Below are 57,671 nucleotides of genomic sequence, written 5' to 3' on the forward strand. Positions count from 1 at the left end.
AATATATCAGGGTATCTCTTATCAAAGTCCGTAACGATAAACACAGGCTCTGATGCATCCAGATTTTTCTGTAAAAATCCCTTGATGGTTTCTGAACTCTTATCTTCAAAAAGTTCATCTGCTATCGTTCTTTGAGTTTTTGCATCCAGTAAAGTTAAACGGTATTTCTGACATCTTCCTTCTTTTGGATGTTGTTCGTCATAGTGCACCATATGTATATTTTCTGAAAATGGAACAGTTTTCTGTTCCATTTCTTCGTAGAATGCTCTTAAAATAGTGCTTTTTGATCTYGGATAGATGAAGTCCATTATATCAGAAATTCCATCGTATGAAACGTTATGGTATCTGAGTAACTGGAAGAAATCATTGAATGAATTAAAAAGTAAAGTCTTCAGATCTTCCCAAAAACTATGATCTTCTTCGTGTGTATTACCACAATTTGAGCATTTATATCGACCAATGTTGATTTCTCCAAGACCTTCTTTAGTATGAGGATTATAGCCATTATGAACCATTGGAGTACTACAAATTGAACAGACTGGAGGAATTTTTCTACGAAAAATTCCTCGTGTGGTATATTCATAATCGTTTCCAAAACAACCAAAAACGTCTAAGAGAGCAGGGAGCTCCGAAAAGTTATTAAGAGTAAGGTTTATAGTTACCATTGTTTTTGCCGTAACATCATTACATAATTATAGAATTATAATTTTGTGTAGTGATGTTACACTTACTTTTATCACTAGATTTTGGGACTGAGTCTAATTTATGGATTTTTAATTGTCTAAACGCCTTGTCGTGTGAACTTCTTTGCCTGAACTTCTTTGTCTGAACTTCTTTGTCTGAACTTTTTGTTGTCCACCTAGTTGCCTGAAATTTAAGTTGCCTGAAATTTAAGTTGCCTGAACTTTTAACTGCCTGAACTTTTAATTGCTTGAACTTTTAATTGCTTGAACTTTTAATTGCTTGAACTTTTAATTGCTTGAGCTATTAAGTTTACATACTTGATTTTAGACTTTGACACTATAAGCCTGCCTTCACGAACAAAAATTGAGAATTTGCTGGCATAAGAATGCTGGAAGAACTTCTTCTTGAAGCCTGGAAATGTTTATCGCATAAAAATTCCCTGTATCTAAAGAACGCTTTTAGATTAGCTTCCCTAAGAGAGAACATATAGAAAATTTCAGATCGGCTCTCTAAGAAGAACTTGAACAGAGGTTAACCTATGGTATCAGGAAAGGTCTCCAGGAAAATTGCCGCAAAAGAAGAACTACTTCTTATTCTCCCGAAAATAGACCGAGTTTTGGAGTCGGAACCAGCCGTGCTTCGAATTGGCGCCGAGCCTATAATGGTTATTGGAGATATTCACGGGGACCTTCAGGCCCTTGAATTCATAATAGAAAAAAGGCAAGAAATGAACTGTAAGAACATTCTTTTTCTTGGAGATTATGTGGATAGAGGACCTCAAGGTGTCGAAGTACTTACAAAGGTTTTTAGACTGAAGCTTGAAGAGCCTGAACACATATTCTTACTCAGGGGAAATCACGAAACTGTGGATATGAACCTCTACTACGGTTTTTTTGAGGAAATCGGTTTTGATCAGGGTTTTCTTTTAAGGGCCAGCCAGACATATGATAAAATGCCGATAGCAGCTGTACTTTCGGAGCATACATTTTGCGTACACGGCGGGATTAACGGAACCGGCAGCATTGATAGCATCAGGAAGGAAGAAGCCTTTGCTTTTTCTTATCTCTGGAACGATCCTTCAAAACGTCCCGGAATCACCGCTTCGACCCGGGGTTCGACTGTAAAAGAATTCGGGCCAGATATTGTTGATGGTTTTTTACAGACAAATAACCTGAAAAGGATTATAAGAGGCCACACAGCCCTTGAAAATGGGTACAAATGGTGGTTTGATGAGAAATTGCTCTCCCTTTTTTCCTGCCCTGACTATGTTGGACTGGGGAATGCGGCGGCTTTTGCGTTATTTGAAAAAGAAGAGATTAAACTTTTTGTCTTTGGAAAGCAGTATGAATGAAAGGAAGCTTACCAAAAAAAAGCTTACCAAAAAAAGCTTACCAAAAAAAAGCTTACCAAAAAACTCTACTGTAATTTGTTTTGAATATGTCAGCCCATATTCAAAGGATTAATAAAAAGTAAAAAAGAAAATGCCGGGTTGGATGTTATTTTGATCAGAATAAGTTAGGGAAAGATCAGACAAAATTCCAGACATTTTTTTAGTCCAGAATAATCCAGGTTTCGGTCATTTTGCTTCCGATATCCGGATCGAGCTGCATGGCCTTCGTATATTCCTTTTTGGCTTCGTCAAAGCGCCCCATCTTTCTCATAAGAAGGCCATAACTATAGTGAATCGGGGGATAATAGGGATTCAGGACAAGAGCCTGTTCATACTGGTTCTTAGCTTCGTCAAGGCGCCCGATCTCCGAAAGAAGGTTTCCATAACTGTAATGTCCTTCGGCACTCTCGGGGTCCAGACTGAGCGCTTTCTTGTATTCCATTTCAGCTTCGTATCTTCTCCCGAAGCGGGCCAGAAGATTTGCATAATTGGAATGGACTTTTGCATCGTTCTGGTCAAGGGCAAGAGCTTCCATGTATTGTGCTTCGGCTTCTGAAACCCTGCCTTCTCTTGCAAGGAGATTTCCGTATTTAAAAAGAGTTCTCCTGTGTCTCGGGTTAAGAGAAAGAGCTTGTCTGTATTCAACTTCGGCTTCTGAAGAACGCCCCAGAAAAGAAAGTAAAACTCCAAAATTGTGGTGGAGGCTTGGGTCTTCAGGGTCCAGTTCTATTGCAAGCCTGTATTCCTTTTCCGCGCCCCTGAGCCTTCCCAGCTCAAAGAGCATGTTTGCATACCCTCCTCTGGCAGGGACATAGTCAGGATCTGTCGTAAGCGCTCTTGAGTAGCACTCTTCAGCTTCCCTTACATACCCGTACTCGGTCAGGAGGTAAGCATATCCTGTATTTGCTTTTACATGTTCTGGAGAAGCTTCAAGTACAATTTTATATTCCTTCTCAGCCGCTTCTGTCCTTCCAAGTTCTAAAAGAAGTTCGGCATAGGCACACCTTACATCTCCATTTTCTGGATTTTCTTTTAGAGCCTCCAGATAGCTTGCTTCAGCCTCAAGGGAAAATCCCAGAATTTGCGCCGCAGTGCCCAGCGCAAAACAGGCTTCTTCACGGAGCTTTCCGGAAGCCTTTATGAAGCAGGCTTTTGCGAAAACATATTCTTCCATAACCATTTTCTGCTGCTTACAGGCATTCGAAAGGTCAAGCAAATCATAGGGGGAAAACGATTTTTCTTCCGCAAGATCCAGGGCAAAATCAATCGCAGAACACAGATTCTTCTGATCGGATCCTATAGTCCCAATTACTTTATATACAAAGTCATCAATTGCATCGAAGTCCATATATCCGGCACCTCAGAAAAACAAACACTTTTTAGGGGGATAGGCGAAACTATCTTTGTAACATCCGGAGTATATTTTACGTTTTATAGAATATATTAGTGCGCTAGTATTGCGTACAATCTTTAGTATAATATTATTTCATTAAATAGTGCGTTAGATCACGAACATAATATTATAGCAATCGTATAACAGCCTATCCCTTTTTATCGCTAAATAAAATAGTTGCTCTCTTAAAGCAACAGTGCTTTCCTGACAAAGAGAACTTTGCATGATAGAAATAGACCTGTTAAGGCAGGGAATACATGAAAAATAAATGGAAATATATAAAAATATAATAATTATTGTTTGGAATTGAAAAGAAAGTTCCAGTAGAAAAACTGAAAGGGAATGGAAGTAAATCGACTTTAAAAGAGAATAATTGAGAAATCAGGAAAATAGAATCTCAGAACGAAAAAAGCAGGAAAATGTAACATCAAAAAGGCAGGCCAAAGTTTAAAAGCATATTTTAACTATTACTAACATGTATTAAACGTTAATAAGTACTTAATCAGCAATAAAGATATAAATTTAAAATCCTGAAAATGATTAGCATGTTTTTTAAACTCTTCTCTATTTTCCTAATCATCCCCGTTATTGAGCTTTATCTGCTCATCAAGATCGGGGGAATGATCGGAGCCTTAAACACCGTGCTTATTATTCTGACAACCGCAAGCCTGGGCGCTTACCTTGCAAAATCCCAAGGTCTTCGCGTGCTTCGCGAGATCCAGGAATCAACAAGCAGAGGATATATGCCCGGAAACGAGCTCCTGCATGGGTTCTTTGTGTTAGTTGGAAGCTTTGCCCTTATAACTCCGGGTTTTCTGACCGATATAATAGGGCTCTCCATGCTCATACCGCAGATAAGAGGAATCTATGTGGAAATGGCAAAAGGGGTTATAAGAAAAAAGATACAGAACGGTCAGTGGCAGATGAGGATGTACACGGATTTCCGATGATCCCGGATACGTCATTTAAAATATCGGGAAAAATTGATTATAGTGTAATATTTTGCCCTGAAACCGGAATTTTTACTTAGAATTTTTACTTAATATCTGCACCCGAAAATGAAATTTTGCCTGTTTGAAATCTGCCATTTGCCATTCAAGTTATAAGCCCAAAGACATAAAGCAGCATGGGAACCAGGAAAACTGTAATTAAACCTGCGATTCCTATTGCAAGCCCGCTCATTGCCCCTTCGGTTTCTCCAAGTTCTATTGCCCTTGTTGTTCCAAGCGCATGGGATGCGGTGCCGATTGCGACACCAACTGCAACTTTATCTTTTATTCGGAAGCAGCGGCAGATAAACGGGCCCAAAATAGCACCTATAATTCCGGTAAATACGATTGCAGCTACTGTTATTGCAGGCAGGCCACCTATCTGTTTTGAGATTTCAATTCCTATAGGAGTAGTTACGGACTTGGGAGCAAGAGATCTGCTTATGGTATCGTCAAGCCCTAACAGGTTGGAAAGAGCAAGAATACTTGAGATCCCGGCTATGCAGCCTGCAATTATTCCTGCAAGAATAGGAAGTGCATTACTTTTCAATAGCTGGATCTTTTTATAGAGAGGTACTGCAAGAACCACAGTTGCAGGCCCCAGGAAGAAAGAAATATAATTTCCTCCAAGGTTGTAAGTCTCATAATTGATTCCAAAGAAGAGCAGGAAAACCATTACAAGTACAGAAGCCACAAGCAGAGGGTTAAGAATCGAAAGCTGGGTCTTTTTATATAATAGTGTGCCTACCTGGAAAGCTACTAAAGAGAGTAAGATCCCAAACAGAGGCATATTGACAAACTCATTCAAAAAATCGGTCTGCAATTTCAGATCACCTCCTCTCTTCTATTCTCACGGGCATGCACACTTTTTGTATTCCTTCCAGAGTCGTTATTATTAGCTTTATTGCCTATATTTTCTATTTGACAGGCCCTTTTTACCGGCTTTCTCCTGAAAAACCTTTGAACAAGTTCCACAGTAAGCCCTGTTACAGCCAGTATTATAAAGGTAGAAATAAGGGAAACTGCAAGAATATCAGTCATTTTTCCTTCAAGCAAGGCAAAACAGGTTATTAAGCTGGCACCTGCGGGAAGAAAGAAAAAAGCCATGTTCTCCAGTAAAAAATCACTTACTTTGTCTATCATATTGAGTTTAATTACACCTGTATACAGGCTAAAGAAAAGAATGAGCATTCCCAGGACATTGCCCGGAATTGGCAATCCTAAAGCTTTCTGTATCAGGTCGCCAAGGAAATAAATGATAAGAATAATTGAAAATTGTTTTAACAAGGTCGTTTTTCCCTCCCTGATCGAAATAGGACTACAAAATTCCTATATATAATTTTTTTGTCTAAAAAACCTTGTGTTTTCTGTCTCAACAAAATCTTGTGTTTTTTGTCTTCAGGTCGTCCAGCGTTATATGGTTTATATTGCCTGATTAAATATTCAATGACAAACACTTGCGTTTTTGTGCAAGGAACGCAAGTCAGCTTCAGTTGCACTGAGGATCGGAGCAAAAGGACCTAAAAACTACTTTACGTACATCTTGAGAATAATATCAACTAAACCACAAATGAAATTCTTCGAATAACAGGCACAAAGAAATGAAAGGACTTGAAAGAATTTTCATACTAATAATTTTCATGCTAATAATTTTCATGCTAAAATAAAGGACAAACTAACGGTTACAAATAGTAAAAAAGAAAAAGATCCAAATGAAAAAATAATATATTGAATATTATTGGACATTATTGGATATCATAAAATATAATTGAATATCATTGAACATTAACGTAGGAATGTGATCTAAATAAACGGACTGGAATACAATATTTCTAACCAGATGGTACTATTCTGAGTTAACAAACACCTGCTTCATCAGATTTCTCAGTGCATAAATGGTTGTGGAAACCTCTCAAAGCGAAATATATAAATAATATTATCGCTTTAGGAGTGTTCGCGATGAGGTGGGTAAAACGACCACATCCGATTGTATGAGCCGCTTTAACTCAGTTGGTAGAGTGTCTGGCTGTTAACCAGAATGTCGTAGGTTCGAGCCCTGCAAGCGGCGTAAATTTTTGCATTTCTTATTTCTTACACTATTCTTCCTAGAATAGATACAACATATGCAAAAACTTTATTATTTAAGCCATACTATAAGCTACTAATAGCGTCATAGAATCAATAAGGGCCTGTAGCTCAGTCAGGTTAGAGCGCTCGGCTCATAACCGAGCGGTCACCGGTTCAAATCCGGTCAGGCCCATAAACTATATATCCAAAGAATCTCTTGTATAAGAAGGTTCGAGAGTAAACTAATAACTTTCCTATCAAAAAGCCGCTTTAACTCAGTTGGTAGAGTGTCTGGCTGTTAACCAGAATGTCGTAGGTTCGAGCCCTGCAAGCGGCGTAAGACTCTTATGTTTTTAATTAAATTCAAATTATTATTCTCTCTGGCTGTTTTTGCTTTTTATCCATTGAAGTTAAAAATTTTTTTCTAAACTCGGCTTTAGATTTTATCTTATCTTCGCCTGCCTATTAATTAAATTTTAAATTTTCTGAGTCCAGTTCATAGTCAAATTCTTTTTTATAAATCACTTTGTGGAGTCCACATTTTCAGCAGAATATTAATAAATTCGACTCCTGAATAGACATGCGCCAATACTGAGCGGAAAAATTATAAATTTCCTGAGAGGGATAAGGTAGTAAGAAGAATTAGAGATAATACATAAATACACTTTAACAGTATTACTACCATCCAACTAATTACGATTCAATAAAACTGAGGTTTATACAATGGTTTCGATTAATAAAGAGGATGTAACCGTACCTCTGGATGTCCCTAAAGCAATGCGTGAAAATTACGTGAACAATTATATGGAGATGACCCGGGGAACCGGTAGATTAATGCTTTTTGCAGGCGACCAGAAAGTAGAGCATCTGAACGATGATTTTTATGGAGAAGGAGTCCCTGTGGATGATGCTGATCCCGAACACCTTTTCAGGATAGCGTCCCAGGCAAAAATCGGAGTTTTTGCAACCCAGCTCGGACTTATTGCCCGCTACGGCATGGACTATAGGGACTTGCCATATCTTGTAAAGGTAAACTCCAAGACCAATCTCGTTGAGACTGCACAGGCTGATCCTTTTAGCAACCTCTGGTATGACATTGACCAGGTCGTTGAGTTTAAGGAAAACAGTGGGCTCAACATCCTTGGCGTAGGATATACAATCTATCTTGGCAGCGAATTCGAAGCTGATATGCTTGTTCAGGCCGCTCAGGTAATTTACGATGCCCACCAGCATGGACTGTTATCCGTGCTCTGGATCTACCCACGCGGTGAAGCTGTAAAAGATGAAAAAGACCCACACCTTATTGCAGGAGCAACAGGAGTCGGAGCCTGCCTTGGTACGGACTTTGTAAAGGTCAATTACCCGAAAAAGGAAGGGGCAAAGTCTGCCGAGGTCTTTAAGGAAGCTATCAAAGCTGCAGGGCGCACTAAGGTCGTTTGCGCAGGCGGTTCCAGTGACGAAGCTGAAGCTTTCCTGAAAAAGCTCTATGACCAGATTCATGTTTCCGGAGCACAGGGAAATGCAACCGGAAGAAACATTCACCAGAAGCCTCTTGATGAAGCTGTCCGCATGTGTAATGCTGTCTATGCAATAACGGTTGAAGATGCAAGCGTCGCAGATGCCCTTAATATCTATAAGGGCAAATAATAATATCTGTAGAAGCCTGCAGAATATCAATACGAATTCTTAAGGCTGCATTGATTAATAGGTTGGGCATTAAAGGTCGTGAAAATATGCAAATTCCGGACCATAAAACAAAGATCGTCTGCACCATAGGCCCTGCTTCCTCTTCCGAGGAAATGATCAGGAAACTTGTGCTTGCTGGAATGAACGTGGCGAGGATCAATTTTTCCCACGGGAGTTTCGAAAGCCATGGCGAAGTAATCCGGAGAGTCCGCAAGGTTGCAGAGGAACTTGACAGGACAGTTGCGATTCTCGCCGACCTGCCAGGCCCTAAGATCCGTATAGGCAAACTGGAAAAAGAACCTATCGTGCTCCATAAAGGAAACCCTGTGACCCTTACGGTTGACGAGACTGCCGGAAATGATACACGCATTCCTGTAAGCTACAAGCAGCTTCCAGAAAGTGTGGCTCCAGGGAACCTTATTTACTTAAGCGACGGGTTTATCCAGCTTCGCTGCCTGGAAATTTCGGGAAAAGATGTGCGTTGTGAGGTCCTTATAGGGGGTCCACTCTATTCTCATAAAGGGCTAAATCTACCAGGGGCAAAGATCTTAGTTGATCCTATAACGGGAAGGGATCTGGAAATTCTTGATTTTGCCCTTCGCGAGGGGATCGACACTTTCAGCATTTCTTTTATAGAAAGTGCGGAAGATATTCGTAAGGTCCGGGATTTTGCTGCAGCTAAAGAAAAGTCTGTATATATTGTTGCTAAAATCGAACGCAGGCAGGCTGTTGAGAATATCCAGGAAATTCTAAAAGAAACCGATGCTCTCATGATTGCCAGAGGAGATCTTGGGGTCGAAATTCCTATCCAGGAAGTTCCTTCAGTCCAGAAGGAACTTATCTATAGCGCAAAACTTCTTGGAATTCCGGTAATTACAGCCACTCAAATGCTGGCCTCAATGACTGATAATATAAGGCCTACCCGCGCAGAAGCAACCGATGTTGCCAATGCAATCCTTGATGGCACGGATGCGGTCATGCTTTCGGAAGAGACGGCAGTTGGGAATTATCCTGTGGAAGCTGTTGAAATGATGGCAAAAATTGCAAAAACCACAGAAGACTGGCGTTCCAGGACAAAATGGGGACTTGACACTATTCTCAAGGGCATAACAGCAAGAGAGATGTCAGTGGATGAGGTAATAACCCTCCAGGTGCATGAAGCCCTGCAAAAACTGCCGGTTGCAGCCGTAATGACCCCAACCCGAAGCGGAGCAACACCCCGCAGGATCTCACGTTTTAAGCCTGATACCTGGATCCTTGCTTTCAGCCGCGTCCCGAGAACCTGCGGCTTCCTCTCTTTATCCTATGGTGTTTATCCCGTTGCTGTAAAAGAAAATATTGAAAGCTGGGAAAAAGAGACTACTGAGAAAGCCAAAGAACTTGGATTTGTTAAAAGCAGAGACATTGTTGTTTTCACCCAGGGTCCGTCTTCAGGAAAACCCGGAGGCACAAATATGCTTAAAATCCTCACCCTTGAGTGAAAAAGTCGGCATATCCATTCGTGGTAAGCAACCCCAGTTTAAACCCAATTCCAGATCTTAGATTCAGTACTCGGTTTTATGAGAAAAATATCAGGAAAAGTTCTTATCTTAACAAATCTCAAACAAGTATGTTTAAGTCGATATGTTTAGATATCAAGTACGTGATTTTTACTGTCAGAATGTTCAAGCCGATATGTTTAGATATCAGGTGCATGATTTCTATGGTCAAATGTTTAAGACAATATGTTTAGATATCAGGTGCATGATTTCTATGGTCAAATGTTTAAGACAATATGTTTAGATATCATATGCATGATTTCTACTGTCCGAAAAATTAACTTTATGTAATGAGGTTTCATTGATGAAACAAAAGGACCCAGTAACAAAAAACCAGAGATATCTGGCTGTTTTTTTGGCATTAACAATGCTTTTGTCAGCCGGTGCGATCTTCTTTTCAGGTAACTCAAATAAAGATAAGAGTGATAATGCTTCTTCTTCCGGAAATCTGGAGGAAAATAATACGATCGCTTTTTCTCAAATTCCTGGCAGACAGGTCCACCATGAATTCAACTCCATTGCCGACGGGTTAAACATGTCCCCTGAAGGGGTAGTAAGCGCTTCATACGTAGACCTTCAGAGAACGACAGGAACTCCATTTGAACAGTTCTTTGGGAATCAAACAATTATGTATTCTCTATATGGGGCAGACGTAACCAAACGCTATGGGGCACGTTATGCTGATGGTAATGGGTTCGAACTCCACCAGATTCCGGAGCGTAAAATGATAATGCCCTGGGGAGCAGTCCAGTACGATAACTACAGTCTCCTTGCAAGGACAAATAATACCTATGACATTTGGAATGTAGCCGGAAGCCCTGTGATCCTTGGTTCTCGCCAGAGCGTGCAAGATGTGATTGACGTGCTGCAAGGAAACGCAACTGCTTCAACCGAATACAATAGCCTCCTGAGCCAGGCGAATACTGAAGGAAGCCTCTACCAGGAATTGACCGTAAAGACGAATAATTCTACTCTTCCGGCCGATCAACGCTACATGGATATCAAAAAACTGGATGACGGCAGTTACAGTCAGACGTTCCTTTACCTTAATCCCGAATCCAACTTCACTGATGAGATTAAGGCTCTGCAGGCAAACTCCACCGAACGCGGAGTAACCTACAACGTAACTACCTCAGGAAACATTACCAAAATGATGATTACTTCCGACTTTAGAAGCTTACTTAACGAAACAGAAATGCTTTCACAGTAAGCTCCTAAATTTTTTCTTTTTTAAATGTCCTTATATTCAAATGTTTTTAATTTGTTAGCATTTTGCATTTTCAATACTATTTTCCGGTGCCTTACCCCGTTTATGTTTAGATATTTCATCCTTAATGTTTCGGTTTGACATCCTTCTTTTATATCATGTTTACTATTTTTATTCCAGATTTTTATTTAATTTTCTTTTTGCTACTTCGGCTAAAAGAAGAATCATCTATTTCTACCTCCAGACCAATCTTCTAAATAGGGAGTGATATTATTGGGCTTTCTAGACAGCTTATTCAAAAAGAAAATTGAGGGCAAGACCGCAGAGGAATGGTACAGGCTTGCGACTAGCGAAACAGATCCCGAAAAAAAGATTGAGTATTTCGATAAGGTTCTGAAGCTGAAACCTGATTTTGCAGGAGTCTGGAACCTCAGAGGACTTGAATATGTAATTCTCGGAAGATACGAAGAAGCTATTGCCTCTTTTGATAAAGCCCTTGAGATACGGCCTGTCTACCCGGAAGCAAAGTACAATAAAGAAGATGCAGAAACCGAATTAAGAAAGAGGAGGATGCCCGAAGCAAAAGCAGGAGAAAGAGGAGGAGAATCAATTACAGAAGAGAAAGAAATGTAAAGGAAGTAACTTAATTTTAAAACAGCGAAGGAGATCCCCACTACTTTAGTGGTGGGATAAATCCGTCAACTGTAACAGATTACATTTACTGATGACGTTTTTAATCATATAAACTTGACAATAGAAATCTGTATTCTATTGTCAAGTTTTGTTATGGAAGCTGCAAATGCTACAAGAGCCGCTTGACTTTGCTATTGAACTCTGAGTCTGGGGTTCTGTAGAGAAATTCTACAGTAAAACTTGGAACGGTGTATGCAAGACACGACTAAATAGTCGCTCCTTTGTGCACCTATTCTTCTTTTCTTCGTTTTTCATACAACTTATTCTTTTCTCCGGTTTTTCATATAACTTATTCTTTTCTGCATATTTCCATCCAGATTATTTCTTTCCGCGGTTCAGCGCCTGGAGTCCAAGTTTTACGGGCCCTGGGAGTTTACCGCATTGCATGACTTTCATATGTTCAGGAGAAATGAGTTTGAAAGCTGCATTCATCAGAGTATCGGATTTCATAATCCCATCCATAAGCTTCCTTGCCTGTACCGACGTTTCCAGTGCCGGTCCGAACTGAGCTCTCCAGCGGCGGTCGTATTCTTCAAGCCGGCACATCCCGGCTGCAAACTCAGCTACAGTTTCTCCCGCTACTTTTCCCGCAATCATTGCAGGAGGAATTCCACCTCCGTTTGTTGCAAAAACATGGCCTGCTGCGTCCCCTACAATCAGTGTGTTTTCAGTTGCGGTTCTTTCAGGAGCGCCATTTACAGGGATAATTCCTGCAATAACGTTCATAATTATGCAGTTTTTCAGTTTTGGTCCTGCAAGCGGATGGTCCCTCATAAAACGGTGCAGGTACTCTTTTGCAGAGACACCTTTCTCAGCCATACCGCTTCGGATACCGATTCCAACATTTGCCCGGTCCTGGCCTTCGGGAAAAATCCATGCATAGCCACCGGGCACAAAATCCTTTCCGAAATACATTTCCAGGGAAGAAGGATCAATATCCACATTTTTGATCTGGTATTCAAGAGCAACCGATGTTTCCCTTGACTCGGGCTTAAGGGCAAGACCTTTTGATTTTGCTACAAGGGAATTGGGACCGTCAGCTCCGATAATCGCTTTTGCTTTAATTCTGTGTTTCCCAAAGATTCCTGAAGTTTCAACAGTTGTCCCCTCAATTTTTGTTACGCGGGTTTTAATCATCAGTTCCGCTCCTGTTTTTGCTGCCTGTTCGGCAAGGAACTGGTCATACCTGCGCCGGTCGAGGACTGTCCCCCTGACAGCGAACTCTTTTATATTACAGTTTGGAGTGACAATACGCTGAGTATCAATACGCTGCAGCACACAGGAATCAGGGTAGTTTTTCAGTGTGTCTGGAAGCCTGGCTTCACGGATCAGGGCCTGGACTTCCGAAGCATCAGGGAGGAAGCCAGCACACTGAATAGGGCTCCCTATTTCTCTTTTTTTATCAAGAAGAAGCACCGAGGCGCCTTTCTTTGCAGCATACATTGCGGCTGTAGAACCTGCAGGGCCTGCACCAACAACGATTACATCATAAGAGGCTTCAGGGATCATCAAAGGGTCTTCCTGTTATTCTTTTTAGCTCTGCAATTTACAGGGAATTGTTTATTAATTCTTTCCTGAAACTCACAAATAAAGTCAATTAGTTATAATAGATATCTCACTAAGGGAAAGATATAAATACAATTACATAGTACAACGGTTACCGGCTTCCTGTGCCGAAGAAAGAATTAAGGAGCAAGGAAAAAATGAGACAGATAGCAATTTACGGAAAAGGTGGAATAGGAAAGTCCACTACCACGCAAAATCTGACTGCGGCCCTTTCGACTATGGGCAATAAAATTTTGCTTGTAGGATGTGACCCAAAAGCAGATTCCACCAGAATGCTGCTTGGCGGCCTGAACCAGAAAACTGTACTTGATACACTTAGAAGTGAAGGAGATGAGGGAGTTGACCTTGAGACTGTCTTACAGCCGGGCTTTGGTGGCATAAAGTGTGTGGAATCCGGAGGGCCTGAACCGGGTGTCGGATGTGCAGGCAGGGGAATTATCACTTCAATCGGGCTACTCGAAAACCTTGGAGCATATACCGAGGACCTTGACTATGTATTCTACGACGTACTTGGTGACGTCGTATGCGGTGGATTTGCAATGCCTATCCGCGAAGGAAAAGCCAAAGAGATTTACATAGTTGCCAGTGGAGAACTGATGGCTATCTATGCTGCAAATAACATTTGTAAAGGACTTGCTAAGTTTGCCAAGGGTGGAGCCCGTCTGGGAGGCATCATCTGCAACAGCAGGAAGGTGGATGGAGAACGTGAACTCCTCGAAGCTTTCGCAAAGAAACTTGGAAGTCATTTAATTCACTTCGTGCCCAGGGACAACATTGTCCAGAGAGCAGAAATTAACAGGAAGACTGTAATTGACTTTGACCCCGAATCCGACCAGGCAAAAGAGTACCTGACCCTTGCCGAAAACGTCCAGAACAACAACAAACTTGTTGTCCCGACGCCGCTTCCAATGGAAGAATTAGAGGCCATGATGGTTGAATTCGGAATTGTTGAGATATGATGGTTGAGTTCGGAACTGTAAATCTATAATTATTGAGTGAAGAGGAGTTAAAAATTATGCAGATGATACGTGCAATCATCAGACCAGGAATGGAAACCAAAGTTATCGAGAGCCTTGAAAAAGAAGGTTGTATTTCTCTTACAAAAATGGAAGTCTTCGGAAGAGGGAAGCAGAAAGGGATCCATATAGCAGACATCAACTATGACGAACTGCAGAAGACCATGCTTCTGATGGTAGTAGAAGACGAACATAAAGACAGGGCTATACAGACTATAATGGAGTCCGCCAGGACCGGAAAATACGGAGATGGTAGGATCTTCGTAACCCCTGTGGAAGAAGCCTATACCATAAGGACTGGAAAACCAGGACTTTAAAGCCGGATTTTCGGAGGAAAATCCTATGAAAGAGATAACTGCGATAATCAGGATGAACAAAGCCCAGAGAACTAAAGATGTCCTGCTTGAATGCGGCTTTCCTTCTTTTACCGTAAGAAGGGTTATGGGCCGCGGAAAACAAAGAGGGCTTTGCCATGAATTCAATCCCCCTCTGCCAGATCCGGAAAAAGAAGCTGAGACCTGTATTCGCTTTATTCCAAAACGCATGTTCACAATCGTTGTGGATGACGAAGATGTAAGTGAAGTGGTCCAGAAAATCATAGAAGTTAACCAGACCGGAAATGCAGGAGATGGAAAGATTTTCGTTTCAGACGTTACTGAAGCAATCCGTATCCGGACTGGTGAAAGCGGAGAGGCGACTGTAAATAAGGAGCTGGTATAATGGGAGCAGAAATAGATTCCAAAATTGAAGAAGAACAAAAGCTTGTCGATGAAATGTTAAAAGTGCTCCCGGAAAAAGCTGCAAGGAACAGAAGAAAACACATAGTTGTTAGAGACTGTTGTACTGAACAGCATATAGATGCCAATGAAAAGGTAATTCCAGGCATCCTTACAAACCGCGGGTGTGCTTTTGCAGGCTCGAAAGGTGTGGTCTTCGGGCCAATCAAGGATATGGTGCACATCGTCCACGGTCCTATAGGTTGTGCATTCTATACCTGGGGGACCAGGCGAAACCTTGCAAAAGCAGAAGAAGGCGAAGACAACTTCAGTAATTACTGCGTATGCACAGACATGAAGGAAACTGACATCGTTTTTGGTGGTGAGAAAAAGCTCAAAAAAGCCATTGACGAGGTTGTAAAGATCTTCAAGCCTGAAGCAATAAGCATCTCTGCAACCTGTCCTGTAGGGCTTATCGGAGACGATATAGAAGCCGTTGCCGCGCAAGCTGAAAAAGATTATGGGATCAAGATTGTTCCTTCCAGATGTGAAGGATATAAAGGAGTTAGCCAGTCAGCAGGACACCACATTGCAAGCAATGTCCTGATGGAACACCTTATCGGAACCGAGAAACTTGAAGACCCAACACCCTTTGACATTAATGTCTTCGGGGAATACAATATAGGCGGAGACTTCTGGGAAATAAAGCCAATCCTTGAAAAAATAGGGTACAGAATTGTCTCAACCTTCACTGGAGATGGTTCATTTCATAAAATTGCGCAGGCTCACCAGGCAAAACTCAGCATTCTGCTCTGCCACCGTTCTATCAACTACACGAACCGCATGATGGAAGAAAAATACGGACTTCCCTGGCTGAAGGTCAATTACATAGGCACGAAGGGCACTGAAAAATCCCTTCGGAAAATGTCAGAGTACTTTGACGATCCGGAGCTTACAAGGAAAACTGAAGAAACCATTGCCGAAGAAAAGGCAAAGTATAAGGATGAAATCGATAGGTACAGAAAGAAACTCCAGGGAAAAACCGCCTTCATCTATGCCGGAGGTTCCAGAGCGGATCACTATACAGGCCTCTTTGAGGAACTTGGCATGAAAGTGATTGTTGCAGGCTACCAGTTTGCCCACAGAGATGACTACGAAGGCAGGCAGATCATACCACAGATCAAGGAGAATGCTCTTGGCTCAATTCTGGAGGACATACACTATGAAAGGGATGAAAGCATCGAACCTGCAGTCAGCCCGGAAAGGATTGAAGAACTGAAAAAGAAAATTGGACTCATGGAATATGAAGGTCTTTTCCCTGATACGAGAGACGGCACCGTTGTTGTCGATGATCTTAACCACCACGAGACGGAAGCTCTTGTAAAATCCCTTAAGCCAGATATTTTCTGCTCTGGAATCAAGGATAAGTACTGGGCTCAGAAACTTGGAGTCCCGTCAAGGCAGATCCATTCATACGATTACAGCGGAAGGTATACAGGCTTTTCCGGAGTTTTGAACTTTGCAAAGGACATTGATATGGCTTTGCACAGCCCTACCTGGAAGTTCATACACCCACCCTGGAAAGCTTCAGGAGTATACTGAGAGGCAAAAAACAAGAGGTGATAAAAATGCTTGACTATACCCCATGTGAAGAAATAACCAGAGAAGCAGTAACCATTAACCCTGCAAAAACCTGCCAGCCAATTGGCGCAGTCTATGCAGCTCTTGGTGTACACAACTGCATGCCACACAGTCACGGGTCCCAGGGATGCCTCTCTTACCTGCGTATGTGCTTAAGCAGGCACTACCGGGAAGCGGCACTGGCAACTACCAGCAGTTTCTCGGAAGGTACTGCCGTTTTCGGAGGCGCATCAAACCTCAAGGAAGCCCTCGTAAACCTGACTACAGTCTACAAACCTGAAGTAATCGCCATCCATACCACCTGCGTAGCTGAAACAATAGGTGACGACATAGGGGTCATCTTAGAAGACGTAAGTGCTGAAGAACTCATAGACCCTTCTATTAAGATCTGTGCAGCTTCTACCCCCAGTTACGTGGGCACCCATGTTACAGGCTATGACAACATGGTAAAGGCCTTTGTAACCACCTTTGCCAAAAAAAGCAAACCAAACGGGAAATTAAACCTCATCCCCGGTTTTGTAGAACCTGGGGACATACGGGAAATGAAACGCATATTCTCAATAATGGGAATTTCCAGCATTGTGTTTCCCGATACGACTGACGTCTTTGACGCTCCTCTGACCGGAGAACCCATGATGTATCCAAAAGGTGGGACTCCTATAGGTGACATAGAGGATTCCGCAAACTCAGTTGGGACAATTGCTCTCTGCAAAATGGCAGGAGGATCGGCTGCAAAGATACTTGAAAGCCGCTACAAAGTCCCGGCAAAAATAGGGCCTACTCCCATAGGGATCAGGAATACCGACCGTTTTGTAATGAATGCGGCAAAACTTGCTAATGTGGCAATTCCTCCCGAACTTGAAGATGAGAGGGGAAGGCTTGTGGATATGATGACGGATGCTCACCCGCACTACCACGGAAAAAGGGTAGCTATTTACGGGGACCCTGATATCCTTACAGGCCTGACCAGTCTTGTGATGGAAATGGGTATGGAACCTGCTGTAGTACTTACAGGAACCCAGAGTTCGGAGTTCGAAAAAGAGGTAGAAGAACTCATAGGTCCGGAGTACCCGGAGGCTGATGTAATTTCCGGAGGGGACATGTTTACCCTTCACCAGATCATCAAGAGAAAATCTGTGGATCTCCTTATCGGCAATACCTACGGGAAATTCATCTCAAGAGCAGAGGATGTTCCCCTGATCAGGGTAGGCTTCCCGATTATGGACAGGGCAAACCTGCACTACTTCCCGATCATGGGATACGCAGGAGCTGCAAGACTGGTAGAGCGTATAGGAAATACCCTCCTTGACAGGAAAGACAGGGATGCTCCAGACTGGCTACTTGAGACCATCGAGTAAACCCTTTTTCAAAAGGTTAATTGGATAACCACCGCTGCAAACCTGAAAACCATAGCAGAGGGGAGTGAAGGAAATGAAAGAGAAAATTGGAATAGTGGATACTCTCGAAGAAAGGAAGCCATATATTACCAGAAAACAGGAAAAGGGGCAGGAAATTCCCCTTGCCTGCGATAATAATTCTCTTGCTGGAGCTATCAGTCAGCGAGCCTGTGTTTATTCCGGGGCCAGGGTTGTCTTAAACCCTGTAACCGATGCTGTCCATCTTGTCCATGGCCCAATTGGCTGCGCAGGCTATACATGGGACATAAGAGGTGCAAAATCCAGCGGGATTGAAACGAACCGCACCAGCTTCAGCACGGATATGAAAGAGCTCGACGTGGTATTCGGAGGAGAGAAAAAACTCTCAAGCGCAATAGACGAACTTGTAGGGCTCTATCACCCTCCCGTTGTTTTTGTGTATTCCACATGCATAGTCGGAATTATAGGGGACGACCTTGAGTCCGTATGCAAAACTGCAAGCCAGAAGCACAACATTCCTGTAATTCCCGTAAAATCCGAAGGCTTCAAAGGCAACAAGTCTGACGGATACAAAGCTGCCTGTGACGCTTTAAAAAGGTTGATCAAAAGGCCTTCAGAAGAGGATATTAAGAAGAAAGGCCCAAGAGTTCCTGAAACCATAAAGCCAAAGATTAACATTTTAGGGGATTTTAACGTAGCCGGAGATGTCTGGCTCGTAAAGCCTCTCTTTGAGCAGATGGGAATTGAGGTTATAGTCTCACTGACAGGGGACTCAACCACAAAAGCCATATCGAGAGCAGCTGAAGCTGACCTTAACCTTGTCCAGTGCAGTGGGTCCATGACCTATCTTGCAAAATGGATGCAGGCGGAATATGGAATTCCCTATTTAAATGCAAGTTTCTTCGGAATTGAAGATATCTCCTTAGCCTTGCGGAGAACTGCGGATTATTTTGGTTCCGAAAAGATGAAAGAAAGGGCAGAACAAATCCTGGAAGCTGAAATAAACCATATAATGCCTGAAATTTCCAGAGTTCGGGAAAGGGTCAAAGGAAAGAAGGCCGCCATTTACATGGGAGGGCCTGCAAAAGCTCTCACGCTTATCAAAGGTTTTGACGAACTTGGTATGGAAGTCGTTATTATCGGGACTCAGACCGGGAAAAAAGAGGATTACGAGCAAATCAGTTATTCGGTAAGGGATGGAACAGTTATTGTTGACGATGCAAACCCCCTTGAACTTGCCGAACTGCTCATTAGACAGAAAGCGGACCTGATGGTTGCAGGCGTAAAGGAGAGATTTATTGCATACAAGTTGGGCATCGCTTTCTGTGACTTTAATCACGACAGGGTGGTGGAGTTCGAAGGTTTTGACGGCTTTGTAAACTTTGCGAGGGAAGTGGATGCTTCCATCAGCAGCCCTGTCTGGAAGGCCGTCAGGCAGCGGGAATTGATACCCGAAGCAATGGAATCAGAGAATAAATCAGGCAGAATAAAGAAAGCGGCAGTAGAAGAAAGGATTTCCAGAGAAAATTGCGCAAAAGAGTGTAAAGGCATGCTCCTGAAACCTGAATTTTTGCACCAGAAATCCGAGGCTGCAGTTGAGAGTCAGGTATGAGGAGGCATTGAGATGACGAAAAGAAACTATGCAACTGTGAACCCCTGTGTTATGTGCCAGCCCATGGGAAGTGCCCTTGCTTTCAAGGGAATTGAGAATACTATGGTTCTCTACCACGGTTCTCAGGGCTGCAGCACTTATATGCGTCTGCTTCTTGCCCACCACTTCAGGGAACCTGTGGATATTGCATCAAGCTCGCTCAGTGAAAAAGGAGCAGTATACGGAGGCCGGGAAAACCTGAAAAAGGGATTGAGAAATGTGATTAACAGGTACAACCCAAAAGTAATTGGAGTTGCTACTACCTGTCTGGCCGAAACAATTGGGGACGATGTACCTGCAATTATCCGTGAGTTTAAAGAAGAGGAAGGAATAGGAGACGACCCTGAGAAAGATATTATTATTATTCCGGTTTCCACTCCTAGCTATGGGGAAAGCCATGTAAGCGGGTACATAAAGGCTCTGGACGCAGTTGTCAGGAAATTTGCGGAAAAACCTGAGGAAGAAAGCGCCGTGAAAGTCCAGAATGAAAAACTTAACGTCATCCCTGTTGAAAGTCTCTCCCCTGCCGATGTACGCGAACTCAAAGAGATCTTTGAGGTTATGGCTGGCGATTATATTTTCCTGCCTGACATCTCCGAAACTTTCGATGCTCCACTAAGAGAAGACCTGCCGAAAATTTCACCGGGTGGTACCCCACTTTCCGAAATTGCTGATATGCCAAACAGTCAGGCAAGCCTGGGCCTGGGTATAGTTAGCAGAAACTTAGCAGTTAAATATCTGGAAGAATCACACGACGTGCCCGGGTATAGTGTTCCGATCCCAGTTGGGCTTTCAAATACTGACAGCTTCTTCACTGAACTGGTCAAAATTCTAGGCTGTCCGATTCCTGTAAAATATCTAAAAGAAAGGGGCAGGCTACTCGATGCTATGGTTGATGTGCACAAGTACCTGTATGGGGTAAAAGCCGCGGTTTATGGAGATCCTGATTTTGTATTTAGCCTAACTACCTTCATGCTGGAACTTGGGATGAACCCGGTTCTGATAGCTACAGGAAGTAAAAGCAAGGACTTTGAAGCAAAAATCAGGCAAACCGTTGAAAAAATAAACCCGGAACTCGAACCTGTGGTTCTGAATGGAATTGATTTTGACACTCTTAACGATGCAGTCAGCCAATGTAATCCGGAAATCCTGATCGGAAATTCCAACGGGAGATACATTGCAAAAGCCCGGGATATCCCTCTTGTAAGGGTCGGCCTGCCAATACATGACAGAGTCGGTGCACAGCGCATACTTACTGTAGGGTATAGAGGGGCTATGGAATTGCTGGACAGAATCACCAATGCGATTATGGAAGCTACCGATACTTTCACCGCACCTGTACCGGCGGAATTGGCAGCATATGCCGAAAAGAGAAGCGAAGAAGAATGTGCGGACGGAGTGCGATGAGTGGAAAAATCGGTGCTTATCTCGCCAAGAGTGAAATTTCTTCGTAATTTAAACTTTTTCATAATTTAAATTTATTCACCAATCTTAAGTGAGAGGTTAATCACAGAAAGCGTAGAAAACACAGAATAAAGAAAATAGGGGTATAATTCTTCCGTGCTTTTCGTGTCTTCTGTGGTATAGAGTAAATGCAAATACTTACGTTAAGGACTAAAATGCGAATACTTACGTTAAGGACTAAAATGCAAATACTTACGTTAAGGATTATGTTAAGGGATATAGTTATTGCAGCGGTTCTCTGCCTTAATATGTGCCTTTCTCGCAGTTTTCCTGTAGCGTGAACTACCACTAAGCTAAAGACTTAGTGGCTTCTTACCTCGTTTTTCAGATTATCAATAACCTGCAGATAAGAACAGATTTTCAAATTGGTTACAATCCTTCGAACACATCTTCATGATCTAAGTCTCTAGACTTCGAATATTAAATTTGATTAGATGACATTTTTTTCACCTGCTAGTTCAGGATTTTAGTCCAACAATCCATAATCTAGGGATCGTAGATCAGAATCTTAATCTATCTGATTTTATATATTCATCTAAGTTTATAGGATCAGTAAATTCTTAAAGTCAATGTTGAGAACTTAACTTCGGAAAAGTTTAGTTTATATATTTATGTTAAATATTGCCCTTTATTCGATTGTATGCTCAAATTATTTTTAAAACACGCTCTTGGAGGTTGTATTAAAATTCAAATCATTTCTACACTGGATAATGGGTAATATTAACTTTAAATTCAGATGTAAACTTTTTCGAAATTCAGGCATATATTGACCTTAATATATTTTATATGATTTACGTACTCGATGTATAAAATCAAAGACATTAGGCATAATGGTTTAAATTTACACTTTAGATATTTAACGATTTAACGCTACTGTTTTTTCAGTTCAAGTATGCAAGTCTTATCCTAATTATAGAACCAAATTTGATTTTAAGGCACAATCTAAGTTAAACAAGTTTAGGAGAATGCTCGAATGAAAAATTTAAAAACTCTTATGACAATATTTACCCTAACTCTTTTTTTTCTTGTGTTAAGTAGCTCTTCAGCTCTGGCGGCAAATATCGTAATTGACAAACAGGCTGGATCAGATGGACCAGGTTATTTTCATACACCTAATTACGCAAACGATTCAGCTTGCATTCAGACAGCACTGAATTACTCAAAAAGTGGAGATACAATAACTATCCAGAAAGGGGACTATTATCTCCCACAAGAAATATATCAGACAGGTAAAAGTCTGAACATAATAGGCAAGGGGAAAGTAACCCTCCACCTTCAAACTCCGGATAGAGGAATGGCTCAAGAAGTGAATAGAGAGATTTTTTTCAATGGATCAATTGTCGCAAATACAACTCTATCTGCTAACGCTAAAAAAGGTTCATCTAAAATTATATTAACTGATGCTTCCCAGGTTCGCAAGAACGACCTGGTTAAGATTTGGAAAAACGTTCAGTGGTGTCCTCTGGATTATCCCGATCAAATGACCGGTGAAATGTATGCTGTTAAAGGTGTAAATGGAAATGTCGTTACTTTAAATCAACCACTTCTTAGGGATTACAAATTGTCCGAGACCGTGCAGGTTGAAGTATACAGGCCTATTCGGATAAATATAAAAAATATAAGGATAGAGGATACAGGTAGTTCAACGATTCATCATGGCCTTGTTCTGCAATATTGCAAGGATAGTTCAGTCACAAATTCCTATCTCAATAATAGTGGATTTGGTGATCTTTGTCTATATTCCTGTTTTAATGTGAGTGTTAATAATAACGAAATTTACAATTCACTTCATGCTAACTGCGGATATGGTATAAATGTAGCTAGCGGTTCGGCTTTTGTAAATATAACCAGTAATCACATAGAGAATTGCAGGCATACTATAACAGGCAATTCAGATGAACGCAAATCTTTAGATAGAGACGTTTTTATCACCGATAACACTCTGATAGGGGCGGAGGTCACTGGTGCTAACGTAGTTGATGCTCATGCTGTTACTATTAATTTTGTCGTAACTGGAAATAAGATATACCCGCAACTTCTAAAACATTATGCATTTGCAGATGGCACTCAACAGTCCACTTTTTCTGATAATGAAATTTATGGTGGATATGGAGGAATATTTAAACGTGGCAGCTTAAATGATGGGGTTCACATTTACGAAAATAACACGTTTAATGGTATGTCAAGTGACATGTATAAGGGAGGAAATGGAATAGATAACAAGCTTATAATTAGAAATAATATTCAAAAGAAAGGGACGTATGGAATTGATTTTCCAAACAAAGGGAGTTTTAGGAACATAATAATAAGCAATAACACTTTTAAAGATCTTTCATATTTAGGAGTGTATCAGAAGTTCCTGATAAACGGGGTAAACTTAGATATTTCTAAAAATACTTTCTCAAATCTGGGAATGGAAGGAATATATATAGATGGGAATTCTTTCAAAAATGGTGCTGTAAAAATACAAAATAACACCTTAATAAATGTGGATACATCAAGGTCCGCTTCTGGAATCATAATAAAAAATATTCAAAATGCTGTAATTAGCGGAAACAAAATATTCAAAACCCCGGTTGCTGCCTTCTCTGCATCCCCAACCTCAGGAAAAGCACCATTAACAGTAAAATTTGCTGATAAGAGCGCAAATAGTCCCACCTCCTGGAAATGGAGTTTCGGAGATGGAACGTATTCGACAGCCCAGAATCCAACACACAAGTATACTAAAGCAGGAAAATACACGGTGAGTTTAACAGTAAAGAATGCTGCTGGTAGTAATACCGCAACAAAATCCAAGTACATAAATGTTGTAACTGTGACAAAACCTGTTGCTGCTTTTTCTGCATCTCCAACCACTGGAAAACATCCTTTGAATGTGAAGTTTACTGATAAGAGCACAGGATCACCCACTTCCTGGTACTGGAACTTTGGTGACAAAAGCACTTCAACTACCCATAATCCAACGCACAGGTATACTAAAGCAGGAAAATACACGGTGAGCTTAACGGTAAAGAATGCTGCTGGTAGTAACACCGTAAAAAAGACCAGTTATATTACAGTTAAGTAAGCCAACACTTAATTTGAAAAAATAAAAGGTCAAACTTGGAAGTGTGGGATTTATTATTTAAAAATTGGATAATGAAATTCCTAAAACTTCCACCATTTCCTTTTTGCCTCTTCCATTTCTGTAACTTAAGGAAGCAGCTTAATGTTTAACCTGCTATTAGGTTCCAGCCCCGAGCCACTAGGTATTATCGACTTTCTGGGCATAGCTCATTTTGGTTCAAGGGTCATATTGCGGGCTGGGTTGTAGTAATGGTAGGAGAGGAACCCCCCTCCCTGCTGCGCCAGGAAGATCTCTACCCTGGTGTAATTTACCCCGTAGGGATCCTGGAGTCCAGAAAGATCTGTTCCGATCAGCTCAGGCTGATAAGGTAAAGCCAGAGTCGTTCCTTTATAACCGGAGGCATGGATATAGGGACTATCGCGAACAAACGTTCCATTCTGGTTATTGAACTCTGCGATAGTGGCTTCCTTTCCACTCTCATTGGCATAGTTAATCGCTTCCCCTACGAAAGATTTCAGTCTCTCTCTTATCTGGGGGTCTGTTCCTACTTTTGCGATCGACGAATTCTCCGGAGGATTATAAATGCCGGCCCCGATGATCCAGTTATCATCTACCTTCATCACGTAGCTGAGTTAACCGGTAGTAGGTGGTCTTATAGTACAGGTTCATCTGGACTGGATGCATATAGACATAATCTACCCAGCCAGTTCCATTCTTTAGTGCTCCTTCTAAAATTTCATTACTGACATTGTGGTGTTGTTCTGGTCTGTGGATGCAGCTTAACTTTCCGGAAGACATCCGGCGGTTGGAAGCAATGTTCCAAGCAATACTGCAATAAGAATAAGATATGTGTAGCGTAGAGATAACGACATGAGAGGAGTCTAGTGCATCGATTCCAAAGTATGTCAAAAATGAATTTTTTGAAAACCACTGAAAGCACGGAAGACACGGAAATCAGTAGTAAAGGCGTGTTTCTTCCGTGCTTTCCGTGTTTTCCGTTGCTATAAAGTAAATGCAAATATTTATGATAAGGGCTATAGTTATTGCAGCGGTTCTCTACCTTAAAGTGCTATAATAGCTCTTACAGAAATTAATCCAAACACCAGGAAACCTATGATATAAAACACGGTTGTTTCTATAGTCGGTTTTTCAGTATTCTCTATTTTTATTTTCTCATCCTTAGAGACGGTTTTGCTCAACTTGTTTTTTAACCAATTTAACGTAAAAATGACTACTACCGCCATTCCTATAATCTCAGGAATAAAAGTACGTTCAAGACTAAAACCTTGTGATAAGTTAAGTGTAAAAGATTCTTTGAATAGCATCAATAAGAATGCGATCCCATTAGCAATGTTATCTTTCGGGAAACTCCACCCAATTAGAGGCCAGAATAAGGTTTGTGGAGTATTCCACATCTGATCTTCCATAAGATGGAAAAAAGAACCTGAAGCAAGGGTAATAATTACTATACTGTTTCTTTTCTCATAGAAATATAAACCTATTAGGAAGAGAGTAATAGAAAATAATAATGTATGACTTATCATGCGTCCATTTGAAATCGTTGATGCAAAGATAATCAGCCCTAATGGTTTATCTATCAAATCAGGCAGAAGAGCTCCAACAACAAGATACCTTCTGTCTATGATAGTCGCTAAACGTGGTGCAATATATGAGAATACAAAAAATATCCCAAGTGTAATACCAATATGTCCAAAGAGCAGCATGGTAACACAAAGAAATCCTAAATAAATATATAAAAATGTTCGCATTAAACAAAATTATTAGCGAATTATGATAAAAAGATTACAGATGATATTGAGATTCTGGGCAATGTCTCGAATTTGCTGTAAATTTGAAGCCACGTTTTTGTGTAATATGGAAAAAAAAATGGATATCTCGATATCGAATTTTTGATCCAATACCTTTTTGAGATTTGTGATTCTACAGAAAAATCGGCACACTGCCCACACTTTTTACAAAATTTATTTTCTATTTAGATTTTGTTTTTTTATCGTAGGGTTTCTTTTCGTATTGTAGGGTTTATTTTCTTATTGTATGGTTTGTTTTCGTATTGAAGTGTTTATTTTCTTCTCGTAGGGTTTATACTCTTCTCGTAGGGTTTATACTCTTCCTGCAGGATTTATTTCTTGTAGGAGTTATTCTCTTTTCACAGCCTTCATAATCGCTGCCCCTTCCTGGCTTTCAACCCCTACTGCGAAGCCAACATCTTCGAAAAGCTCTTGCCATCCGGCTTTCGATAGTTGAGGTCCGTGGTGGTGGTGTTCTGCAAGCGGCTCAACTGCGATTAACAGGCCGCCGTTTTTAAGCACTCTCTTTATCTCGAACAGGGCAAATTTGATGTCTTCGAGGTGGTGAAGCATTAAAAAGCAGGTAGCTACATCAATCGAGCCGGCTTCAAAAGGAAGGGCATAGGCGCTTCCGGTCCTGAATTTCACATTCGGCACGCCAAGGACATCGGCATTCATCTGCGACTGGCCTGTGAGAGAATCATGGAGATCAATTCCGTAAACTTTCGAGTCGGGATTGTTTCTTGCAAGCTCAATGGTAAGGCTTCCAAAGCCGCTTCCAATATCGAGGATCGTTTCTCCTTTTATGTCAGGAAGTACAGAAGGAAGCACTTTTGCCCGAACACGAGCCATGCGGTCTTCAGGAAATGTTGCTCTCTTTGCTTTTTCTGCATCTATTGTCATAAAAGGAAGGATAGCATAGACCTTTGACCCGTTGACTGCCATAAGTCCTCTTACGTAAATTCTGTCAGTTTCGGTTACGATACGTTCAACAACCGAAACTCCGGCATCCCTGCAAAAACGCATATTCCATTCTTCTCTTTTCTCAGGGAACCGGATATTCAGGGGAGTATGAACTATGATATAATGAGAATACTCCGGCTTGAAATAATCTGAAATGGATCCAGGTTCATTAAGGCAAATTTCACTAATGCTGTCTCTAAAAAGGGAAAGAATTTGCAGAGAAGTCTCATCAGCCTCGCTTTTTACAATTCCAATTTCTCCGAACATACCTCTAAATTTGCTTTCGCTAAATAAAAGCTCTCTGACAGAAATGTTTGAAAACAGAAAAAAGGACCTCATACCAGATACCCAGGCTTTCTATTTTAACATACAGCAACAGGATCGGAAATTAAAAAACAGATACTAGACCCTCTGATTGAAGAAAAAAGCCCCTTTCACTTTAGTGTTTTCTGTACATAACTGCTTAAATATTCAATACATAGATAGGTAAATTTAAATACCAAGAAATCGGATACAAGACACCTATTGGTGGTCGTGATGAAATATATAATTGCAATGATAAGGCCGGAAAGACTCGATGCAGTCAAAAGAGAGCTTCAGAAACTTGAGGTAAATAGACTGACAGTATCATCAGTCGCCGGTTATGGTGCGCAAAAGGGGCATTTAGAGATTTACAGGGCAACTGAACACGAAGCAAATCTTCTTGAAAAAGTGAAGATCGAAATTGCAGTAGAAGATCAGTTCCTGCAATCAGTTATTGAAGCAATAACTGTCGGAGCAAAAGGCACTGACGGTTACATCGGAAGCGGCAAGATATTTGTGCTTCCTTTAGAGAATGTAATACGGATTCGGACAAGCGAAACCGGACCAGACGCTCTATGAGGGGATTAACATGGCTATTGAAGCAGCAGACACTGTATGGGTACTAATCTCGTCTGCACTTGTATTGTTAATGCTTCCCGGACTTGCGCTGTTCTATGGAGGGCTTGTCCAGCGTAAAAACGTTCTGAGCAGCATGATGCACTCATTTGTTGCGATGGGCGTAATGGCTCTGGAATGGGTATTGATAGGTTACTCGCTTGCTTTTGCAGACGGCAACTGGTTTGTGGGTGGCCTTGGACATGCATTCCTGAAAGGGATAGATGTATACTCAGTAACCGGCACAATTCCGACTTATGCATATGTTGCATTTCAGGGAATGTTTGCAATAATTACACCTGCTCTGATTTCGGGTGCAATTGTAGGACGTGTGAAGTTTAAATCTTATATTGCATTTATTGCTCTCTGGGGAATTATCGTATATGCACCTGTTTGCCACTGGGTCTGGGGCGGCGGATTCCTAACAGGGAAAGCTCTGGACTTTGCGGGCGGCACAGTTGTGCATATAACTTCAGGTATTTCCTCACTTGCAATTCTTACATACCTTGGCAAGAGGCGTGGTTTTGGAGTAGATCCACTAAAGCCGCACAACGTTACTTTAACGCTTCTTGGAACCGGGCTTCTCTGGTTCGGATGGTTTGGGTTTAACGCAGGTTCTTCACTTGCTGCAAACGAGATCGCATCCCTTGCATTCATTACAACGCTTGTAGCTCCAGCTGCTGCGGGATTCGTCTGGATGGCCCTTGAATGGCGCCACTTAGGATATCCAACGGCCCTGGGATTTGCAACAGGGGTTCTGGCAGGACTTGTTGCAATAACTCCAAGTGCAGGCTTTGTTACGCCAATGGCAGCAATTCCTATAGGTGTGATCACAAGTTTCGTATGCTACAACGCTGTAGGACTCAAAGAAAGGCTTGGATATGATGACTCGCTGGATGCTTTTGGAGTACACGGCGTGGGTGGAATAGTAGGTGCACTTCTGGTAGGTGTATTTGCAAGTGTAGGAGGGACTGGCCTCCTTCTTGGGAATTCCAGCCAAATGTTAATCCAGCTTCAAGGAGTTGTTGTCACAATTGTTTATGCAGCTGCAGGTACCCTCCTTATTGGATTCATACTTAACAAGACTATAGGGCTTAAAGTCAGCGAAAGTGAAGAAAACATCGGACTTGACAAAACGCAGCATGGTGAAGTTGCATATAACATTTGAGCACAGACTTTGAGTACAGATTTTGAGTACAGGCAAAACTTTACTGTACTTTTTTAATTTTTCTGTGACCCTTGAACATTAGGAAAAATCGATACAAGCATACAATCAAGAGTAAGATCCCAAAGATGAAAGTATAAAGGAATGGCAAGACCAGAATCTGATTAACTTCCAGAATTCGTGATGTCTCTAAAAATTAAAGTAAAAGTGTGGCAAGAACAAGACCTGAATTCAAAAACGTGAATTTTTGAAGAAAAGTCAGTTTTATGGATGGAGAGGTGTTTCCATGAAACTGCCGTTTTCTTTTGTTATCATCAAAGATCGTTTTGTTATCATCCCAAACCGTTTTGTTATCATCAAAGATCGTTTTGTTATCATCCCAAATCGTTTTTTCTGAATATCTTGTTTTCTTGCTTTTCTTCAATGATAAATCCCGTCTTTAATCGTGATTTCTCTCATCATTACCTGAAAATTCAATTTCGTGTAATCTGAAATGGAAATTTATATGTACAAGAAACTAGGAAGAAGGTAAGATCTTTGAGATTTCCTAGTTATTGTATAAATATAGATGGGATGATAATATGTTAAATACTGGTTCGACAGGCTTTATGCTGCTTGCGACAAGTCTTGTGATGCTAATGACTCCTGGTCTGGCATTCTTCTACGGAGGACTTTCCTGTAAGCGGAATATTTTAGGAATTATGATGCAAAGCTTTGTTTCGATGGGATTGACGACTGTTTTATGGTTTCTCATCGGTTATTCCCTGTGCTTCAGCGGGGGAGAAGGTGCAATCATAGGAAACCTGGACAAAATGCTTTTACACGGGATTACCCCAACTACAATAATAAAAGATATGGGGTTCCCGGAAATTGTATTCGTAGCTTACCAGATGATGTTTGCAATTATAACCCCGGCTCTGATTACGGGAGCATTTGCAAACCGGGTTACTTTTAAGGCTTATCTTATTTTCCTTGTTCTCTGGCAGCTTTTTGTCTACTATCCTTTCGTTCACATGGTCTGGGGAGGCGGTCTGCTTGCACAGATGGGAGTTCTTGATTTCGCAGGCGGAATCGTTGTCCATGCTACAGCTGGCTTTGCAGCTCTTGCTTCGGTCTTTTACGTAGGCTCAAGAAAGTATAATAAAATAACAAAACCAAACAATGTTCCGTTAATGGCTATCGGAACTGCTCTTCTGTGGTTTGGATGGTACGGCTTTAACGCTGGAAGCGAACTCAATGTCGATGGGATTACCTCACTTGCGTTCCTGAACAGTGACATTGCAGCCTCTTTTGCAGCAATCACGTGGATGACAATGGAATGGTATAAGGAAGGAAAACCAAAATTCGTGGGGCTTATGACAGGAGCAGTTGCAGGCCTTGCAACAATTACTCCTGCAGCAGGTCTTGTTTCTTTGCCTGTGGCTGCACTAATGGGAATCCTCGGATCAGTTGTCTGTTACTTTGCTGTGCATCTTAAAAACAAGATGGAATGGGATGACGCTCTTGATGTATGGGGTGTCCATGGAATTGGAGGAGTTACAGGCACAATTCTACTTGGAGTCTTTGCCTCGGCGGCTATAAACCCGGTAGGAGCCAATGGACTGCTTTACGGCGGCACAGCATTCTTTATTAAAGAAGTTGTGGTTGTTGCAGCTACTTCAGTCTATGCATTTGTGTTTACCTACATTATGTTGATGTTAATAAACATAGTAACTCCGGTCAAGGTTACGGATGAAGAACAGCTTATAGGCCTGGATATTTCTATGCACGGAGAATGTGCCTACGACACTATTCACTGAGAAAAACAGGTTATTCAATTAACGAAAAAGTTAGGGGTCCTCTCTGACTCTTTTATCTTTTATCTTTTCCTTTTCCTTTTCACCCGTTCAGGATTATCCCCTTTTAACAGAAATCCTTAATCAGGGATTTTTCAAGTTGGAAATTAACAAATAAAGGTTCTGAAAGGAGAATATATATTAAAAACCAGATACCCGGATAGAACTTATTTTGAAATCGAGATTTTCATCGGTTGTTTTCTTTGAATAATTGTTTTTTATAAATATCTTCTTCGAAGAATTATTTTCTTTGAATGGCTTCTTCGAATAATTCTTTGAATATCTTCTTTGAATAATTGTTTTGTTTGAGTATTTTTTCCTGGAATAGTATTTTTCAGGTAACTATTCAGGGTATAGCTAGCGGCGCTCCTTTGAGCGCCGCAAGAATACCCTCTAAAACAGGTAAACCATTCTTTCTTATTGTGGAAATATATGCTCTAATTCTGCAGAAAGCTTCCGCTCCCCGTGTAGTTCTGAAAGTTCCTGATGTTTTCTGCTGTAGCTTCATCATCCTGACATCTCTTTCTGCTTGATTATTCTCAAACGGAACTTTCAAGTCGTTCAGGAATCTCAGAATTTTTTCTTTATGTTCTATAAACCTATCAAGCAGATTCCTTGCTTTGGTTTTTGGATGCACACCACGTTTTCCTTGTCTTTCAGGATTTAGAGAAGGTGGATTTTCTTCAATTCCTTTCGCGATTACAGCATTGAACCTTTTTTCTAATGCCTTAACTTGTTCAAAATCCAAATCTTTGACCTGCTCTTTGCACTCATCAGTGTACTTTTTCATTTCAGATAACAGCTCATTCATATCTTTAGCCCATTGCTGTTTATAATTCTCTTCAATTCCAGTAAGTTCTCTCTGGAGATGAGCATTACAAAGAGCATGATCACAATTATAACCGTTGTAAGGTTTCCATCCATCGTGAACTGCTACCCCTTTAAACTCTGGAAGAATTCCCATAGCATCAATAGCTTCTGAGCCTCTTTTTGGATGAGAAAAATAACATGTGTATTTGTCAGTAGAAGCTACATGAAGCCAATGTCTTTTTCCTTGAACTTTCATTCCAGTTTCATCACAATGGATAACAGGAGAAGATAGTAACTTTTCTCGAATTACGTTTTCAAATTCTTCAAGATTCTGGAAACATTCTCTTTCTGCTTCAATAATGGTAGCAGAACAGATTTTTATCCCCATTACATCATGAAACAATTCAGAAATCCTTTCGTAAGGAATGAAATGGTGATTTTTAAAGTAAATTGCCGAGGACAAAATATTAGGGCCATATTGAAATGGAGAATTTACCGAGTCTGGAAAGTCAGCTTTATTTAATCTTCCACAGAAAGGACAGATCTTAATCTGACTTTGATGTTCTGTAACAATAAGATTTACAGGGGGAATATCAAAAACCTGTCTTTTCTCATAAGCTTTAACTTCAACATTATTAAGATTATGTCCACATTCTTCGCAACAGTTCAAAGAATGCTCTATTACCTAATCAGGATTATCAACCATTTCGAGAGTTGTCCCGGGATGACCTTCTTGACCTCCAGGTTTCTTGCCACTCTGTTTACGGAGACTCTTTGGATTAGGTTTTCCTTTGGAAAAATAGTCACTAGAAGGAGGTTTACTGCTGTTTCGGCTGTTTTGATTTAAGCGAAATTCTAAAACTTGCAATCTTTCAGTAAGGTCTTTAATTTGAGATTCAAGACTTATAATATAAGCAATAACTTCAGGGTTTGAAGCACACAAAGCAAGAATCTCTTCACGTTTCATCAAGGAAGAAAATGGTTCATTTTATATCCAATTTTTCCTCGGAACGAGGAAAAATTGTGTAGCCTTAACAAGGCTACCTGAATAGTTACTTTTTCAGAACAGTATTTTTCTCAGAATATTTCTTTAAACAATTTTGGCTCTTCGCCATTCTCTGTGGATAAGATGATTTTCAATTCAAGAACACATTGGTTTTTATGAAGACATTAGGAAGATATCCACACAAAACAACGAAGATCACTATTTTTTCTCAGAACAGTTGTTTCCTTACCATTGATATAGCTAGAATCATCGAGAAAAACAATGTCATTATGAAAATGATCACAAACGCATGAGGATTATTCTCGAAAGGGACGTCAACATTCATTCCAAAAAAACTTGCAACCATTGTTGGGACTGATAGAACGATTGTGACTGAAGTCAGGAATTTCATGACAATGTTCAAGTTGTTGGAAATAACCGAGGCATATGCATCCATTGTTCCGGTCAGGATATTGCTATAAATATTTGCCATTTCAATCGCCTGCTTATTTTCTACAATAACATCTTCGAGAAGATCCGTATCGTCAGGATACATCTTAACAGGAGTGGACTTCAGGATTTTCTCAAGGACTATTTCATTACTTTTCAAAGATGTAGAAAAATATACAAGGCTTTTTTCAAGCTCAAGAAGCTGGATTAATTCTTTATTTTTTAAGGATTTATGCAATTTGGATTCGATCTTATCACTTGCTTTATCGATATGCCTGAGATATTGAAGATATAACTTTGAGTTTCTATACAGGATCTGTAAAAGAAAACGTGTTTTTTTGAACGTATAAAAGGATTTTATTCTCTGGTCGATAAAACTATTAATAACGTAGTTCTCCTGAAGAGATACCGTTACGATGTTTTTGTTGTTAATTATAATCCCAAGGGGAATTGTATAAAAAATTCCCCCCTCCTGCAGGTTAGCATTCGGTACAGGTATATCTATTAATACAACAGTACAACCTTCGTCAACCTCAATTCTGGAGCGTTCCTCTTCATCAAGTGCAGCTTTAAGATGTTCAGCAGGAATATTCAGGTATTTTGAAATTGAAAGAATTTCCTGCTCGTTTGGATTTACAAGATTAATCCATGCACCGTCTTCAACCTGGTCAAGAGTTGTCAGTCCGGAATCTGTCGATTTAAATATCTTAAGCATGGATGTTCCTCTCCCTGTTGGCAGTATAGAAGTTACATTCACTCAAAAATGAGAATAAGATTTACTGGGCTTCAAGCAGAACTCTTATCTATAAATATATTTTCATAATAAATATTTATGGCAGGTTCAAGTACTGTACTAAACTTTTTTTATCCTCTATACTTACTTGTCAACGAGGGATGTAAAACATTATCAGCACACCTGCAAGTGCGATCAATGCCCCTATTATTTCATATTTGTCGGGGTTTTTCTTGTCTATCAGAGCTCCCCATATCAGGGATGAAACAATGAAGATTCCTCCGTAGGCAGCATAAACCCTTCCGAAGTGTGCAGGCTGAAAAGTTGGAATTATCCCGTAGATTGCTAATGTCAGACCTCCAAGCAGCCCAAATACTGCCCTTTTATTCTCCCTCAACCAAAGCCAGACTAGATAGCCTCCTCCTATTTCAAAAAGTGCAGCCAGAAAAAACAGAACAAGAGATTCTACTGAGTCAATCACTTATTATCATCCCCTCTTGGCCAGTAGTAAATGATTGACACTCCAATAAGAATAACCAGGGAGCCTATAAGATCATAAGTATCTGGAGGAATTTTGTCGAAGATCCAGCCCCATAAAAGGGACATGACAACGAAAATGCCACCATAGGTTGCATATATTCTGTGGAAATAAGAGCGCTGAAAAGTAGGCACGACTCCATATAAAAATAAAATAACTGCTCCTGAAAGTGCGAAAATCAGTCCTCTGCCTTCACGCAGCCACATCCACATAAGGTATCCTCCTCCTATCTCGAAAATACCTGCAAGGATAAACAGGAGAATAGTATACATAAAGCACTTCTTTCTGGACATACCCTCGGATTCAATTCCAACCATGTTCTTCAAACATTACAAGAAATATATATAATACACTGATTTTGAATCGCTCCGGATTTAATTTAAATATTGATCGGGTTGGAATCTAATTCAAATTATTTTGAAATAGGTAATTTTATATAGGTTACTTCAAACATATTTGAAATAAATTTTGAGGTGAACACAATGAAAATCGAAATACTCGGTACAGGATGTTCAAAATGCAACAAAACAAAAGAAATGGCAGAGAAAGCTGTAAAGGAAACAGGTGTAGATGCTGAAATTGTCAAGGTAGAGGATTTCGATAAAATTCTAGGATATGGAGTTATGGTCACTCCTGCTCTTGTAATTGACGGAGATGTTAAAGTCGCAGGTAAAGTTCCAAGCGTCGATGATATCAAAAAATGGATTAAAAAATAAATCTGTTGAAATGGACTGAAGCATTAACCCAGAACTAAAAAAATTAGAGTTGCTTTTAGATAAATCCAGGATTATAGTTACTTTTAGATAATTCCAGTATTATATTACTTTCAGATAATTCCAGTATTACATTACTTTCAGATAATTCCAGTACTAAAGTTACTTTCAGATAAATCCAGTACTAAAGTTACTTTCAGACAATTCCAGTATTAAAGTTACTTTCAGATAAATCCAGTATTAAAGTTACTTTCAGACAATTCCAGTATTAAAGTACTTTAAGATAAATCCAAGGTCAGTGTGAAAAACATGTCAGAAGAAACAAAATGTGCATGCGGCTCGGCAAATGTGGCAATTTTTCCATGTGTGGGAGCAGCAAATGTCGGTCAGCTCTCAAACAGAATCGCAATCGAACTTGAAAAGCAGGGTATAGGAAATCTTATGTGCACTGCCGGAATCGGTGCAAGAGCTCCGGGACTTATGAAATCTGCCGAAGCTTCTGATCGTATTATTGCAATTAACGGTTGTCCTGTAAACTGCGCCAGCAAGACCCTTGAACTTGCAGGGTTTAACGTTGATAGACATATCGTAATTTCCGAACTTGGGATCAAGAAAAGCAAGGAAAAAGATCTCAAAGACCAGGAAGTAGCAGATACTCTTGGAAAAGTCCTGGAAATCCTTCAATCTGAGTGATTTCCCATTTTAATCTTTTATCTTTTAATTTGAAGTCTTTCCCAATAACTCTGTAAAAGATCGCTCTGTACAAAATTGAGAACAGAAATTTAAGCTTGTTTAAAGGTTTTTTAACCTTTTTATGACTGGTTTCTACCACTAAAACTTATTGGTGTTAATTTAGATGTTAATTTAGGTGTTAATTTATCCATTTTAACCGGTTTTAATGGCCGATTTATCTTTCTTATTCAGGAAACAGAGCCAGCAGGGTTGGAGGGAGTTATAAAGTGAAGTAAAGTGAAAGTAAATTGCAATGTATCTGAAAATAGATTCATTTGCAGCAGTCGCATCTGTTACACGAAGAAAGAAGATTCTTGTTGCTGCTTTCCACTTCCCAGCATTCAAAACAGAGCTTTATTGTGCCAAGTTTCCTGTGCTTTACTCTAAGAAGTGAGGATTCATCCTTCCCGCAAATAGAGCATTTAGCCATACTTGAAATCCTCAATTAGTGTATTTACAATTAAACTTTGATAACGTTTGAGCTTTTAATTATTGTTTCGTGCCAGTATTGAATATTGGTGTGACAATGTCTCAATCTAATTTCACTCTAATTTCACTCTAATTTCACTCTAATTTCACTCTAATTTCACTCTAATTTCACTCTAATTCATATATTATATTTACTAAAGCGATAAATTTATGTCTTGAAATAGTTATATAAATATATATTGATATAATATCGATGTGTAAATTACAAAAAAAGTGTGAATCACTGGAAGAAGGAACCCAAAATGGTCGATATATTTTACCCTCTTCAATGGATTGCAGACAAAGTAACATACGAGGTTTTCGGGATTGCACCTGATACACGCCTTGCAGCGAGTGTTAACTTCGTTATTTATGATGTGATGAAAATTTTCTTGCTGCTTGGAGTAATGATTTTTTTCATTTCTTATCTAAGGACCTATATTACTCCTGAAAGAACCCGTAAAGTGCTTGGAAACAAAAAAGGGATTAAGTATCACTTTCTTGCGTCTCTTCTCGGAACAGTAACTCCTTTTTGCTCGTGTTCATCCGTTCCGATTTTTATTGGGTTTGTAGAGGCAGGCGTACCTCTTGGAATTACTTTTTCCTTCCTGATAACCTCGCCTCTTGTAAATGAAGCTGCAGTTGCTGCTCTCTGGGCAACGCTCGGTCTTAAAGCAACATTGATCTATATAATATCAGGAGTTATACTGGGAGTTCTTGGAGGTACTTTAATTGGCCTCCTTAAGCTGGAGAGGTACGTAGAGGACTTTGTTTATAAGATAAAAGTAGGACAGCAGAATGCAAAACCCGAAGAGTTGACGGTAAAGGAACGAGTAAATATTGCCTTTGAAAACGTAAAAGACATCGTAGGAAGGGTATGGATCTATGTAATCATAGGCGTTAGTATAGGAGGTATTTTCCACGGATATGCACCTGAGGGCATTTTAGAGAAATATGCAGGCAAAGACAACCTGCTTGCAGTGCCGATTGCCGTTCTGATTGGAGTTCCACTGTACTCAAATGTTATGGCAATGATTCCTATAGTAGAAAGCCTGATTGGAAAAGGTCTTCCCATAGGAACTTCTCTTGCGTTCCTCATGTCCGTTACAGCCGTTTCCCTGCCTGAAATGATTATCCTTAAAAAGGTGCTGAAAAAAGAGCTAATAGCAATCTTTGTCTCAATCGTAGCAATTTCAATAATCTTTACAGGATATCTATTCAATATACTGTTGTAATCAGTACTTAGGCTCCTTTCTTCCTATCTTTTTACTTTATTTGTTGATTTAGAAGCATTTCTGAAATAAGCTATCAAATTCTTCTCTATATTCGTAGTATAATAATACATTTATTACAGTGTAATTATCCCTCTCTATATTACATTGTAATGATCCATGTAGTACATTGTAATGATCCATGTAGTACATTGTAACTATCCATGTAGTACAGTGTAATTATCCATGTAGTACAGTTCAATATTCTCTTTCCGTACATAATGCAATTCATTTAAAAAACATATTAAAATTATTATAAAAAATATAAGAAAATTAATATATTAGAAATATCAAGATTAATATAAATAGAAAGTWAAAATCACTTTCTTTAAATATCACCTTGTTATATTAATTATTGTAATAATTTGATATTATTATTTATCGTTTATTTTGATGTTTTAATTTAAAACTGTGATTTTCACAGGCTATTCGATAAATGAGTTTCAGGAGCAATAAAAAAGTAAATTAAAATCAGTATGTTTAAATATAGCTTTGTTCATGCTAATTTATACTACTTAAGTAGTACTGGAACTCTTTGGTAGTATCTATTGGCACTCAATAATTTTCATAACGAGAATGTAAACAAGAAAAAAAACAATATTTGGGGGCTATTTTGTCCATTATTCTCGTTAGTAATATAAAAGTAAAAAGAAAATCACTATCTTTAAATATGCCTTTGTTATATTAAGAATTGGCAACATGTCGAATTTATATCGACATTATTCGCAGATTATTATTTCTTGTAATTTTGATATAAGAATACTATAATATTTGTGGAATATTAGTCCATATTCTTATATACTCAGGAATTGCGCAGTTGAACTGGGAAATCAATATACTAAGTCATTCGGGTATATAGAAAATAGGTTATAAAAACGTCCCAAATATTGGATTCTGTTTTTCAGCTGCATAAATTCTAGCATTATAAGTTGAGAATAACAGATCGGAGGATTAATAGATCGGAGGATACGCTGTATGATAGAAAACACCGTTATGCTATTAATTATAGTACCCCTACTGTTTTCGTTATTATTTGTAGCCCTTCCCAAATCGCTATACAAGTACTTGGCTTGGGCTTTTTTCATAATTGGAGTAGTTTTATCAGTTAGTTTGGTATTAGGCGGTACTGGAGTAGTTTCGGTTGAAGAACCAAATTTCGCAATGTTTGAAAACATTGTCCTTGTACTCGAAGTAGTAGTAATACTATTTATTCTTGCTATATCAGCAAAATATAAAAACTGGCCTACTCTTGGACTTGGAATAATTTCAGCAGGTTTATTTGCTTACACTTATGCAAATGTTCCAGGTGCTGAAAGTGCTTCTTTTAATATTGACCAATTGTCTCAGCTCATGATACTAATTGTGAATATAGTCGGTACAGCGATTATATTATTCGCAACTGGATACATGGATCAGTATGAAGAGCACAGACATCTTAATAGGCAAAGGATATTTTACTTTACAATGAGCTTCTTCTTGGCAGCCATGAATGGCCTGGTAATGTCTGACACATTAGGCTGGCTGTATCTTTTCTGGGAACTAACAACTCTGTGTTCATTCGTGTTGATCTCATATAACATGGATGAAGAAGGAATAAACAACGGTTTCAGGGCTCTGGCCTTAAACCTGGTCGGCGGAGTTGCTATGTCTGTAGGCATAATTCTGCTTGCAACTAAATATGATATAAGTTCCCTTTCCGGGATTGCAACTTACGCTGGAACTGATTCAGTAGCGCTGGCCGCTTTAGCACTTCCTGTTGCTTTACTCTGTATTGGAGGCTTTGCGAAATCTGCTCAGATGCCCTTCCATAGCTGGCTCTTAGGTGCAATGGTAGCTCCTACTCCTGTTTCTGCTTTACTGCACTCAAGCACGATGGTAAATGCAGGTGTGTTTTTAGTTGTCAAGCTTGTACCAGCTTATGCTAACACATCCCTTGGAACAGCTATTGCAGTTTACGGTAGCTTTACTTTCGTTATCTGCTCAGCTTTGGCCTTATCTCAAAGAAACGCTAAAAGAGTGCTTGCTTATTCAACTATTGCAAATTTAGGATTAATTATCGCAAGCGCCGGGATAGGCACACCTCTGGCTGTAGCTGCTTCGATGATGCTTATTCTGTTCCACGCTATATCAAAAGGTCTCTTATTCCTGTGCACTGGGGAAATTGAGCACACCATAGGAAGCAGAGATATAGAGGACATGTCAGGATTAATAAAGAAGGCTCCTCTTCTCACATCCATTGCAGCTCTGGGAATGGTGTCCATGCTGTTACCTCCTTTCGGAGTATTGCTCACAAAATGGGTATCAATGGAAGCTGCTTCAAACAACCCTGTTGTGATAGTATTCCTAGTACTTGGAAGTGCACTCACTACAGTTTATTACTCTAAGTGGCTTGGAACAATCTTATCATCCAGCATGGATAAAAATGCAGTTCCACATAAAAAACTGGAAACATATTTCCCACTATCAGTTCTTGGATTATCCATAATAGGTACAAGTATCTTTATATTTTCAATATATGATTACTTCATTAAACCCCAGGTCGCAATTCTACTCGGAAATGCTCCTAATGTTACAGGACAGGCTGGGCAATTTGCCTCTGAAATAGGGGCCTTTACTTACGCAGCAATATTCGCAGTGCTTGCTCTGGCTATTCTGATATATCTTGCTACCAAAAACATGTTTACTCCTCGTATGTCTAGCTACTATATGTGTGGAGAAAACAACCTTGAAAGGGACAGGTTAATGTTCAGAAATGGACTTTGCGGCTACGAAAAAAGCAGCGTTTCCAACATCTATCTCCAGAATATTTTTGGAGAAAGTAAACTTACAACATTTGGATATGCAATTTCCATAATTCTGATTGTAATTGCATTAGCAGGAGGAGTAGGATTATGAATGAGATTCTAACAATTATTCTTGTCTTAATTGTTGCTCCTATCATCGGCTGTTTAGCCTCAGGAGTAGACAGGAAAATCACTGCAAGACTGCAGGGTAGAGTAGGTCCTCCTCTTTTACAGCCATACTATGATGTTAAGAAGCTCCTCAGCAAAGACAACATGGTTGTAAATTCATCTCAAAACTTTTACGTAATCGTGTATCTCGTCTTTATCATTTTGAGTCTTTTTATGTTAGTTCTCAAACAAGACTTCCTGATGATAATATTCGTCTACACAGTAGCTTCGGTAGCTCTAATTGTAGGAGGAATGAGCACTGGTTCTCCGTACGCTAGAGTAGGAAGTTCAAGAGAAATAATGGCCATACTGTCCTATGAACCAGTTTTAATTTTATACGCTCTTGCAATCTACTTGCTTACCGGCACTTTCAAACTATCTGCACTGTTAGATGCGTCATCCCCTCTGCTAATGTATACGCCTCTTATATTCATAGCAATGATAGTTGTCCTAAATATAAAATTGAAAAAGTCTCCCTTTGACTACTCAACCTCTCACCATGGTCACCAGGAGCTGGTTAAAGGTATGACAACCGAATATGGAGGGCCAGGGTTTGCCACCATCGAGATTGCACACTTCTATGAATACGTGTTTTTAACAGGACTCATATTCTTATTCTGGGCATCAAACCCAATAATAGGCGTGCTTTTAGGCATCATTGCTTACTTGCTTATAATTGTTATAGATAACATTACTGCAAGAGTATACTGGCAGTGGATGCTCAAACTGAGCTGGACAGTCCTGCTAATAATTTCGATTGTGAACATAGCATTCCTGTACGTTAGCGGAGTCAAATTAGCTTAAAAAGAGGGACACTTATGAGTTTGGCAAAATCCCCATGGATCATACATGTAAACGTGAACAGTTGCAATGGCTGTGATATTGAAGTAGTGGCCTGTCTTACTCCTCTATATGATGCTGAAAGATTTGGTGTTTTAAACATCGGCACTCCCAAGCAAGCTGATATAATGGTGGTTACAGGCTCTGTGAATTACAAGAGTGTAAATGTGCTTAAAAACATTTACAACCAGATCCCTGATCCAAAAGTCGTTTTAGCTGTAGGCGCCTGTGCATCTACAGGTGGGATATTCCATGATTGCTATAATGTGATAGGTGGAGTAGACCAGGTCATACCTGTAGATGCATATGTTCCCGGATGCTGCCCAAGGCCTGAAGCCATACTTGACGGCGTAGTAGCAGCACTTTCAATACTTGAAGAAAAGAAGAAAGGGAATATCAAAGGAAAGGAAGTAAAATTGAAAGGAAACGAGGTGCCATCGAATGCTTGATAATGTGATTCCAAATATAACAGAAATTAAAAGCATGCCAGAAGTGCTAAAAGCTGTTGAGGGTTTGAAAAGTGATGGCTATCGATACGTTACTATGATATGCCTGAAAGCTAACGAAGGTCACGAGTTAATATACATCTTCGAGAAAGACAACAACCTAAAGCATCTGAGGTACTTTGTAAAACCAGGTGAGAAACCCAAGAGTGTGTCAGGCATTTACCTATGTGCACTTTTGATCGAGAACGAGTACCAGGATCTTTTCGGATTGACTTTCGAAGGTTTAGCAATTGACTACAAGGGCCACCTTTACTTAACGCCAAACAGTCCAAAAACTCCCTTGGCTTAAAGCAGTTTGAGAGGAGAATCACATGACAACCGTAATACCATTTGGTCCTCAGCATCCCGTTTTACCCGAGCCAGTTTCTTTAAAACTCGAGATTGACAACGAGGTTGTTGTTGGAGTACTTCCCTCACTGGGCTATGTACACAGAGGGCTTGAGAAATTCATAGACACAAAGGACTACAATCAAACGATGTACATTTGCGAAAGAATCTGTGGAATCTGCAGTGGCATCCATGGTATAACTTATTCAAGGGCAGTCGAGAAACTATTCGATGTTGAAGTCCCTGAAAGAGCTCAGTATTTAAGAGTAATAAATAGTGAACTCTGCAGAATTCACAGTCACCTTCTCTGGCTTGGCCTGTTCGCAGATGGTTTCGGATTTGAAAGTCTCTTTTATGAATGCTGGAAGTACAGAGAAGACGTATTGGATCTATTAGAGAGATTCACTGGAAACAGAGTTATACACTCGATGTCCAAAGTCGGAGGAGCTTCCAGAGATTTGACTAAAGAACAGATTGATCAGATCCTGAAGACTCTTGATGACCTGGAACCCAAAGTCAAAAATATAGAAAAGGTGTTTGTAAACAACTACACCGTAAAGAAAAGACTTGTGGGACTGGGTGTGATGTCAAAGCAGCTTGCATATGAGGCAGGAACTGCTGGGCCTACACTTAGAGGAAGCGGGAACGCTATTGACGTAAGAAATACAGAAGACTGGGATATATACAAGGATCTCGGTTTTAAGGCAGCCACCGCAAGTGAAGGAGATTGTTACGGCAGAACTAAAGTAAGGATAGATGAGATATACGAGGCTATCAAACTGGTAAGAAATGCTATCTCCAAGCTGCCTGAAGGTGAGATTGCAACACGTGTAAAGGGTTTCCCTACCGGTGAAGCGGTTATGAGATCAGAGCAGCCCAGAGGTGAAGTTGTATACTATGTGAAAGGCAATGGTACCAAAAACCTGGAGAGACTTAAAGTAAGGACACCTACCTTTGCAAACATACCTTCACTGTTACTTATGCTGCCAGGCGTCAAACTCGCTGATGTGCCTATAGTTGTACTTACTATAGACCCCTGCATTAGCTGCACTGAAAGATAAAAAGAAGGGTGATATTAATGGGCATGTTAAACCTTGTAATAGCAAATATTTCTCGTAAACCTGCTACCAGACTTTACCCCTTCGAGGTGAGGGCACCTTTTAAGGAGTTCAAAGGAAGAATTGTTTTTAACCCTGATAACTGTATTCTGTGCGGATTATGTCAAAAGAAATGTCCACCTGATGCAATAACAGTTACTAAGGCCAACAAAACATGGGAACTCAATGTGTTTAGATGCATTATGTGCACTGAATGCGTTAACGGCTGCCCTAAAGATTGTATATCAATCTCTAATGAAAGAGCAAAGACTGGTGCTAAGGAATTTATTAAGACAGTAGTTCCAATAGTAGACAAGCCAAAAGCTCCAAAAGAAGCAGCTTCAAAATAAGAACTAATTTTTAAATTAATTCTTTTTTGATACCGCTTTTTTAATTTTTTAAATATTATACCTGAAAAACAATATTGAATACTCTCCGGTCTAAATTTGGCAGTTAAGGGAATCCTTGAATAGGATTCCCAAAAGCCATTAGTCAGAAAAAACATTTTTCTCTTAATTTCTGTTTTTCTCTTGATTTCCCATTTTTCTCTTGATTTCCCATTTTTCTACTGATTGTTACTTTTCTCTCTTATTCTTGTTTTTCTGTTGACTACTGTATTTCGTCTGAATTTCAAGAATTTCTCTCGACCTTAGTTCCTATATCAGCTCATAAAAGGCTCTTCCATGCGTCTTTGGTTAAGTGAAAAATTGTGATAAACTGCGTCCATTCCCACAACTTTTGTTAAATATTTTAAGAACTTATGAGCTGGGACTGAGTATCAATTTCATGTAAAGAAGCGAAAATTTAAGGTCGGTTTCTAATGCAAAATAGATAACTTTCAGGCAAGAAACTTCCTTAACCGATGACCAATGAATTAGAAAACTTAGCTTCGTTTGTTTTCCTTAAAATGGTGGTTCTCGTTCCTGTCGGATCCAGGCCATAGGAATGTCTGCTTCCAGTTCTCCAGTTTTGCCTGAAATTCGCTTTTCAAGCCTGCCTTCAGGCCTGAAACCAAATTTCTGGTAAAGCTTTATGGCTTTTTGATTGCTTTCCTTTGTAATGAGTTCAATCCTGAGAATCTCGGGATGTTTTAATTCTATTTCCTGCAAGAGGGTTTGAAAGAGTAATGATCCTATTCCTTTATCCTGATAATCCGGGTGCACGGCTATTGTAAGGTCGCTGAAAAGATGCGAAAAAACCCTTATACCTGGGCTGCAGGTATGAACTTCCGCGATCAGGGCTTCAGGGTTTGAAGGGTCTTCAATTGTCAGAATAATTCCTGTCTCATGGCATCTCTCAATGAAATTTTGGACATAAGCTTCAGTGACCTCATCGGCGTGTCTTGCAATTCCACCCGAGCGGGCTGCAACAGTCTTATAAAGCACCATAATTTTATGCAGATCCGAAAGTTCGGCTCCTCTTACACTGTATTCCAGTTGCATTTTACCCATCACCCATATTTAAGAAAAAATCAACATGACAATATTAAAACATATCCTTATAAGTGCCAGACCTAAATTTCAGGGGTGGTAGGTAGTTCCAAATTTGTTGGAAGATGTTATGTGAGAACAAAAAAGAAAGCTTTTTCTGGAAAAAAAGTCGAAAATGAAAAAGCAGTAAAGGAGCTGATTGAGAAAGAAGTCCTGAGTTTAATCAGGACAAACTCTAAAGATATATGCTCTCCGTGAGTTACTCCCAAAGAAAATCCAGAAAACATATTATAGAGCCAGAAAAATTAGTTAAACGTTAAACTTTTATTCTTTTCTCTTAGATGTTAATAATGAAAAAGGCAAATATTAATCGGAGATGAGCTGGCTGATGAATGGAGTTCCTTTTTCCAATAAAGGGCCGGAAACTAATTTTGATAAACAATGGGCTTTTGAAATTGCTTACTTTACTCAGCATATAGGAACTGATCTCAGGAACCTCGGGGATCTTCTGGATGAAAGGGATTACGTTGAGTCCCGTTTCCTGGTTTCAGAAATGAAACAGAGAGCAGAGTACGAAAAAAATGTTCAGCCCGATTTCAGAACTTCGGATGGTCTTGTAAAAGCACGCAAGCTGTTCAATAGCTTTCTGGATGAGTGCGTTAACTTTGCCGAGCTTTTGAGAATCACAACAATACAGGAAGAAACCGGGTGTGAAGAAGTACTGGACAAACCCGAACAGATAAGGAATTCTATCGAGAGGCTGAACCTTCTTAAAGAAATGTTAACCGATGAGCTTTGTTTTCACGGCTGGTATTAATGAACAGACGAGATCTGAAAATTTTTCCGTCTTGTGATTACTACTTATATCTGCATTAGCCACTACTTTACCTGTATTGTAATTGAGACTTGTAATTGAGACTTGTAATGGATACTTGTAATGGATACTTGTAATGGATACTTGTAATTGAGACTTGTAATGGATACTTGTAATGGATACTTGTAATGGATACTTGTAATGGATACTTGTAATTGATACCTACAAACGGTTTTTCCTGAAAACCAATAGCATCTGGCTCTGGGGCCTCTTTGGTGATAGAAAGCTTTGGATGATAGAAAGCTTTATTATTGAAAACCTCATTAGAGGAGTTGCAAAGGGTTATATACAGGAATGGGTAACAGGGTACTACTTAAGTCAAAGGTTATCTAACTTAATCTTATTTAATCTAATAATTTCGTCTGCCTGTATCACAGGGAAGAACTCAAAAAAGCGTCCGGAACTTATCCAAGAAAATCGAATTTTTGCTGTATAAGTTTAATGTATCTCGGTTGTGAATTTCCCTGGTCCTTAGGCACCTTCTCGCATTCCCGGGGAATATCAACCATTTATACGACGTGTTTACCTGTTTTTAGCTGGTATCATGTACTGGTTTCAATAAATGGCCTCTTCCGCAAAGGATACTGCCGGGTATGCGGCAGAGCATGTAAGCAGCAGACCTGCAAATTGAGCGATCTGTAAAAAAATGTCAATATTAGAGTGAGTACATGGAAAAATTAGCAAAATTTAAGGCATTAGGGCTGTCAGACAGTATGTTAAAAGCCCTTAAAAAGAAAGGGTTTGAAGAACCGACCCCAATTCAGGAAAAAGTCATCCCGCTTTTTTTGAAAGGAGAATGTGATATCATAGGGCAGGCTCAGACCGGAACCGGAAAAACAACGGCTTTCGGAGCCCCCATTATAGAAAAAATTTCGGAGAAATCAGGAAAGGTGCAGGCGATAGTCCTGACCCCGACTCGAGAACTGGCAATCCAGGTTTCAGAAGAACTCAATTCCCTTAAAGGGGACAAAAAGCTGCATATCGTCCCGATTTATGGGGGACAGTCCATGACCCAGCAACTCAGAGTGCTGAAAAGCGGAGTTGATATTGTCGTGGGAACCCCAGGAAGAGTAATCGATCACCTTGAGCGGAAGAGCTTGAACCTTGAGGACATCGCGTACTTCGTACTGGACGAAGCTGATGAAATGCTCAATATGGGCTTCATTGACGATATTAAGGAAATCTTAAAGGCAACCGGGCCTGATAAGCGAATGCTTTTCTTCTCCGCTACAATGCCAAAGCCAATCCTTGGAATCATCAAGAAATACATGAAGAACTATGAGCATGTTGCCATTGAGAAAGAAGACCTTGATGTAAACCTGACCGAGCAGATTTATTTTGAAGTCAAGGAAAGCGACAAATTTGAAGCCCTGTGCAGGATTATCGATATTGAAGACGAGTTCTACGGGCTTGTGTTCTGCAGAACAAAAACCGATACCGCCCAACTTGCTCAGAAGCTTGGAGACCGGGGATATGCAGCCGATGCCCTGCACGGCGACCTTTCCCAGAATGAAAGGGAAAAGATACTGAACAGGTTCAGAAAGCAAAAAATAAACATCCTCGCAGCAACCGACGTTGCAGCTAGAGGTATCGATATTCTGGACCTGACCCACGTAATCAATTATTCCCTTCCGCAGGACCCTGAATCCTACGTACACAGGATAGGAAGGACCGGTAGGGCAGGAAAGCAGGGAACTGCAATCACTTTCGTTACATCAACGGAATACAGGCGGCTCACCTACATAAAAAAGACTTCAAAGTCAGAAATGAAGAAAGGCCGAATTCCTGAAATAAAAGATGTAATAAAAGCCAAAAGAGCAAGAGTAAAAGCCGAACTCGAGGAGACTATAAAAACCGAAGAGTACGGCGACTGCCTTGAAATGAGTGAAAAGCTCCTTGAAGAATACCCGGCTGAAAAGATCCTGGCTGCCCTCCTGAAGTACTCTTTCAAAGAGATGTTCGATGAAAGCATGTACACAGAGATCTCCGGAAGTTCATATGTTGACCGGAAAGGTAAAACCAGGCTTTTCATCGCAATGGGGAAAGCTGATGGCATGACCCCTGAGAAGCTATGTGAGTTTATGCAGGAAGAAACCGGAGAAAACGATCTTAAAATAAGGGATGCGGAAATTTTCCCACACTTCTCCTTCGTAACTGTACCTTTTGCTCAGGCTTCAGCCCTGCTTGAAATCTTCAAAGACAAAAAGAGAGGTCGAAAACCCTTTATAGAGCTTGCCCAGAAATCAAAGGGAAGAAGCTCAAAAAGTGCTGGTGAGTCTCGCGGTGACACTCGCAACGGCTCTCGGGGTTATTCTCCAAATGACTCCTGGAATGGTTCTCGCAGTGACTCTCGCAGTGACTCTCGCAATACGAACAGCAAAAGTTATACAAGAGATACACGAACTACGAAGAAAAAATATTCTTCGTATTAATTACATTTCTTTTTAAAGAGTTCAGGGGATACAAAGTTTCAGAAATTTCTACAAATTCTGAGAAATTCTGAGATCATAATTTTACCCCTAATCCTTTATTCAAACTTCGGATTTTTTACTCAGGCTTTTTAGTTTATTTTTCAGGTTTACGTTGAAATCAAAATTAATAGATGAATCTTGCGTAGGCTGAATAACTACTGATATTCTTAGGAGTAGAATTCTTATTTTCCCAAAAAGGTCTTTATTCCTATTAAAATAACAAATATACCAAAAGCCTTTCTCAACACATCCATAGGGAGCATATTTGCGAATTGTGCTCCGAATTTAGCACCAATAACCATAGCAATACAAATGATTATACCCGCATATAAATCGGTGTTTCCCCTTTTATAGTATTCAAGAAATGCAAGTATGCCAACAGGCGGAAGCAGTGCGACCAGAGAAGTTCCCTGGGCTTTTATTTGAGAAAATCCCTGTAAAACAACCAGTGCAGGAATAATTATAACCCCACCACCGATCCCGAATAGCCCACTTAAAATACCTGCTGCAGCACCAATCAGTAAATAAATTATTAAATCTTCCATAAAGTTTTACCGCCAAAATATGTTTCCAATGAATCTTCGATGTGTTCTGTTTTTCGTCACAAAAACAGACGCTGAATGAATATTAATATCATTTCATTAATAAAAAAATTATCTTGTTTATCAATAAGGTGGAGTTCATCAGCTAACTGGGGTGATTTTAAATCCTGTAATAGAAAAATCAGAAATGAATAAGGAGAATAAGAATTAGATAATCAGTTATTTGATGCAATAAAAGCCAGCCTGCATGTAAGAGTACCAGAATAACTCCACAGTTCTGAACCCTGTTTCTCTCAGGAGTTCCAGGTGTTCTTCAATAGTTATTGGAAAATATTCGGTATCAAAACGCTTCAGGTGCTCCTTAGTTTCTTCCTCAGTCCTGCCGTGAGTTAACTGGAAATTTTGCCAGTATCTTTTTCCTGCAAGAATTCCCTCTTCGGTTAACGGTCTTATATTCTCGAAGGTAATGTAAACTCCGCCTTCTTTTAGAAGATTGTAACACATATCAGTGGCTCTTGCTCTTCCTTCGCGGTTAAGATAGTGATGACACTGTATAGCAGTTATAATGTCCGGTTTTTCCTCTATCTCCTGAGAGAATTCCTGAGTAGAAGATGCTTTCAGAAATTCCAGCCGGTTAGCAGGGCAAGATGATAGTTTTTTCCTTGCCTGATTTAGCATACCTTCTGAGGGGTCAAGCAAAAGAAACTTTGTAGTCGGAAATTCCTCAATTGCCTTATTAACCAGAGATCCAGTTCCGCACCCGGTATCCAGCCAGATTTTTGGGATTAATGGCATGGATTTGACGAAATTGATAGTTTCCTGATGAAAACAGGAGTAATAAGGAAGAACGCCGGAAATCCGGGAATCAAAGTCCTCAGGAAGATGAGGAGTGGCATTTTGTGCAGGTTTTGCAGGAGTCATAGGAGTCATATTACCAGGGTCCTTTTTATTTGTTATCGAGTTGAAAAGTTATTACCTTTTCTCGGAAATGAGGGTAATTAATTGTTTTCCTTAAAAATCACTAATTTTTCATCCAGACATCTTTAAAGAATAGAAAGAAGAAGTAAAGCCAAAAAAAGTCGAAGGTTTCGCAAAGCTAATATTAAGAAACTTCTGACAAGATATACTGGAGATTCTTTTTTATATTTCCTATGAAATTATAACTCCTAATTATTTCAAATTATTATGAAATAAGTAAATATTTATATTTTTAGATATTATTACTTTAAGACTATATTGTTTTATTAAACCAGTTATTAATTCTTATTTGTTTTTCCTGAAAGTGAATCAGGAAAAGAAAGATTTGTCAAAAGACACTTCCTGAAAAAGAAAAAAGGAGCCATTCTCAATATGCATTACAGTCTGGGGATTGATGCCGGAGGCACTTATACTGATGCGGTGCTTGTAAGGGATTCGGATGGAGAGATTATAGACTCAAATAAAGCGCTTACTACCTATCCCGACCCCTTTGAAGGCATTAAAAACGTAATTGATGGGCTCAATCCTGAATATTTAGAAAACGTAAAGCTGGTTTCGGTCTCAACGACCCTTTCCACCAATACCATCCTTGAAGGCACAGGTTTTCCTGTAGCCCTTATCCTTATAGGTGACCACCCGGTTGATAAAGAGTTACCGGCCGAACATGTGCTTTTTGCTGCCGGTGGGCATAACCATAATGGAGAAGAGATCACTGCCCTTGATCTTAAAGCTATAGAGGAATTTGTTTTGCAGGTCAAGGATAAGGTTTCAGCTTTTGCAATCTCTTCTTACTTCAGCACAAGAAATCCTGAACACGAAATAAGGGCCAGAGACCTGATTCTTGAACTTACGGGTCTGCCTGCGGTTTGCGGACATGAACTTTCCCAGGAACTGGGAGCTTACGAAAGGGCGGTGACGGCTTTTCTCAATGCCCAGCTCATCCCTATCACAAGACAGTTCGTGAAGTCCGTTATTTCAGAGATCACGAAACGCAGGATTAACGCACGGCTCCTTATGCTCAAATGCGATGGCTCGGTAGTGGGGATAAGAGATGCGCTGAAAAAACCCATTGAAACTATCTTTTCAGGCCCTGCAGCAAGTCTTGTAGGGGCGTCTTTCCTTTCAGGGCTCAAGACCTGTGAGGTTGTGGACGTAGGAGGCACAAGCACGGATATCTCCTCAATCTGTATGGGTGTTCCCGACCTTAGCGATGAAGGAGCCGTCGTCGGAGGCTGGAAAACCCGCGTCCGGGCAATCAGAATGGAGACAACAGCTACAGGAGGGGATAGTCATATCTGGACCGTTAACAAGGAACTCTTCCTTGGGCCCAGGCGAGTCATCCCACTGGCAGTAGCTGCAGTAAAATACCCGAGCTTTTTGAATAACCTCAAAAGAACGCCCATGCCTTTCAGAGAAGATCTGGGAGAGAACATTCAGCCCACAAAATTTTTTGTAAGATCCGGTTATCAGGCCGGAGAATTAAGCAGGACTGAAGCTGAGGTAATGAAGGTCATAGGGGAAGAACCCGTATCGGTACCTGAAATCAATGTCCTTCTCCAAAAAGACGTATATCCTCAGACGTTAGATTCCCTTATCAGAAAACGCCTCGTCCAGGCAATCGGTTTCACGCCTACCGACGCTCTGCATGTACTTGGGGAATACACTGAATGGGATGTTGATGCCTCACAGATAGGCGCAGAAAAGATTGCGAGACTCATGCATATGACCCCAGGAGAGTTCTGTACTGCCGTAAAAAAGCGAGTTGCAAGGAGCATGGCACTTCATTTGCTGTCTTATATCCTGTCAGATGTTCCATACGCATCCATTGAGAAGATCCTGGACGGAAACTATCCTGCTAAATTCAAGCTGGACATTCCGGTTGTACTGCTTGGAGGACCTGTCCGGGCATATAGGGAAGAGCTAAAGGAAATCATTGATGCAGAAATCATTGTTCCACAACATGCCGAGGTAGGAAACGCAGTCGGAGCTCTTGTGGGAAAAGGTATCAAAAGAGTTGAAATCCTGATACGGCCAGCAAGCCTCATGTCTCCAGATAAGGATTTCCTGGTCTTTGCCCCGGGCAGCAGGCTGAAATTTGATACGTACTCAGAAGCCCTTGATACTGCAACCAAACTTGGGAAAAAGCTTGCTATGGATTACATGCAAGACTGCGGCCTTAGCGGAAGCCAGATTGAAATTTCCGTTGAGAAAAAGACAATCTCTCCTGATGGCTGGAACCATCCACCTATGGAAACCAATTTACTGGTAATGGGAATAGGAATACGTGGGTTGCATTTAGAGGGATAAAATAAGAGAGGGATAAAATAAGGAATCTAAAGGGAAAAACGAGGGATAAAAGAAGGATAAAATAAGGAATCTAAAGGGGAAAACAAAGAGCAAAATTTTAAGAATGAATAGAAAAAAGCCAAAATAGAGTGAATGAAGTGAGAAGTGGAAGATATGAGAATCTTGCTGATTGCCGACATCCATGCAAATTATGAAGCTTTAGAGACTGTTCTGGAAATTCCTCATGATAGAGTCATCTGTCTCGGAGATATTGTTGACTATGGGCCTGATCCAGACAAATGTATTGACCTTCTGCGCATGAAAGAAATTCCTGTAATAAGAGGAAACCATGATAATGCAGTTGCTTTCAAGGTAGACTGTCAGTGTGGATACAAATATAAACATCTCTCAATTGCGACCAGGGAATACACCTGGGAAATCCTTGATAGATCCGGAATGGAATACCTTCAGAACCTCCCCCTCCTGATTAGAGAAGAAATCGACGGAAAAAGACTCTATCTGACCCATGCAAGCCCTCGCTCTATGTTTGAATACATAAAGCCCGAAACTACGGACGAAGAGATCCAGAATATGATTAACGAAGCAATGGAGCCTTTGGAAGCAGAATTTCTTGTTGTCGGGCACTCTCATATCCCCATGAACAGAAAACTCGGAAACCTGAAAATAATAAATCCGGGTTCAGTCGGACAGCCAAGGAATGGAGATCCCCGGGCAAGCTGCGCCGTTTTTGACACCGAAAATGGAAACGTAGAGCACCTGCGCCTCGATTATGACATTGAATCTGTTTGCACAAAAATCAAAGAAAGAATGCCTCACGCAGAAGAATTGATAGCTATTCTCAGGCGAGGATACTGATACTGTATTTAAGAAATTAAAAAAGAATGCTGGGAAGTTGGGTTCAGGCTTCTTTTATAGCTCTGACAATTTTTTCCACATATTCGGGCTTCACATCCGAAGGTCTTGTTTTCTCGACCCCGAGTTCCGTAACCATTAGATATGTGTCAGCTTTCATTCCGGCTTCATCGAGCTTTTTTGTGGCACAACGGTCCGAGCAGCCGTCCAGGGCAAGAATCTTAAAGCCGTCTGATATAGCATCTTCAACCGCATCAACTCCTTTGTGAGCAGCCGCAGCCCTGTAAAGGTCAGGCCTTCTGAAAGCAAGAGCTGAAGCTGCCTGCATAGTAAGTTTTCCGGTGTTAGAAAGGCCAGAGCAGGCAAAAATGAGGGTACTTTTCCTTTTTCCGGACGTTTTTTTAGTTTCATCTGTCTTGCCGGGTAAAGAGTTTATAGATTCCGTTCCTGCTGATTCCATGGATATTACAACCTGTAATGAGAAAGCTAAACATTAATGGGAAATACAATCGTTATGAATAATACAACCTTTAATGAGAAATGTTTCAGAACTTTTAATGGAAAATTGTTTCAGAACCTTTAATGAGGAGTTGTTTCAAAAACGATTGAAATGGAAATGGTGAGAAAGCTGATATAATTTCCGGTATTACTGCCAGCTAATCAGGCTCAGTTTGCCTGTCCCAAAACACCAAAAAAGCCAAAAAACCCTAAAAAACGCCAAAAAAGCCAAAAAAATTATCACGCTAAAAAATAAGAGAGGAGTAAAATTAGTCCAGCTCAAGCTGGATTATCTCAACGTTAAGGTTTGCGATTTCAAGAAGGGCAACCGTTTGCTTTCCGGAAAGCACGCCTGAAGCTTCACCTGGATTTATCACAGGAACCCCTTCAATGATTTTGACACCTGGATCATGAGTATGGCCCCGAATTACGACGTCAAATTCCCCTGAAATGGCAAGCGCTTTGACCAGGGCTTCATTTGTCCCGTGCAGAAGGGCAATATGCAGTCCGTCAATTGTCAGATCTCCAAAGTTCCCGCAGGAAATCGCTCCGATTTCTTCAAACCGCTTCGTAAGTGTCACTTTATCTCCATCATTGTTTCCAAATACAAAGTAAAGTTTTGACTCCAAATCCTTAAAGGCTCTCGCGGTAAACGGAGAAATGAAATCTCCGGCGTGCAGCACGGTTTTTACCTTTTTTTCATTAAAAAATTCCACCGCTTTCCGGATAGCATTCATGTTATCGTGTGAGTCCGCAATAATTCCAATCAAGTATTCCCACCTCTTCGACTAGCTTTCCCTATTCAATATATAGTGCGGTTTGCTAAAAAGAATTTGGTAAAACAGATTTTATAGAGCCTTCTTCAAGAATTGAAATTTTAAAATTAGTGTTTATAATCAGACCTTTTTAATCGAAGTTTATAGCAGGAACTTTAGGATTAAACCGTAATAGGAAATGTTTCTACACCTGCGCCCGGAATGCTTTTTCACTTGTACCTATAATGAATCTGAAGCAATGCAAATCCACAGGCTGACTTTTAACCCCTATCAAGAATACAGCTACTTTTAAATAGGAGGTGCTGATATTATTGGGATAATCCCTGAAGAGTATTACAGGAATCCTGAAAGAATAAACCTGGATAATCCTGAGTCAATGAACCTGGAAAATCCTGAGTCAATGAACCTGGAAAATCTTGTAATCATAAATTCACGAAATTCCCTATTGAGTTTAAATGATAATTTTAGTCCCCTATTGAGCTTAAAATAATCAGTTAAATTTCCTTTGAAGTTTAAATAATCAGTTAAATTTTCTTTGAAGTTTAAATAATCGTTAAATTTCCTTTGAAGTTTAAATAATCAGTTAAATTTCCTGTTGAGTATAAATAGTGAGTTTAATTAGAAAGTTAAAATTTTGAGTTAAAATTAATTATATTAGTGAGTAAATATGAAAGCTATAACCCTCCTGAGCAGCGGGCTTGATTCAGTTGCAGCGCTCGCAATCGCAGCGGAAGATTTTGACATTGAGATGGCTATTACTTTTGATTATGGGCAGAGGGCCAGAGAGAGGGAAATTAAGTACTCGCGAAAGGTATGTGAATACTTTGGAATTGAACACAGGGTTATAAAACTTGACTGGCTTTCGGAAATAACATCCACCTCTCTCGTTAACAGGGATGTTGAAGTCCCATCTTTATCTTTTGAAGATATTGGCGAAGCAGCCCCTGTAGAGATCACAGATGCTTCAGCAAAAGCTGTCTGGGTCCCTAATAGAAATGGGGTGATGCTCAATATCGCAGGAAGCTTTGCCGAAAGCAGGGAATGTGATTACCTTGTAGTGGGCTTTAACGGTGAAGAAGCAGGCACTTTCCCTGACAATTCCCTTGCTTATGTTCAGGCAATGGACAGGGCTTTTTCCTACTCCACTCAAAACGGGGTAAAAATACTGGCTCCTCTTATTGAACTTGGGAAAACGGAAATAGTCAGAAAGGCTCTGGAAGTAAAAGCTCCTCTTGAGTACAGCTGGAGTTGCTATCACGGAGAAGAAATTCCCTGCGGAGAATGCGAGAGCTGCGTGCGCAGAGCACGTGCATTTAAAAATGCAGGTGTAAAAGACCCTCTTCTGGAAAGACTTGGAATTTGAACCGAAAAGAAACGCCTGGGATCTGAATCGACAGAACCGGACAGGATGTCGGCCAACAAAGTACATTAAGAAAGAATTAAGAAGAAGCTTGCAGAAAAACTTGCAAAAACTTGCAGAGAGAATTCTATGAAATGTATTGTTTTACCTGAGAAATTTGATTATGACGGGAGCCAGATTTCCTCCCTCTGGGCCTACAACAGTTTTGGAGTTCAGGAAGATTCGGTTGTAGTTTTCAGAGGTGCCTGCGACGTAAAAATCGAGCACATGATCGACCTGGAAGACCGACGGGCAAATGAATCTATCTGGTCCGAAGATATGGTAAGTTTCATTATAGAACATTTTGATTCTACAGACCTGAAACTTATATATGCACGGCAGCGTTTTTTCACAGCCCTTGTAAGAGAATGCCTTGCAGATCTCGGAGTGCAGACAACACGGGAAGGAGATGACCTTTTCCTTAATGGAAAGAAACTGACAGTTTCGATTGCCAGTACCTCGGCAGTGTCCCAGAAAATCCACTTCGGCATCAACGTCTCTCACGATGTATACGGAAATCTGAAAGATGCAGGAATAGGAGAAGACAAACAGGTTGCAAGCTTCATGAAAGCAGTAGGGGAAGCCTATGTCCGCGAATTTGAGGATATAGAAAAGGACCTGAGAAAGTCCAGGCCTCTGGGGGCTATATAATGGCAGCTTCGGATTTTACTTCTGCTCCTATAAGGGAGGTCTTCTGTTCTGTGCAGGGAGAAGGTCCGTATGTTGGGACAAGGCAGGCCTTTGTCCGCTTTTCTGGCTGCAATCTCAATTGCAATTACTGTGATACGGATTTTTCAAATCCAGGAACCTGTAACTATGAACAGGTGGAAGGGAGCGGAATTTTTGAGAAAATTAAAAATCCTGTGAGTATCAGCCAGCTGGAATCTATGCTGAAGCCTTTCAAAAAGCTCCATTCAGTTTCCCTGACAGGAGGAGAACCTCTCCTACATGCGGATTTCATAGAAAAGTTGAATCTGGACTCGCCGCTTTACCTCGAATCTAATATGACCTTGCCTGAGCAGGCCAGAAAGCTGACTGAAAAGGTTGCTTATGTGTCTGGAGATTTCAAACTTCCCGAATTAATCCGGGGTATGGGATCTGAAGCTCGGGAGACTCATATGGAAAATACAGTAGAGTGCTTCAGGCTTCTGAGAAAAAACCAATCAAGAGACTGCTTTTGCAAGGTTGTTGTAGATAGTAACACGGAATTAGAAACTGTAACTCCGGCCGTAGAAGCTATAGCTCCTTACGTATCCTGCGTGATCCTCCAGCCTGAAACCCCTATTGGACGTGACGTTACAAATCCGCGGCCTTCGCAATCTATACAGGCCTCCGTCCAGAATATTATGGAACTGCAAAAAAGCCTGCTTGAAATTATAGATACACGAGTTATCCCTCAGACTCACAGAATGTGGGGTTGTTTATAACCAGAATTAAAAAGAACAAAGAACGCACTGAGAGGTGAATAACCTCCAGATGTGAATAAATTCTTGAGAAAACGTTTATTGAAAAAACATTTATTGAAAAAACATTTATTGAAAACGGAGTGTACCAGATGACAAAAATGAGATTGGGAGTTATTGACTACATTGATAGTGCCCATTACCTTCCTGGACATGGAAAATGCGGAAGAGTACACGGTCACACTTATAAAATTGAGGTCCTGGTAGAAGGTGAAGTCAGGGAAAATGGAATGGTTATTGACTTTTATGACCTGAAGAAGGGAATTAAGGAAACCCTTGAAGAATATGACCATACCCTGTTAAATGAAATCATCGAATTTCCAAGTTCCGAACACCTCTGCCAGCACATTCACTCCCGGCTCCTGGAGAGATTTGGCTTTCCCCTTCAGGTAAGGGTATGGGAAGGGGAAGGTAAATGGTGCGAAATGGATAATTTCTCGGAATGATCAGATTGGACGATGTTTATCCTGATAACATTTAATTATTAGTTCCATTTTACCCAGGGTTTTTGAGAAAAATCTACCGAATGTATATAAATTCACTTAAAACCCGCCATATCATACTGAACTTTTATATAATTAAAGGTATTTTTATATCTGAGTTGAATTTAAAACTGTAGGAACTCGGAGGAAGCATCTAAAAATTCTCATGATTCCAGATAAATTCACAATGTATATCAAGGGGTTCATCATAAACTGGGTTAGATATTCTGAAATCCCCCTGCACTGAGGTCCTGCTGTACTTCTAAACTCTGAACGGAGGAGAACACATTTGCCAGAAGACAATCCTATAGATAACACAAACCGCCCTGAATTTGACGAAGGGCT

General features: G+C 40.3%; 52 protein-coding genes, 3 tRNA genes and 2 pseudogenes (1 of these 57 running past the window's edge). 39 read left to right on the forward strand and 18 right to left on the reverse strand.

Annotated features, from left to right (window positions below; translation table 11 throughout):
• Positions 1 to 665, reverse strand: a pseudogene (locus FXW07_RS14800) (ISNCY family transposase); the annotation flags it as partial.
• Positions 666 to 1,222: 557 nt separating this feature from the next.
• On the opposite strand from FXW07_RS14800, the gene FXW07_RS14805 reads away from it, so the two are divergent.
• Positions 1,223 to 2,035: a serine/threonine protein phosphatase gene (locus tag FXW07_RS14805; RefSeq protein WP_229396087.1), complete on the forward strand. Its 813-nt coding sequence runs from the start codon at positions 1,223 to 1,225 to the stop codon at positions 2,033 to 2,035.
• Positions 2,036 to 2,234: 199 nt separating this feature from the next.
• On the opposite strand, the gene FXW07_RS14810 is transcribed toward FXW07_RS14805, so the two are convergent.
• On the reverse strand, positions 2,235 to 3,422 hold the full coding sequence (locus FXW07_RS14810; protein WP_229396088.1) for a tetratricopeptide repeat protein: 1,188 nt from the start codon (positions 3,420 to 3,422) through the stop codon (positions 2,235 to 2,237).
• A 590-nt stretch (positions 3,423 to 4,012) separates the two neighbouring features.
• Here FXW07_RS14810 and FXW07_RS14815 point away from each other — a divergent pair.
• Complete coding sequence (locus FXW07_RS14815; protein WP_229396089.1) at positions 4,013 to 4,417, forward strand: FxsA family protein; 405 nt, start codon at positions 4,013 to 4,015, stop codon at positions 4,415 to 4,417.
• A gap of 145 nt (positions 4,418 to 4,562) precedes the next feature.
• Here FXW07_RS14815 and FXW07_RS14820 read toward each other — a convergent pair whose 3' ends face one another.
• On the reverse strand, positions 4,563 to 5,279 hold the full coding sequence (locus tag FXW07_RS14820) for an LrgB family protein (RefSeq protein ID WP_229396090.1): 717 nt from the start codon (positions 5,277 to 5,279) through the stop codon (positions 4,563 to 4,565).
• Positions 5,280 to 5,281: 2 nt separating this feature from the next.
• Positions 5,282 to 5,743, reverse strand: coding sequence for a CidA/LrgA family protein (locus FXW07_RS14825; RefSeq protein WP_229396091.1), 462 nt, complete (start codon positions 5,741 to 5,743; stop codon positions 5,282 to 5,284).
• Between the two features lie 708 nt (positions 5,744 to 6,451).
• Between FXW07_RS14825 and FXW07_RS14830 the strand changes: the two genes are divergently transcribed.
• The 7 genes from FXW07_RS14830 to FXW07_RS14860 all read left to right on the forward strand — a co-directional run bounded on the left by FXW07_RS14830 (position 6,452) and on the right by FXW07_RS14860 (position 11,587).
• Positions 6,452 to 6,524: transfer RNA gene (locus FXW07_RS14830), tRNA-Asn, on the forward strand.
• Between the two features lie 117 nt (positions 6,525 to 6,641).
• Positions 6,642 to 6,716 (forward strand) — tRNA-Ile (locus FXW07_RS14835).
• A gap of 71 nt (positions 6,717 to 6,787) precedes the next feature.
• Positions 6,788 to 6,860: transfer RNA gene (locus FXW07_RS14840), tRNA-Asn, on the forward strand.
• A 386-nt stretch (positions 6,861 to 7,246) separates the two neighbouring features.
• Entirely contained in the window at positions 7,247 to 8,170 is a 924-nt protein-coding gene (locus FXW07_RS14845) for an aldolase (RefSeq protein WP_229396092.1), read from the forward strand.
• A gap of 86 nt (positions 8,171 to 8,256) precedes the next feature.
• Entirely contained in the window at positions 8,257 to 9,690 is a 1,434-nt protein-coding gene (gene pyk / locus FXW07_RS14850) for a pyruvate kinase (protein WP_229396093.1), read from the forward strand.
• Positions 9,691 to 10,051: 361 nt separating this feature from the next.
• Positions 10,052 to 10,957, forward strand: coding sequence for a hypothetical protein (locus FXW07_RS14855; protein WP_229396094.1), 906 nt, complete (start codon positions 10,052 to 10,054; stop codon positions 10,955 to 10,957).
• A gap of 261 nt (positions 10,958 to 11,218) precedes the next feature.
• Positions 11,219 to 11,587, forward strand: coding sequence for a tetratricopeptide repeat protein (locus tag FXW07_RS14860; protein ID WP_346655667.1), 369 nt, complete (start codon positions 11,219 to 11,221; stop codon positions 11,585 to 11,587).
• Positions 11,588 to 11,965: 378 nt separating this feature from the next.
• Here FXW07_RS14860 and FXW07_RS14865 read toward each other — a convergent pair whose 3' ends face one another.
• Positions 11,966 to 13,156: a geranylgeranyl reductase family protein gene (locus FXW07_RS14865; protein WP_229396096.1), complete on the reverse strand. Its 1,191-nt coding sequence runs from the start codon at positions 13,154 to 13,156 to the stop codon at positions 11,966 to 11,968.
• 194 nt (positions 13,157 to 13,350) lie between these two features.
• Here FXW07_RS14865 and nifH point away from each other — a divergent pair, with 194 nt between their 5' ends.
• From nifH to FXW07_RS14905, 8 genes are all read left to right on the forward strand, one after another.
• Complete coding sequence (nifH, locus tag FXW07_RS14870) at positions 13,351 to 14,172, forward strand: nitrogenase iron protein (RefSeq protein WP_229396097.1); 822 nt, start codon at positions 13,351 to 13,353, stop codon at positions 14,170 to 14,172.
• 56 nt (positions 14,173 to 14,228) lie between these two features.
• Entirely contained in the window at positions 14,229 to 14,546 is a 318-nt protein-coding gene (locus FXW07_RS14875; protein WP_048154070.1) for a P-II family nitrogen regulator, read from the forward strand.
• Positions 14,547 to 14,571: 25 nt separating this feature from the next.
• Positions 14,572 to 14,949, forward strand: a complete 378-nt coding sequence (locus tag FXW07_RS14880; RefSeq protein WP_229396098.1) for a P-II family nitrogen regulator — start codon at positions 14,572 to 14,574, stop codon at positions 14,947 to 14,949.
• On the forward strand, positions 14,949 to 16,547 hold the full coding sequence (nifD, locus tag FXW07_RS14885; protein WP_229396099.1) for a nitrogenase molybdenum-iron protein alpha chain: 1,599 nt from the start codon (positions 14,949 to 14,951) through the stop codon (positions 16,545 to 16,547). The genes FXW07_RS14880 and nifD overlap by 1 nt, the downstream gene beginning before the upstream one ends.
• A 26-nt stretch (positions 16,548 to 16,573) precedes the next feature.
• A complete protein-coding gene (gene nifK / locus FXW07_RS14890; protein ID WP_229396100.1) occupies positions 16,574 to 17,944 on the forward strand; it encodes a nitrogenase molybdenum-iron protein subunit beta in 1,371 nt (456 codons plus the stop codon).
• Between the two features lie 73 nt (positions 17,945 to 18,017).
• Positions 18,018 to 19,574 (forward strand): nitrogenase iron-molybdenum cofactor biosynthesis protein NifE, encoded by a 1,557-nt coding sequence (nifE, locus tag FXW07_RS14895; protein WP_229396101.1) that lies wholly within the window; start codon positions 18,018 to 18,020, stop codon positions 19,572 to 19,574.
• Positions 19,575 to 19,586: 12 nt separating this feature from the next.
• Positions 19,587 to 21,020 carry a nitrogenase component 1 gene (locus tag FXW07_RS14900; protein WP_229396102.1) on the forward strand — a complete coding sequence of 478 codons (1,434 nt, stop codon included), beginning with the start codon at positions 19,587 to 19,589 and terminating at the stop codon, positions 21,018 to 21,020.
• Positions 21,021 to 22,050: 1,030 nt separating this feature from the next.
• Positions 22,051 to 24,144 (forward strand): PKD domain-containing protein, encoded by a 2,094-nt coding sequence (locus FXW07_RS14905; RefSeq protein ID WP_346655668.1) that lies wholly within the window; start codon positions 22,051 to 22,053, stop codon positions 24,142 to 24,144.
• A gap of 206 nt (positions 24,145 to 24,350) precedes the next feature.
• Here FXW07_RS14905 and FXW07_RS14910 read toward each other — a convergent pair whose 3' ends face one another.
• The 3 genes from FXW07_RS14910 to FXW07_RS14920 all read right to left on the reverse strand — a co-directional run bounded on the left by FXW07_RS14910 (position 24,351) and on the right by FXW07_RS14920 (position 27,182).
• Complete coding sequence (locus FXW07_RS14910; protein WP_229396103.1) at positions 24,351 to 24,764, reverse strand: cache domain-containing protein; 414 nt, start codon at positions 24,762 to 24,764, stop codon at positions 24,351 to 24,353.
• A gap of 441 nt (positions 24,765 to 25,205) precedes the next feature.
• Positions 25,206 to 25,913 (reverse strand): metal-dependent hydrolase, encoded by a 708-nt coding sequence (locus FXW07_RS14915; protein WP_229396104.1) that lies wholly within the window; start codon positions 25,911 to 25,913, stop codon positions 25,206 to 25,208.
• 387 nt (positions 25,914 to 26,300) lie between these two features.
• The gene (locus FXW07_RS14920; protein WP_229396105.1) at positions 26,301 to 27,182 is read right to left on the reverse strand and encodes a class I SAM-dependent methyltransferase; all 882 of its coding nucleotides are present in this window, start codon (positions 27,180 to 27,182) and stop codon (positions 26,301 to 26,303) included.
• 270 nt (positions 27,183 to 27,452) lie between these two features.
• Between FXW07_RS14920 and FXW07_RS14925 the strand changes: the two genes are divergently transcribed.
• The 3 genes from FXW07_RS14925 (at position 27,453) to FXW07_RS14935 (ending at position 30,797) form a co-directional block, all read left to right on the forward strand.
• The gene (locus FXW07_RS14925; protein ID WP_048118812.1) at positions 27,453 to 27,797 is read left to right on the forward strand and encodes a P-II family nitrogen regulator; all 345 of its coding nucleotides are present in this window, start codon (positions 27,453 to 27,455) and stop codon (positions 27,795 to 27,797) included.
• 10 nt (positions 27,798 to 27,807) lie between these two features.
• The gene (locus FXW07_RS14930) at positions 27,808 to 29,001 is read left to right on the forward strand and encodes an ammonium transporter (protein WP_048118809.1); all 1,194 of its coding nucleotides are present in this window, start codon (positions 27,808 to 27,810) and stop codon (positions 28,999 to 29,001) included.
• Positions 29,002 to 29,579: 578 nt separating this feature from the next.
• A complete protein-coding gene (locus FXW07_RS14935) occupies positions 29,580 to 30,797 on the forward strand; it encodes an ammonium transporter (RefSeq protein ID WP_048118803.1) in 1,218 nt (405 codons plus the stop codon).
• A 382-nt stretch (positions 30,798 to 31,179) separates the two neighbouring features.
• On the opposite strand, the pseudogene FXW07_RS14940 reads toward FXW07_RS14935, so the two are convergent.
• The 4 genes and pseudogenes from FXW07_RS14940 to FXW07_RS14955 form a co-directional block, all read right to left on the reverse strand.
• Positions 31,180 to 32,613, reverse strand: a pseudogene (locus FXW07_RS14940) (IS66 family transposase).
• Positions 32,614 to 32,857: 244 nt separating this feature from the next.
• Positions 32,858 to 33,793 carry a magnesium transporter CorA family protein gene (locus tag FXW07_RS14945; protein WP_048118800.1) on the reverse strand — a complete coding sequence of 312 codons (936 nt, stop codon included), beginning with the start codon at positions 33,791 to 33,793 and terminating at the stop codon, positions 32,858 to 32,860.
• 169 nt (positions 33,794 to 33,962) lie between these two features.
• Positions 33,963 to 34,292 (reverse strand): YnfA family protein, encoded by a 330-nt coding sequence (locus tag FXW07_RS14950; RefSeq protein WP_197078835.1) that lies wholly within the window; start codon positions 34,290 to 34,292, stop codon positions 33,963 to 33,965.
• Complete coding sequence (locus tag FXW07_RS14955; protein ID WP_198146801.1) at positions 34,289 to 34,666, reverse strand: YnfA family protein; 378 nt, start codon at positions 34,664 to 34,666, stop codon at positions 34,289 to 34,291. The genes FXW07_RS14950 and FXW07_RS14955 overlap by 4 nt, the downstream gene beginning before the upstream one ends.
• 165 nt (positions 34,667 to 34,831) lie before the next feature.
• Between FXW07_RS14955 and FXW07_RS14960 the strand changes: the two genes are divergently transcribed.
• Positions 34,832 to 35,065, forward strand: a complete 234-nt coding sequence (locus tag FXW07_RS14960) for a thioredoxin family protein (protein ID WP_048118794.1) — start codon at positions 34,832 to 34,834, stop codon at positions 35,063 to 35,065.
• A 306-nt stretch (positions 35,066 to 35,371) separates the two neighbouring features.
• Positions 35,372 to 35,755 (forward strand): putative zinc-binding protein, encoded by a 384-nt coding sequence (locus FXW07_RS14965; RefSeq protein ID WP_048118792.1) that lies wholly within the window; start codon positions 35,372 to 35,374, stop codon positions 35,753 to 35,755.
• Positions 35,756 to 36,065: 310 nt separating this feature from the next.
• Here the strand turns inward: FXW07_RS14965 and FXW07_RS14970 are convergent, their stop codons facing one another.
• Positions 36,066 to 36,224, reverse strand: coding sequence for a hypothetical protein (locus tag FXW07_RS14970; RefSeq protein WP_229396106.1), 159 nt, complete (start codon positions 36,222 to 36,224; stop codon positions 36,066 to 36,068).
• Between the two features lie 301 nt (positions 36,225 to 36,525).
• On the opposite strand from FXW07_RS14970, the gene FXW07_RS14975 reads away from it, so the two are divergent.
• From FXW07_RS14975 to FXW07_RS15005, 7 genes are all read left to right on the forward strand, one after another.
• Positions 36,526 to 37,497 (forward strand): permease, encoded by a 972-nt coding sequence (locus tag FXW07_RS14975; RefSeq protein ID WP_229396107.1) that lies wholly within the window; start codon positions 36,526 to 36,528, stop codon positions 37,495 to 37,497.
• 1,011 nt (positions 37,498 to 38,508) lie between these two features.
• Entirely contained in the window at positions 38,509 to 40,428 is a 1,920-nt protein-coding gene (locus FXW07_RS14980) for a proton-conducting transporter membrane subunit (RefSeq protein WP_229396108.1), read from the forward strand.
• The gene (locus FXW07_RS14985) at positions 40,425 to 41,288 is read left to right on the forward strand and encodes a complex I subunit 1 family protein (RefSeq protein ID WP_229396109.1); all 864 of its coding nucleotides are present in this window, start codon (positions 40,425 to 40,427) and stop codon (positions 41,286 to 41,288) included. Before FXW07_RS14980 ends, FXW07_RS14985 begins: the two co-directional genes overlap by 4 nt.
• A gap of 14 nt (positions 41,289 to 41,302) precedes the next feature.
• Positions 41,303 to 41,773 carry an NADH-quinone oxidoreductase subunit B family protein gene (locus tag FXW07_RS14990; protein ID WP_229396110.1) on the forward strand — a complete coding sequence of 157 codons (471 nt, stop codon included), beginning with the start codon at positions 41,303 to 41,305 and terminating at the stop codon, positions 41,771 to 41,773.
• On the forward strand, positions 41,766 to 42,119 hold the full coding sequence (locus FXW07_RS14995; protein WP_229396111.1) for an NADH-quinone oxidoreductase subunit C: 354 nt from the start codon (positions 41,766 to 41,768) through the stop codon (positions 42,117 to 42,119). Before FXW07_RS14990 ends, FXW07_RS14995 begins: the two co-directional genes overlap by 8 nt.
• Positions 42,120 to 42,141: 22 nt before the next feature.
• Positions 42,142 to 43,218, forward strand: coding sequence for a nickel-dependent hydrogenase large subunit (locus tag FXW07_RS15000; protein ID WP_048118783.1), 1,077 nt, complete (start codon positions 42,142 to 42,144; stop codon positions 43,216 to 43,218).
• 17 nt (positions 43,219 to 43,235) lie between these two features.
• Positions 43,236 to 43,604 carry a 4Fe-4S dicluster domain-containing protein gene (locus FXW07_RS15005; RefSeq protein ID WP_229396112.1) on the forward strand — a complete coding sequence of 123 codons (369 nt, stop codon included), beginning with the start codon at positions 43,236 to 43,238 and terminating at the stop codon, positions 43,602 to 43,604.
• 552 nt (positions 43,605 to 44,156) lie between these two features.
• On the opposite strand, the gene FXW07_RS15010 is transcribed toward FXW07_RS15005, so the two are convergent.
• Positions 44,157 to 44,705 (reverse strand): N-acetyltransferase, encoded by a 549-nt coding sequence (locus tag FXW07_RS15010; RefSeq protein WP_229396113.1) that lies wholly within the window; start codon positions 44,703 to 44,705, stop codon positions 44,157 to 44,159.
• A gap of 111 nt (positions 44,706 to 44,816) precedes the next feature.
• On the opposite strand from FXW07_RS15010, the gene FXW07_RS19385 reads away from it, so the two are divergent.
• From FXW07_RS19385 to FXW07_RS15020, 3 genes are all read left to right on the forward strand, one after another.
• Complete coding sequence (locus FXW07_RS19385; RefSeq protein ID WP_255679101.1) at positions 44,817 to 44,942, forward strand: hypothetical protein; 126 nt, start codon at positions 44,817 to 44,819, stop codon at positions 44,940 to 44,942.
• A gap of 118 nt (positions 44,943 to 45,060) precedes the next feature.
• Complete coding sequence (locus FXW07_RS15015) at positions 45,061 to 45,501, forward strand: hypothetical protein (protein ID WP_229396114.1); 441 nt, start codon at positions 45,061 to 45,063, stop codon at positions 45,499 to 45,501.
• A gap of 725 nt (positions 45,502 to 46,226) precedes the next feature.
• A complete protein-coding gene (locus FXW07_RS15020) occupies positions 46,227 to 47,990 on the forward strand; it encodes a DEAD/DEAH box helicase (protein WP_229396115.1) in 1,764 nt (587 codons plus the stop codon).
• Positions 47,991 to 48,211: 221 nt separating this feature from the next.
• On the opposite strand, the gene FXW07_RS15025 is transcribed toward FXW07_RS15020, so the two are convergent.
• Together FXW07_RS15025 and FXW07_RS15030 are read right to left on the reverse strand one after the other, a co-directional pair.
• Positions 48,212 to 48,574 (reverse strand): sulfite exporter TauE/SafE family protein, encoded by a 363-nt coding sequence (locus FXW07_RS15025; RefSeq protein WP_229396116.1) that lies wholly within the window; start codon positions 48,572 to 48,574, stop codon positions 48,212 to 48,214.
• A gap of 216 nt (positions 48,575 to 48,790) precedes the next feature.
• The gene (locus FXW07_RS15030; RefSeq protein WP_229396117.1) at positions 48,791 to 49,501 is read right to left on the reverse strand and encodes a class I SAM-dependent methyltransferase; all 711 of its coding nucleotides are present in this window, start codon (positions 49,499 to 49,501) and stop codon (positions 48,791 to 48,793) included.
• Between the two features lie 420 nt (positions 49,502 to 49,921).
• On the opposite strand from FXW07_RS15030, the gene FXW07_RS15035 reads away from it, so the two are divergent.
• Both FXW07_RS15035 and FXW07_RS15040 read left to right on the forward strand, forming a co-directional pair.
• Positions 49,922 to 51,856 (forward strand): hydantoinase/oxoprolinase family protein, encoded by a 1,935-nt coding sequence (locus tag FXW07_RS15035; protein ID WP_229396118.1) that lies wholly within the window; start codon positions 49,922 to 49,924, stop codon positions 51,854 to 51,856.
• Between the two features lie 153 nt (positions 51,857 to 52,009).
• Positions 52,010 to 52,711, forward strand: coding sequence for a metallophosphoesterase family protein (locus FXW07_RS15040; RefSeq protein WP_229396119.1), 702 nt, complete (start codon positions 52,010 to 52,012; stop codon positions 52,709 to 52,711).
• Positions 52,712 to 52,754: 43 nt separating this feature from the next.
• Here the strand turns inward: FXW07_RS15040 and FXW07_RS15045 are convergent, their stop codons facing one another.
• Complete coding sequence (locus FXW07_RS15045) at positions 52,755 to 53,168, reverse strand: putative zinc-binding protein (protein WP_048118740.1); 414 nt, start codon at positions 53,166 to 53,168, stop codon at positions 52,755 to 52,757.
• Between the two features lie 307 nt (positions 53,169 to 53,475).
• Positions 53,476 to 53,976 (reverse strand): metallophosphoesterase, encoded by a 501-nt coding sequence (locus tag FXW07_RS15050; protein ID WP_229396120.1) that lies wholly within the window; start codon positions 53,974 to 53,976, stop codon positions 53,476 to 53,478.
• Positions 53,977 to 54,649: 673 nt separating this feature from the next.
• Here FXW07_RS15050 and queC point away from each other — a divergent pair.
• The 5 genes from queC to nifB form a co-directional block, all read left to right on the forward strand.
• A complete protein-coding gene (queC, locus tag FXW07_RS15055) occupies positions 54,650 to 55,345 on the forward strand; it encodes a 7-cyano-7-deazaguanine synthase QueC (protein ID WP_229396121.1) in 696 nt (231 codons plus the stop codon).
• Positions 55,346 to 55,471: 126 nt separating this feature from the next.
• Positions 55,472 to 56,032, forward strand: coding sequence for a DUF366 family protein (locus FXW07_RS15060; protein ID WP_229396122.1), 561 nt, complete (start codon positions 55,472 to 55,474; stop codon positions 56,030 to 56,032).
• A complete protein-coding gene (locus tag FXW07_RS15065) occupies positions 56,032 to 56,808 on the forward strand; it encodes a 7-carboxy-7-deazaguanine synthase QueE (protein ID WP_229396123.1) in 777 nt (258 codons plus the stop codon). Before FXW07_RS15060 ends, FXW07_RS15065 begins: the two co-directional genes overlap by 1 nt.
• Positions 56,809 to 56,936: 128 nt before the next feature.
• Complete coding sequence (gene queD, locus FXW07_RS15070) at positions 56,937 to 57,290, forward strand: 6-carboxytetrahydropterin synthase QueD (protein WP_048118728.1); 354 nt, start codon at positions 56,937 to 56,939, stop codon at positions 57,288 to 57,290.
• 325 nt (positions 57,291 to 57,615) lie between these two features.
• A protein-coding gene (gene nifB / locus FXW07_RS15075; RefSeq protein ID WP_229396124.1) for a nitrogenase cofactor biosynthesis protein NifB crosses the window boundary here: on the forward strand, positions 57,616 to 57,671 show its beginning. It continues 910 nt past the right edge of the window; only the first 56 of its 966 coding nucleotides appear in the window; its start codon is at positions 57,616 to 57,618; its stop codon lies off the right edge, out of view.

The sequence above is a fragment of the Methanosarcina sp. DH1 genome, from assembly GCF_020804205.1.
GTDB classification, from domain to species: Archaea; Halobacteriota; Methanosarcinia; order Methanosarcinales; family Methanosarcinaceae; genus Methanosarcina; species Methanosarcina vacuolata.

What these genes read in the sequence shown, in the direction of transcription:
- FXW07_RS14815 (WP_229396089.1), top strand. Translation starts at nt 4,013, where the DNA reads ATGTTTTTTAAACTCTTCTCTATTTTCCTAATCATCCCCGTTATTGAG.
- nifD (WP_229396099.1), top strand. Translation starts at nt 14,949, where the DNA reads ATGGGAGCAGAAATAGATTCCAAAATTGAAGAAGAACAAAAGCTTGTC.
- FXW07_RS14960 (WP_048118794.1), top strand. Translation starts at nt 34,832, where the DNA reads ATGAAAATCGAAATACTCGGTACAGGATGTTCAAAATGCAACAAAACA.
- FXW07_RS14810 (WP_229396088.1), bottom strand. Translation starts at nt 3,422, where the DNA reads ATGGACTTCGATGCAATTGATGACTTTGTATATAAAGTAATTGGGACT.
- FXW07_RS15045 (WP_048118740.1), bottom strand. Translation starts at nt 53,168, where the DNA reads ATGGAATCAGCAGGAACGGAATCTATAAACTCTTTACCCGGCAAGACA.
- FXW07_RS14945 (WP_048118800.1), bottom strand. Translation starts at nt 33,793, where the DNA reads ATGCTTAAGATATTTAAATCGACAGATTCCGGACTGACAACTCTTGAC.
- nifE (WP_229396101.1), top strand. Translation starts at nt 18,018, where the DNA reads ATGAAAGAGAAAATTGGAATAGTGGATACTCTCGAAGAAAGGAAGCCA.
- nifK (WP_229396100.1), top strand. Translation starts at nt 16,574, where the DNA reads ATGCTTGACTATACCCCATGTGAAGAAATAACCAGAGAAGCAGTAACC.
- FXW07_RS14915 (WP_229396104.1), bottom strand. Translation starts at nt 25,913, where the DNA reads ATGCGAACATTTTTATATATTTATTTAGGATTTCTTTGTGTTACCATG.
- FXW07_RS15020 (WP_229396115.1), top strand. Translation starts at nt 46,227, where the DNA reads ATGGAAAAATTAGCAAAATTTAAGGCATTAGGGCTGTCAGACAGTATG.
- FXW07_RS14805 (WP_229396087.1), top strand. Translation starts at nt 1,223, where the DNA reads ATGGTATCAGGAAAGGTCTCCAGGAAAATTGCCGCAAAAGAAGAACTA.
- FXW07_RS14935 (WP_048118803.1), top strand. Translation starts at nt 29,580, where the DNA reads ATGTTAAATACTGGTTCGACAGGCTTTATGCTGCTTGCGACAAGTCTT.
- FXW07_RS14925 (WP_048118812.1), top strand. Translation starts at nt 27,453, where the DNA reads ATGAAATATATAATTGCAATGATAAGGCCGGAAAGACTCGATGCAGTC.
- FXW07_RS15010 (WP_229396113.1), bottom strand. Translation starts at nt 44,705, where the DNA reads ATGGGTAAAATGCAACTGGAATACAGTGTAAGAGGAGCCGAACTTTCG.
- FXW07_RS15015 (WP_229396114.1), top strand. Translation starts at nt 45,061, where the DNA reads ATGAGCTGGCTGATGAATGGAGTTCCTTTTTCCAATAAAGGGCCGGAA.
- FXW07_RS14970 (WP_229396106.1), bottom strand. Translation starts at nt 36,224, where the DNA reads ATGGCTAAATGCTCTATTTGCGGGAAGGATGAATCCTCACTTCTTAGA.
- FXW07_RS15035 (WP_229396118.1), top strand. Translation starts at nt 49,922, where the DNA reads ATGCATTACAGTCTGGGGATTGATGCCGGAGGCACTTATACTGATGCG.
- FXW07_RS15005 (WP_229396112.1), top strand. Translation starts at nt 43,236, where the DNA reads ATGGGCATGTTAAACCTTGTAATAGCAAATATTTCTCGTAAACCTGCT.
- FXW07_RS14865 (WP_229396096.1), bottom strand. Translation starts at nt 13,156, where the DNA reads ATGATCCCTGAAGCCTCTTATGATGTAATCGTTGTTGGTGCAGGCCCT.
- FXW07_RS14990 (WP_229396110.1), top strand. Translation starts at nt 41,303, where the DNA reads ATGAGTTTGGCAAAATCCCCATGGATCATACATGTAAACGTGAACAGT.
- FXW07_RS14965 (WP_048118792.1), top strand. Translation starts at nt 35,372, where the DNA reads ATGTCAGAAGAAACAAAATGTGCATGCGGCTCGGCAAATGTGGCAATT.
- FXW07_RS15025 (WP_229396116.1), bottom strand. Translation starts at nt 48,574, where the DNA reads ATGGAAGATTTAATAATTTATTTACTGATTGGTGCTGCAGCAGGTATT.
- FXW07_RS14995 (WP_229396111.1), top strand. Translation starts at nt 41,766, where the DNA reads ATGCTTGATAATGTGATTCCAAATATAACAGAAATTAAAAGCATGCCA.
- FXW07_RS15060 (WP_229396122.1), top strand. Translation starts at nt 55,472, where the DNA reads ATGAAATGTATTGTTTTACCTGAGAAATTTGATTATGACGGGAGCCAG.
- nifH (WP_229396097.1), top strand. Translation starts at nt 13,351, where the DNA reads ATGAGACAGATAGCAATTTACGGAAAAGGTGGAATAGGAAAGTCCACT.
- FXW07_RS14845 (WP_229396092.1), top strand. Translation starts at nt 7,247, where the DNA reads ATGGTTTCGATTAATAAAGAGGATGTAACCGTACCTCTGGATGTCCCT.
- FXW07_RS14985 (WP_229396109.1), top strand. Translation starts at nt 40,425, where the DNA reads ATGAATGAGATTCTAACAATTATTCTTGTCTTAATTGTTGCTCCTATC.
- pyk (WP_229396093.1), top strand. Translation starts at nt 8,257, where the DNA reads ATGCAAATTCCGGACCATAAAACAAAGATCGTCTGCACCATAGGCCCT.
- FXW07_RS14880 (WP_229396098.1), top strand. Translation starts at nt 14,572, where the DNA reads ATGAAAGAGATAACTGCGATAATCAGGATGAACAAAGCCCAGAGAACT.
- FXW07_RS14920 (WP_229396105.1), bottom strand. Translation starts at nt 27,182, where the DNA reads ATGTTCGGAGAAATTGGAATTGTAAAAAGCGAGGCTGATGAGACTTCT.
- FXW07_RS15000 (WP_048118783.1), top strand. Translation starts at nt 42,142, where the DNA reads ATGACAACCGTAATACCATTTGGTCCTCAGCATCCCGTTTTACCCGAG.
- FXW07_RS14875 (WP_048154070.1), top strand. Translation starts at nt 14,229, where the DNA reads ATGCAGATGATACGTGCAATCATCAGACCAGGAATGGAAACCAAAGTT.
- FXW07_RS14955 (WP_198146801.1), bottom strand. Translation starts at nt 34,666, where the DNA reads ATGGTTGGAATTGAATCCGAGGGTATGTCCAGAAAGAAGTGCTTTATG.
- FXW07_RS15065 (WP_229396123.1), top strand. Translation starts at nt 56,032, where the DNA reads ATGGCAGCTTCGGATTTTACTTCTGCTCCTATAAGGGAGGTCTTCTGT.
- FXW07_RS14910 (WP_229396103.1), bottom strand. Translation starts at nt 24,764, where the DNA reads ATGAAGGTAGATGATAACTGGATCATCGGGGCCGGCATTTATAATCCT.
- queC (WP_229396121.1), top strand. Translation starts at nt 54,650, where the DNA reads ATGAAAGCTATAACCCTCCTGAGCAGCGGGCTTGATTCAGTTGCAGCG.
- queD (WP_048118728.1), top strand. Translation starts at nt 56,937, where the DNA reads ATGACAAAAATGAGATTGGGAGTTATTGACTACATTGATAGTGCCCAT.
- FXW07_RS15040 (WP_229396119.1), top strand. Translation starts at nt 52,010, where the DNA reads ATGAGAATCTTGCTGATTGCCGACATCCATGCAAATTATGAAGCTTTA.
- FXW07_RS14975 (WP_229396107.1), top strand. Translation starts at nt 36,526, where the DNA reads ATGGTCGATATATTTTACCCTCTTCAATGGATTGCAGACAAAGTAACA.
- FXW07_RS14855 (WP_229396094.1), top strand. Translation starts at nt 10,052, where the DNA reads ATGAAACAAAAGGACCCAGTAACAAAAAACCAGAGATATCTGGCTGTT.
- FXW07_RS14900 (WP_229396102.1), top strand. Translation starts at nt 19,587, where the DNA reads ATGACGAAAAGAAACTATGCAACTGTGAACCCCTGTGTTATGTGCCAG.
- FXW07_RS14980 (WP_229396108.1), top strand. Translation starts at nt 38,509, where the DNA reads ATGATAGAAAACACCGTTATGCTATTAATTATAGTACCCCTACTGTTT.
- FXW07_RS15030 (WP_229396117.1), bottom strand. Translation starts at nt 49,501, where the DNA reads ATGACTCCTATGACTCCTGCAAAACCTGCACAAAATGCCACTCCTCAT.
- FXW07_RS14905 (WP_346655668.1), top strand. Translation starts at nt 22,051, where the DNA reads ATGAAAAATTTAAAAACTCTTATGACAATATTTACCCTAACTCTTTTT.
- FXW07_RS14930 (WP_048118809.1), top strand. Translation starts at nt 27,808, where the DNA reads ATGGCTATTGAAGCAGCAGACACTGTATGGGTACTAATCTCGTCTGCA.